This is a genomic window from Streptococcus entericus DSM 14446 (assembly GCF_000380025.1).
Taxonomy (GTDB): domain Bacteria; phylum Bacillota; class Bacilli; order Lactobacillales; family Streptococcaceae; genus Streptococcus; species Streptococcus entericus.
Window position 1 is genome coordinate 1 of the sequence record NZ_KB904178.1, and the last position, 57,671, is coordinate 57,671.

The window sequence follows — 57,671 nt, forward strand, 5'->3', positions numbered from 1 at the left end:
ACATCTTTGCCGTCATCAATCGGCAGGTAAACGTCAACCGGAGCAGTTGGCTTGGTGACATTACCATCCTTGTCGACCAGCTCGATGTCAAAGAGGTCGTAGTCGGTGCCCTTGAGGATAGCTGGCGTTTCAGGGTTATTGGTTTCTTTGTGAAAGACCACTCTCAAACCTGCCACNTTGTCATCCGCTGATTGAACCTCCGCGATGATACCTGAGTCAGTTTGAGGGTTGACGTCAGTAATTTGACGCGGTGGTTGTGTGGTGTCAGGTTTGGTTGTGTTGACACCTGCATCGGCACCGATGTTACCGCCTGCGTTAGTATCAGTGTTGCCTCCTTGGTCAGAACTTCCGTCATCTGGCTTGTCATCAGAATTTGAGTCATCTTGCCCATCACCATTATTCTGGTCATCACCTGGAATTTGGTTGGTATCAGTTGAATCGCCTTGGTCAGTACCTGAAGTGTCACCCTCGTTGGTCTCGGTGTTACCGCCTTCGTCAGTATCTACATCGCCTGGCTGACTATTAGAATCTGAATGACCTTGGTCAGCGTCCGCAGTATCACCTGCGTTGGTATCAGTGTTATCGCCTTGGCTGCCACCATTATTCTGGTCATCGCCTGGTGTGCCTGGATTTTGACCTGGATTACCTGATTGATTGTCAGAATCTGAATCGCCCTGATTTACGTCAGTGTTGCCACCTTCATTGGTATCGGTGTTACCACCTTCGTCAGTATCTACATCGCCTGGCTGACTATTAGAATCTGAACTGCCTTGATCGGCGCCAGTATCGCCACCTTGGTCGGAACTTTCATCATCGGACTGGTCATCTGAATCTGAGTTACCTTGGTCAGTACCGGTGTTACCACTTCCATCGGCACCTACGTTGCCATTTTGGTCGGAACTTCCGTCATCTGGCTGGTCATCAGTATTTGAGCCATCTTGGCTACCTGCATTATCTTGGTCACCACCTGGGGTTGTGTTTGAATCAGTTGAATCGCCTGGTGTGCCTGGATTTTGACCTGCATCACCTGACGGATTGCCAGAATCTGAATCTCCTGGGTCCGAGCTGGTGTTACCTTCTTGGTCTGCGCCGGTATCACCACTTTGGTCAGAATTTTCATCATCTGACTGGTCTTCAGAATCTGAGCTGCCTTGGCTACCACCATTATCTTGGTCATCACCTGAAGTTGGGTTGTTATCAGCTGAATCACCTGGTGTGCCTGGATTTTGACCTGTTTCGTCTGATTGATTACCTGAATCTGAATCACCATGGTCTGAACTGGTGTTATCTTCTTGGTCTGCACCGGTGTATTCGCCTGCGTTGGTATTCGTGTTACCATCTTGGTCGCCGCCGGTGTTGCTGTCGGTATCTGTTGTATCACTTTCAGCACTTATCTGTGAACCAAATAATGCTAATTCACGTAAGGTTAGCATGGTTGGTGTTGCTGGTCCTCCAGCTGTTTGCTTGGCTTCTAGCAGCGTCAACACCACACGATCTGCTTTAACTCCTGCTTCTCCAAATCCGTGGCTGACCTCCGCCTGTTCATACGGTACAAGAAGTTCACCAGAGCTATAGACAGTCTCATCACCTCGGAAAGCTTCAACTTGGTACTTGGTCAACGTACCGTTATTGTTAATACGCTTACTGATCAATAACCCGTGAAGGTCAAGTGGCTGACCGTTTTTAACGGTGATTGTCACTGTCTGTGGTAACCGCCAAGCTTCTGGATAAGCGCCGTTAACATAGTTGGATGACATGTCCCACTTAAGCTCAGCAACAGTTGCCTTGTTGCCATCAAGTAGTTTATCTGGCTCAGCACCTGGTTGCCATGCTTCTGCTCGACCTGCTGTGATTGCAAGCAACTTGTTATCAATCTTACTTAGTTGATTGCGATTCGTGTCATCAAGTGTTGTCACAACATTGACACGATGCCCATTGATATTACTAATATCACCATTGACCACTTCTAAAATTAGCTTCCCTTTATCCGTTGGCTGAATGCGGTAGGCCAAGGTATTGCCGCTTCGCTGGTCAATGAAGGTTGCACGGTTACCGTTTGAAAGCAATAATTCTGGACGATTGGTTGGTAGAACAGAATAGTCAAAACTAATCAAAGCAGTCGTATCGTCCTCAAACACAACAGATGTCACGTTGTTATCTGGCAATTTTGGTTCAGGGCTGGTCAGGAATGTCCAGTTGAACTTGCGATAATACTGTGTATAATCGTTCTGACCGCCTTCACTATGTTCGTAGAGCAAGCCAAACTCATCGCTGCCCAAGTATTGCAGAGAGTTATAGGCAAAGCTACCATCTTGAATCAAACGATGGTTAATCCAGTTCAACTGACCATTTTCTGTGACTTCCGCCAGACGCACATGACCGTTGGTACGACCTGGGCCGTTGGCATTGGCAAGCACCACATATTCCTTACCATCACGCTCTACACGAACAGCAGATAGCTGAACATAAACGTCCGGAACATCAATCAAGGTTTCAAGGTCATTTTGCCACGTTGCTCCGCCATCCAAACTAGTCGCCATGTGCACCTTACTTTTAAGATTGCGCATGAACATTTTGAGGTGACCATTATTCAGTTGCAATACCGTTGCTTCTGTCATTTGTTCGATACGATTATTCATATCTCGCAAATTCAGAACCGTACCATCAGCAAGTCTACGATTATCATTGACTGACTCTCCAGAATGCCAAGTTTCGCCGTGGTCATCTGAGTAGAAGACCATTGATGACTGTGAATTGTTAATGGCAGAATTGCCAATAAAGTTGGTGGCATAAGCTGGGATAACCAGACGTCCCTTGTGCTCTCCTGTGTGCAAGACGACACCTGTCCCTGGACCGATGCCCATAAAGTTCATGTACTCTTTGTTTTTCTTGAGACGGGCTGTTAAGTCTTTTGGTCGTGACCAAGTTACCCCATCATCATCACTGTAAGACATCCAGATATGCATACTTGGAGCAACCTTAAACGGTGAGCTTGAGTTGGTCTGATAATAAACATTACCGATTAGAGTATTTCCTTGATAAATATCCCCTAAGTTAGCATAGTGTTGGCTATCGTCATTAACATTAACACGGTAGTCTGTTGCCTCACCATCTGGTGTGTACACCACACCGTTTTCACGAATGGTATAAGCAGCTGTTTCTCCCTCCTTATAGAGGTTCAGATAAGATTGTTCTCCAACTCTTGTGTATGAGGCTGGACGACGATTGGATAACCCAAAAGCACCTTGCATTTCTGGGAACATATCATAGAGGGCAAAGATACGTTTTGTCGTTGGGTCTTGTACCAAGCCTGGGTCAATGGTCATTGGGTTAAAATTAGGATTGGCTGGATTTGGATTATTTTTCAAATCAACAATCTTAATGGTATCTCCCCAAGTGGCACCATTGTCTGTGCTTCGTTTGATGCTCGTTGCAATATCTCCCCAGTCACCTGATGTCGTATGGCGCTGGTCAGTAGCAGCAATCAGTGTGCCATCAAGCGTCTTCAGCAAGGCTGGAATACGGAAGGCGTGCACGCCATCTCTGTTCTTCTGGCCATTTCGACCGCTCTCAAAGACGGCAACCTTAGCTGTCGCTACCTCGCCTGGATTGGCTGGTAAGTCGTAAGGTACACGGATAAAGGCTTCTGAACGTTCAACAACCTCTTCAGCTGTCAGAGCCTTATTATAGAGGGTGAAGTTCCTGATATCCATGCCAGCAACTCCCCAAACTGGACCGTTCACGCGCTGGGCAGCACCTAGTTGAGCGTGAGTTAAGTTTGTGATTGCCTTGAACACATCTGGCTCAATGTCTTTAGACTGTGATAGCACGCCATTGACATAAAGTTTTACTGTGTTTTGACCATTTTCTGGATTTTTTCCATAGGTCATCGCTACTGCATGCCACTCCCCATTTTTCACACGTTCAGTTCCTGCATTTAGGTCAATGGTAGCGCTTGGGCGAATTTCTGCACCGATTTGACCGTTTTTAGCGTACAAAACAGTGTACTGGTTTTGATTGCTGCCGCTGGTGGCGTTAAAAATACTATAGAATGCTGGAGCATTTTGTGGCACACGATATTCCACATAAATGGTTCCTTCTTCTGCTGTTTTCAGATAGTCCTTAACATCATCCTCTAAGACAATCTTATTTCCTGTAGCACTTGCTGTTTGCAGGTTGTTCAGCTGTTTCACGATTGGACTAGCAGGTTTTGGTGCATCTGGACTTACCCCATTGTCTGGCTGTTCATCGGTAGCATCAGGAGAAGCAGTTTCTCCCGGTTGAGTTGGGACTTTGTTTAGGGTCAGTTCTGCAGCACTAGCAAAGCCACCTGTTCCTTCTAAAATTTTCAACTGAACATGGTTAGTCGTCAGCGGTGTGAAATTAGCTACTTTTTCAGTGGCATCATTTGCCCACTGACCTTCAGCAATCTTGGTCAACTGCCCTTCTACCTTAGCGTAGACTTCATAGCGACGGATATGCCCATTTGTCCCAGACTGGCGTGGGAGGTAGGTCAAACTTTGCAGTGCAGTTGGCTGTTTCAGAGCAATATCAACAGTGTAATGTTGCTGTTTATTTGTCCAATGGCTATGCCAAAAGGTGCTTGGATTTCCATCAAAGGCTTTATCAATCTGTCCACCATGCTCGGTATCCTGACTATTAGTAGTCAGCTCTGCTATTTCCGAAGGGCTAACAACCAATGGACTCACATAAGGCTCGTGGGTCAAGTCGAGGCGATGAAGCGTTCCCTTGAAGCCAGCGACATAATTTAATGGGAGAACAAAGGTTGTGTGAGCTAGATTTGGATGAGCCGCCTGTGGTAGACGGGCAATCTTAACATCATCAACATAAACATCTGTTTTGAGTTCCTTGGTGACAAAGGTCACTTTGTAGCGGCGCCCTGCTTCCAAGGTCTTGTCAAATTGGATATGGAGATGCTCGTTAATGTAGGCCAGCTTACCGTCTTGGTCTGAGAGGAAGATGGCATTTCGACCATCAGTTAAAATGCCTTGAGGACCTTCACCAGTTGGGGTCACCTCCAAGGTCAACACAACATCAGGTCCAACTTGACCTAATCCCGTTTCCAGATAAGAACGGTTGTTTGCAAAGACCAGCCCATCTGCACCTGCTGTAACACCTTCGCCTTGAAGGTCAGCTAAACTCTCTTTTGTTATTGTCGCATGGTCAATCGCAGAGCGGAACTCTGGATTGGTTCCAGGGGCATAAACACGGTCTTGAGGCAGGGTTTGTCGGTTGGCAAATGCCGTCGCTAAACGCGGGGAACCCCATGTTTTCTCAGCAGTAACACCCATGGTCACAAAGAAACGTTTAAAGACATCATAAGAAGTAATACCTGTCTCATGCAGGTCAATGTTGTCGTTCCAAACCGCATGACCGCCACCGATAATTTGAGGGTGAGAGGCAGGATAGGCAGGACCGCCACCTGTGCGGAAGTCATTCGGTGTCCAGCGGTCATACTGAGTCGTATAACCAGCATAGTCACCGTAACCACCGACAGAACCACTACCGCTCGGTACACTATAGGTTGGATTGTCGGTGATGTTGATCACCTTAGCTCCCATAGACAGAGCAAGATTTGGATGGTGCCAGCCAACGTTCCAGACTTGAAGCTCCGTTCCACGACCATCAATGGCTTGGTCACCTGACATAAAGGATAGTGACCCCCAGAAACGTGGTGTTTTGCCTTTTTCCTTGACATATTGAAGCATGTCTGCCAAGTAGCGACGGTAGTGAGCCCCCTCACCATAATATTCATCCGTTCCGATATGAACAGTTGTAACATCCTTGAGCGGTGCATCCTCATCGAAGTAGAGTTTTTGGTAGACAGATTTGACAAAAGCAAGTGTTTCGTCATATTTTTCTCCCAAATCTAACATCGCAACGCGCTCAACATTATGTTTGCCACGATGGAGAGATGTCCCCTTATACATGAGGTCTGGACGGACTTTGACAAAGGACAAGGCGTGACCTGGCGTGTCAATCTCTGGCACAAGGTTAATGCCTAAATCACCAGCCAGACGAACCAAGGTTCTGAGTTCGTCTTTCGTATAATGGTCTTTTGACGTTAGGCGAACTCCATTTTCACCAACCACATCAATCTCAGCGCGGAAACCTGTGCTAGCGTTATTGAGTACGTAGTCCAGCTCTTGCTCTGGAGTCAGATGTTTATCCTTGATATGCTCCTTGAGGAAAATATAGTTGTCGTTGAGGTGCAATTGCAGGTCATTCATCTTGTAGTAGGCCATGTTTTTCATCATCTCAACGACGGTGTTAAACGGCACAAACTTACGACCTGTATCTAGGAGGAAGCCACGGTGACTGAAACTTGGGAAGTCGCGGATTTCACCATTTTGCAGATTGCTCTCGCCTAATTGCAAAAGCGTACGGGTAGCATAGAAAGCTCCTGTGTGATGGTCTGCCTCGATGGTGATGACACCGTTATTAATTGTGATGCCATAGCCCTCTTGACCATAGCCTTTGTCGCTAACTTTTTTGAACTCGATCCGCTGAGCAGCTGTGCTATTGCCTGTTGACAAGGTTAAGCCACGGCTTAGCAAGTCCTCGCGGTAGAGCTCAGCAGCTCTACCAAAGTTGCTATCATCAGCAACAATCACAGTATCAGCTGTAATCGTGCTGGTCCCCTCTACCCCGTGCCACTGCTGGACAACGGGAACAACTGCTGGTTTTGTGCCAACGCCTTCATCAGCGTATCGACCAGTCACTGCTACCTCAAATTCCTTAGTCGCAACAGCAGTTCCTAAGGTTTGTTTGAGCATGACCTTAACGGTTTGATTAGTCAAGGGCTGGTAAACACGACCAGTTAGATCAATCACCCCTTGCTTGTCGCTACCAATTAACTCTACTCCTGTCAGCTCTGGCAAGACCAGCTGGGTCTTATCAGCATTAAGACTCAGGCTCTCGATCTGATTGAGATTGGTCGGTTGGGCCTGCGTTGATGGGTTCGAATAGGCACGAAGTTCACGAACACCAACATTGTTCCATCTGAGCTGACCTGCCACAGATTCCAAGACTTCCAGTTTTAGGTACTTGGCTGTTACTGGGGCATTTAGGTTAATAATTTCCTCAGCACGAGGCGTACCAGATGGACGCTCATAAGCTACTTGCCACTGACGAGTTTCCTCTGTGGCATTGGTAGGGTCGCTCGTCGCATAAGACAGACGCCAAGAACGAATATTAGGATCAGATGTGATGTTAAGGCGACTATTTGCCCGCTTATCCCAATCAATTTCAACACGCTCAATGTGGGTATCATTTGGTAGAGTGACTGTCAAGCTTGGATTTTGTGGATTACGATCTGTCGCCCAACGGGTACCATCTTGACCATCAATCGCCTTATCCGCAGTAAATGGCTGACCAGCTTCCACGTTAGAAGCTATTGCAGTGCCACCAGTTACGTGGTTGACATTAGGCTCTTTGACAATTTTATTTGAAAAACCACGGAATTCTACAAGACCGATATTACGCCAATTCAAAGCACCAGCCACATAGTCCGTAACTTCTAGCTTAATATTTTTGGCATCAATGCCTTGAGCTAGGTTGATTTCTTCCGTCACTACAGGTGACCCTGTCCGCTCATGGGCTACTTGCCAGTTGTCAGGAGTCGCTTCCGTCGCATAAGACAAGCGCCAGCCCTTAACGTTGGCATCAGAAGCATTATTGACTTGACGATTTTCCCAGTCCAGCTGTACTCGCTCGATGTGAGTTGTTTGAGGCAACGACAAGGTCAAGGTTGGGGTCGACACATTCTGATTAGTTGCCCAGCGGGTATTAGCCTGACCATCAACCGCTTTATCTGCACCAAACTGAGCAACTTCCACGTCATTTGCTTGAGCAGTCGCCCCTTGAAAATGGTTGACATTAGGGGTAGATAGAGCGGTGGTAGCCGCACTAGAGCTAGCCATGATTGCTGTTTCTCCTGGTGCCAATGGCTGAGCTGTTTCTGGAGATGTTTCCGTTCCTGACGATGTCGCCACTGCTGACGCTCCAGGTGTTTCTGACGGCATCGCTGTCCCTCCAGTTTCTCCACTTGCAGGTGGTTGCGGTGCAGGACCTTCAGCTAAAACAGTCTCATGCCCAGCTGCTGCTCCCAAGGCCAAGGCCGAATACAGGACAACAATCCACTTGCCCTTAGATTTTCTGAGTTTTTTCTTCTGAATCATCAAAAGCCTCCTGTTTGTTATATCATCATTTATATTGTATTCGCTTTCTTATCACAAGTCAAGTGTTTATCAGTAAAAATTAGTAAAAATAAGTAAATTAAATACAAAAAAACTGAAGAAAATCCATCTTGCATTCTCTTCAGTCTTAACACTACTATTTTAATAACTTTTAAAACAGGTTTAATCAGATATTTTAAATGTTCTTGCCGTCTCTGCATGTTTACTGTTCACCGTGATTATAGATCCCCAATCCGATGCCACTCCTTAGCCATTCTCAAGAAAGGCTTTGTTTCCTGAGAATGGTGTCGCACCCATGCTTCACCGATTTTCCTATGGCTTGATTCGGTGTAACATCCGTGGGAATGGAATGGCTTCGCGGATGTGCTTGGTTCCTGCGACAAAGGTGACCATTCGCTCGATACCAATTCCAAAACCGCCGTGCGGCACTGAGCCGTACTTGCGAAGGTCAAGGTAGAACTCGTACTCTGACTTGTCCATGCCGAGAGCATCCATCTTAGCAACCAGCGCCTCGTAGTCGTCCTCACGCATAGAACCCCCGATGATTTCCCCATAGCCTTCTGGCGCCAAAAGGTCGGCACAGAGCACGCGCTCAGGATTTCCTGGAACTGGCTTCATGTAGAAGGCCTTGAAGCTGGCTGGGTAGTTGACGATAAAGGTCGGCACCCCAAAGTAGTTTGAAATCCATGTTTCATGTGGTGAACCAAAGTCATCTCCATGCTCCATGTGCTCATAATCTGCATCTTCGTCATTTTCGTGAGCTTGTAAAAGCGTCACCGCATCGTCATAAGACACCCGTTTGAAGGGCTGGTCGATGTAGGATTTCAGCAAGTCCACATCCCGCTCAAGGGTCTCAAGAGCCTGCGGTGCACGGTCGATAACCCCTTTGATAAGGGCTTTGACATAGGCTTCTTGCAAGTCCAGAGATTCATCGTGCGTCAGGAAAGAATACTCCGCATCCATCATCCAGAACTCGGTCAAGTGACGACGGGTTTTGGATTTTTCTGCACGGAATACAGGACCAAAGTCAAACACACGTCCCAGTGCCATGGCACCAGCTTCTAAGTAGAGCTGACCAGACTGGCTCAAGTAAGCTGGCTGACCAAAATAGTCCGTTTCAAAAAGCTCTGTTGAGTCTTCCGCTGCATTCCCTGACAAAATCGGACTGTCAAACTTGATAAAGCCATTTTGATCAAAGAAGTCATAAGTCGCATAGATGATGGCATTGCGGATTTGCTGAATGGCCACCTGCTTGCGTGAACGCAGCCAGAGGTGGCGATTGTCCATAAGGAAATCCGTGCCGTGCTCTTTTGGCGTAATCGGGTAGTCTTGGCTATCACCGATCAGCTCGATATCCGTGATGTCCAGCTCGTAGCCGAATTTAGACCGCTCATCCTCTTTGACAATACCCGTCACGTAAACAGAACTTTCTTGGCTCAAGCGTTTGATAAGGTCAAACTTGGCTGTTCCTCCCTCTTCACCGAATGTCTCAATGAAGTTTGGCTTGAAAGCAACTCCTTGGAAAAAGGCGGTCCCGTCACGCAGTTGCAAAAAGGCAATCTTGCCCTTACCTGACTTATTGGCCACCCAGCTACCGATGGTCACTTCCTGACCAACATGGTCTTTAACTTGGTTAATGGTTACTAATGTTCTAGTCATAATTTTCTCTTTTCTAAAAAAATGATTTTTCTTTTTTGATACTTCCTGATGTCGTATGGACGACAGAGCCAACACGCCAATCCCTATGGGGACTTGGCTAAGCTCTGCAATAGTTCTCACCTAGAAATAGATTCGATTTCTAGGTGAGAACGTCGCAGCACCACTCATTTAGTCATAGGTGTGGCTCGTTACATTTCTTCCATATATTCTTTCAATCGTCTAACCGCCTCTTTTAGGGTCTCCATATCCGTGGCATAGCTGAGGCGAAGATGACTAGGAGCTCCAAATCCTGCTCCTGTCACCAGAGCGACACCTGTTTGCTCCAAGATATCGGTGGTAAAGGCAGTCACATCATCAAAGCCTTTTAGTCGCATGGCCTCTGACACCTCTGGAAAGAGGTAGAAGGCTCCTTCTGGCTTGACCACTTCAAAACCTGGCACCTCATTCAAGAGCGGATAAATGGTGTTTAGCCGCTCCTCAAACGTCGCTCGCATGGCTTCAATCGGTTCTTGGTCACCCGTCAGCGCTTCGATGGCAGCATACTGGGAGACAGTGGTCAGATTAGAGGTCGTCTGGCTGATGATTTTACTCATGGCAGCAATCACATCTGTCTGCCCTGTCGCCCAGCCCACGCGCCAACCCGTCATGGCATAGGTCTTTGACACCCCATTGACCACGATGGTCTGCTGACGAATGGCTTCTGACAGGCTGGAAATAGGGGTAAATATCGCGCCATTGTAGACCAAGCGACCATAGATGTCATCAGCCAAAATCAGAATATCATGTTCGACGGCCCAATTTCCAATAGCGGTCAATTCATCAGCTGTGTAAATCATGCCTGTCGGATTAGACGGCGAGTTCAATAGCAAGACCTTGGTCTGTGGCGTTCTCGCTTGCTCTAGCTGGTCAACTGTGACTTTGAAGTGCTGCTCTTGTCTTGCTGCCACAAAAACAGGTTTGCCTCCTGCCATCTCTACCTGATCAGCATAAGATACCCAGTAAGGGGTCGGAATCAACACCTCATCACCAGCATTAATCACCGCCATGAAAAAGGCATAGAGAATAAATTTAGCACCCGTCGCCACCACGACATTATTCTGGTCAACAGAGTAGCCGTAGTAGGTCTCATAGTAACGACTGATGGCCTCCTTTAGAGCTGGCAAACCGCTCGCTACGGTGTAAAAACTGGCAGAACCCTTCTCAATCGCAGCCATCGCCTCTTGCTGAATATGCCGAGGGGTCACAAAGTCAGGCTCTCCCAAGGTCAATTCTAAAATATCTCGCCCTTGAGCTTTTAAGCTCTTGGCACGTGCTGCTGCCTGCAAGGTCACGCTCTCTTGCATGAACAGGACACGGTCAGATAACTTGGTCATACATTTCCTTTCTCTAGCCCCAGACAGTAACTAGCTCACCTGTCTCAGCATCAAAAATATAGTATTTTTCCTGACTTTTAATCTCCCAAACAAGTCGGTTGTTATGGCGACCAGCAGCTACTCGTTGAGGAACTAGCCCCTCCTCTTCAACTCTCTTTAGGAGCTCCTCCTGACTCAATAGGTTGTCAAGACTGATCAGATCAGGCTGTTCTTGATGAGCTGACAAGAGAAGTAAAATGTCCTGTTCATTGTCATCCTTCCCTCTTATGCTGTAATAAGTGTCTGCGCCATTAAACACTGCAACGTCACTCACATCAGTCAATTTAGCATAATCCCTTGCCAAGTGTTGTAACTGATGTTGTGCGGTCAGGCGTGGTGAAATCGCCAGATAAAAAAATACTAAACCAGTCAGCAGCATCAGGACTAGGCTTAACCCTAGCCAAGTGATGACTGTTTTAAACCAATTCCAACGTTCACTCATTAGCCCTCTCCTTGTTTATTTAGCCTTATCTGGCTTATCCTTATTATTATAGCAAAATTCTTGAATTTGGGGTAGGATTTTCTCAATTTTTTCAAGGGTCGTCTCTGCCTGCTGCTCTAGGATGTTCAATAGAGATTTACCGTAGGGCTTGGTGACCAAGCGACTATCTAAGATTAAAACCGCAGAGCGTTGGTATTCTCGGCGAGTTCCTCTTCCGAGTGCTTGTTTTAAGCGTAGACCCGCTAGAGGTAAGGCATAGTCATAAAAAGGCTGTTTCCCCTGTTCCTTAAGCTGGGTATTGATTTTCTTGACGAATGGGTCTTTAGGGTTATCGAACGGTAACTTCGGAATGAGAATAATCAGATTATCCTGATCAGCAAAATCTGAGCCCTCCCAAAATGTCCCTAGACCTAGTAACACTGGATGTTCTCCTTTGTCAAATCGACGTTTGACGGCACTGGCATTGCCATTCAAATCTTGAGCAAGGTGGGGCAAGTCGATGGCGGTTAATCGGTCTGAAACGATGCGCAACATCTGTTTGGAGGTTAATAGGACGAGGATAGGGTAGTTCAGTTCTGATAACTGCCGTAAACGCGCAATCAGGGCATCGAGATAGTGCTCATCACTATCCTGTTTCAGTGTCGGCATACTGGTGTCGACCCAAATGTGCTGATTGGCTGCTCTGCCATTGTCCAACAAATGAACAGAGGAGTTAGGCAAACCTAAGAAATCGGGCAAGGACACGCGCTTGCTAATCGCAATAGTCGCTGAAATGAAATAAGCCTTGGCAGCTTGTAGGAGCTGAGGACTAATGTTCAAAAAATCAAGGTGCGCACCGACCAAAAAGGTCTGACGTTTCCCAGTTTGATAACTCGTTTCAAGCCAAAAATCAGCATAACCTGCCACAACTTCTCTTAAGTCGCGCAAATGTATCTGGTCATATTCGGCCAAATCCTGACGCAAACTTTCTATCACTTGTTGCCCTACGTCACTGCCTTTGTGCTGATAATAGGTCGTCACCATCCGATTTAGCTGTCGTTGCAGACTTTCCAAAAGACGCCGGTGAAGCAAGTCCTGTTCTTGTCCCAGTAGTTGGTGAATGGTTACTAAGACCTTTGTGACATCTACACGCCGCCTTGAGCTGCTTTCCATAGCGAGGAAAAATCGCTGCGCCTCATCCACCACCAGCAATCTGTCTTTTAGGAGGTCTGGCTGAGCTTGCAAATTAGACAGCAAGAAGGCGTGGTTGGTGACAATAACTTGACTGTTTTGAATACTCTGCTGGCAACGTCGCCAAAAATCAGCCTCAGCAAAAACAGAATAATCATTAAGGCGCCCTGAATGACCAAGCTGGTCAATATAGGCGTCCAAACCAAATTTTTGACCAATCTCATCTAAATCTCCAGTTGTCGTTTCAAGTAACCAAACCAGAAGTTTCATCTTGAACAGATTAACCAAACGGTTACTGTCTTCTTGTTGTAAACTATCTGAAAAAGTTTGTAAATCAAGGTAATGTTTCGAACTTTTTATGCTGGTCAATCGTGTCTGAAAAACATGCGACAATCGTTGCCCTTCCTTGGTTATCAACTGCTCTTGTAACAATTTTGTAGGCACTGCTACAACGATTTGTCTCCCTTTAGCAGCTGCTAGCAAGGGCAAGAGATAACCGTAGGTTTTTCCCAGCCCCGCCTCCCCCTGTATAAAGACAGGAGCTGTCTTTGCTAATTCTGAAGACACCACTGCCGCAAAGTCAGATTGCTTTGACCGCTCCTCTAGCCCCAAACGCTTAAGATTAGCCTTAAATTCCTCTTCCAACGGCAAAGGCTGAGGCAACACGATCGGTTGTCTGATTAGCAAGTTGTCTACAGCCCACAGATGAGGCTGTGTTCTAGGCGAAGCCTGTGCCAGGGCTAACTCAATCACCTGACCCGTTTCATACAAGAGATGACGAGCAAGCCCTGACAAACTCGTCAGGGTTTGCCTTGGCAATCGATGTAACACCTCTATAATGTTCAAAAATAGCTGAGCAGTCGCCAGAGCATCAGAAATCGCCGTATGGGCGGCATCTAAAGACAAACCTAACTCTTGACTGAGGCTTTCAAGGCTATATTTTGCAAGCATCGGAAAACAAACCTGTGCCAAATCAACCGTATCAACACGGGGCGTTCGTAATTCAAATCCCTCTAAAAATAAGTGCTCAGCCAATAAATTAGCATCAAAATGAACATTGTGGGCGACAAAAACCCGATCTTCAAGTAAGTGATAGATGGTCTTAGCTACCTGAGAAAAGTCCGGAGCAACTACCAGCTGCTCATCTGTAATTCCTGTCAATGCTACAATAGACTTATCAAGCGACTGATGAGGATTGACATCCGTCTCGTAGGTTGTCACGATTTTCCCTTCTTCAATAATGACAATACCTACCTGAATAATCCTGGCAGTAGAACCCGTTCCCGTCGCCTCCAAATCAACGACCGCATAACTTGGTACAATTTTATCGTTCATGACTTAATTATAGCATAAAATAGCTAGAGTATTTACCTTCTTTCAATTCAAATAGGCACAATCACTCCTGAAGACAGCAACAAAAGCTTGTGATAATCGATTATTTTAAAAACAAGAAGACGCCTAGGATAGATCTCCTAGACGTTCCACTAACATTGACTTATTTTTCTAGTAATAAGCCATGTATCACATAAATAAAGAATAAATGATTTAGAAGAGTCCGTATCTGTTCCATCATGGTACTACTATACCAAATTCACGCTCCTATTGTTAGCAAAAACCATAAGACAGTACTTTACCGTTTCTTCCTTGAAACGGCTAACTTTCCTAGACAAAAAGACCAACTCATTTAAAGCCGGTCCAAAAGAAAGTTATTAGATTTACTAACCCTTATCCTAATATGAAAAAACAGATAATCCTCAACTAATTCGTCATCCCATGTAAAACAGCAGGTACGTCTAAGATACTTGCAATACAGACATCGCTTGTCTGTTGCATATTTTCAGGTGCATATTGCCCAAAGCCTTGAAAGACACGGATGGCTCGCATCCCTATCATTTTGGCAGGAATAATATCATTATCTATACGATCCCCGATATAAATCGCCTGTTTAGCTGAAATGCCTGCCTTAGTGAGAGCATATTGAAATATTTCCTTATTTGGCTTTTTCATCCCTACATCGGACGAGGCAATTACTAACTCAAAATATGGGAGTATTTTCCAAGCTTCTAAACGCCCTTCCAGGCCTAAGCCTTGATTGGCAATAATACCTAATTTATAAGTCTTTCTTAATGTTGCCAACATGTCTGCAACACCTGGATAGACCGTTTCAAATGCATGAGACCACATTGGACGTTCCAAATCAAATGGAGCAAAGAAATTCCAAGCACTTGTTATTGGATCAGATCCTTCCTTGGCAAACTCCAACATCTTATCATAAAACTTCTGCTCGTCTACCTCTATACCAGTTTCTTGTAACTGATGTACGCACCGTTTAATAAAATCATGATAAGCTAACTCTTCATCAATCAAGGTCGAACCAATATCAAAAAACAACCACTTCTTTCCCATCTCTACTCCTCTTACAAGAAAACAGCCTAGGTAAAACCGAGACTGTTTCTAAACTATGTTAGATTATTTTTTCAAGTTATAGAATGACTTGATCCCTTTGTACTGAGCAACATCAGCCAATTGGTCTTCGATGCGAAGCAATTGGTTGTATTTCGCGATACGGTCTGTACGTGAGAGTGAACCTGTTTTGATTTGACCAGCATTTGTCGCAACAGCGATGTCAGCGATGGTTGAATCTTCAGTTTCACCTGAGCGGTGAGAAACAACAGCAGTGTAGCCAGCTTCTTTAGCCATTTCAATCGCTTCAAAAGTCTCAGTAAGTGTACCGATTTGGTTAACTTTGATGAGGATTGAGTTAGCAGCACCTTCTTGGATACCACGAGCAAGGTAGTCAGTGTTTGTCACGAAGAAGTCGTCACCAACTAATTGTACACGTTTGCCGAGACGCTCAGTGAGGGCTTTCCAACCATCCCAGTCGTTCTCATCCATACCATCTTCGATGGTGATGATTGGGTACTTGTTAACCAACTCTTCCAAGTAGTCAACCTGCTCAGCAGACGTACGAACGGCACCGCCAGGACCTTCAAATTTAGTGTAGTCGTAAACACCGCGCTCTTTGTCATAGAATTCTGATGACGCACAGTCAAAACCAATCATAATGCCGTTTTCGCCAGCTTCGTAACCAGCAGCTTCGATCGCAGCAAGAATGGTTTCTACACCGTCTTCAGTGCCTTCAAACTTAGGTGCAAAACCACCTTCGTCACCAACAGCTGTTACCAGACCGCGAGACTTAAGGATTTTCTTAAGAGCATGGAAGACTTCAGCACCCCAACGCAAACCTTCTTTGAATGAAGGTGCGCCAACTGGCATGATCATGAACTCTTGGAAAGCGATAGGAGCGTCTGAGTGAGAACCACCGTTGATGATGTTCATCATTGGTGTTGGCAACACTTTAGCGTTGAAACCACCAAGATAGTTGTAAAGTGGTACTTCAAGGTAGTCCGCAGCTGCACGCGCAACAGCGATAGACACACCAAGGATAGCGTTAGCACCAAGTTTACCTTTGTTAGGTGTACCATCAAGAGCAATCATCGCACGGTCGATACCTTGTTGGTCGCGAACGTCAAAACCGATAATCGCTTCAGCGATGACATTGTTCACGTTGTCAACCGCTTTTTGAGTACCAAGACCAAGGTAACGAGACTTATCGCCATCACGAAGTTCAACTGCTTCGTGCTCACCAGTAGAGGCACCTGAAGGTACCATACCGCGTCCGAATGCACCTGATTCTGTATAAACTTCAACTTCAAGAGTTGGGTTACCGCGTGAGTCGAGGACTTCGCGAGCGTAAACATCAGTAATAATTGACATTATTGACTCTCCTTATGAGTTTTAATTTGTTACCTTTTTATCTTATCATAAAATGGCCAGATAATCAAATCAAAATCTTAAAAGTCCGTAAAAAGTTAAAAACGTGTATAATAGTTAGTGATTTCATCATAAGGAGACACCAATGACATTAGACAAAAAAATTCAACAGATGGCAGCAGGCGAACATCGGCTTGACCCTGACCAACAGAGGCACTACCTCGGCACATTTGCTGAACGGGTGGTGCTTTTAGGGACAATAGCTGACGCTCAGCACCCCGTCTTCATCAAAAATCTTGACACCGTTCTGCAAGATTATCACAGAAAATACGCCCACCTTCACCTAAAGCTCTCTGCTCGTCTGGATAACGCTCTTGAAATATCTTACCTAAAAGCTGCTCAAGCAATTGGTATCCAAGCAACAGTTGTTGATGAGGATAAGGCACAGTCGCCTTATGGGTTTGTCCTTCATACAGATAAGGCTGAACAGTTATCAGAAATCGAGGTGCAGGAACTCTATCCCGACTACTTTGTCGATGAGCCTACTCAGCCTACCAAAAAGTCGCTCTGGAAAAAGCTGTTTGGTTAGATGAGATTAGTCACTAAATTCATCACACTAATACCAATTATAGCCATCGTCAAAGCTAAAAATAGTACATTTACTTGCTTATCAGTCAAGCGGCGATGCCCCCATGTCCCAATCAAGCCGCCAGCAATCGCTGCGATAATTAGCATACTAACAAAGCCAAGGCTAACTCCATAGCTCTGCCATTTCCAAACGATTAAGGCAATCTTGGGCAATTGTGCAAAGAAAATCATAGCCAGAGAGTACATGGCGGCTTCTTTGACCGTATACGAAAAGAGTATCACGAGAACAGCGATGTTAAGTGGCCCACCTCCAATGCCTAAGAAAATCGACAACATCCCAATGGCAAGACCTAAGAAAATAATCAACCAAGCATTCTTGACACGATAGGTGGGGAGACTTTCCTTTTTGATGTGATAGCCGGTGGTAAAGAGCAAGACAAGAATAAGAAGTCCTGCTTGCCAGGCTTTGACGGTTTCATTCGGGACACTATTGGTCATCTGATGAAACAGTTGCTCTCCAAAAAAGCCACCACAGACTGAGCCCAAACTTAGACCGACTAAAACCGTTGAATCAACAGTTGGCTTTATACGGAGTTGACGCACCAGCGAACTCAAACACATGGTAAAAACTGCGATTGACGAATAAGCGCCAATGATGACAGCAGAATCATAACCCAGTCTGTCAAAAATTGGCTTAATAATGGCGCCACCCCCAACGCCAGTCACAGCACCGATACAAGTGGCGAAAAATACAACTAAAAGGTAAATCACATAAATCATACTGACCTCCTATCTTGGCAATTAGATTAACTTATGAAAATCACTCTATTAACACGCATAAATCGAGCAAACCTCTCTTTTTAGTCTACACTAAGTTCACACAAGTGGCAAGCCTCTTGACAAAGGCTAAGCCATCTGCTATCATTGACTTCCCTATCAACTAAGTAACGGAGCAAAAATGACAACAGAAATTTGGGATGCTTATCTAGCTGATGGTACCCTTGCTGATTTGAAACTGACCCGAGGAGAGCCCATTCCAGACGGGTATTATCACCTAGTTGTTGAAGCCATGGTTTGCCATGAAGATGGGAGTTTACTTTTTGTCAAACGCGCTGCTAGCCGAGCGAGTTTCCCTAATTATTGGGAATTTTCTTGCGGTGGTTCTGCCCTAGCGGGCGAAATGGCAGAGCAGGCTATTAAGCGAGAAGTCTTAGAAGAAACTGGACTAAGCCTCGATAAACTGTCACTTTACAACACCTATTTTGACGATCGCTACCACTGCTACTTCCATATTTTTCAAGCCATGACGACAAACGATAAAAAGGCAGTTCAATTACAAATCGAAGAAACAGCTGATTACCGCTGGGTGTCACCATCAGAACTGCCCCTTTTCATTGAAAACCACCTCTTAATTCCCAGTCAAAAAGCGGCTATTACTGAACTTTTCTTACACTGAAAATCTGAAAATATGTTCTTCCTCTGTCGACTGCCTGAATCCTTTATACCTTTGATTCATTACCATAGAAGGTTGGCCTTATCGGTCAGCTTTTTTTATTTTTGCGATCAATGAGGAACTTATAGCACAATTAGATTAGAATGCTCAAATAATTGTTCTTTAGTTAACAACCATCACAAGGTTGATTTTTTATTGTGACATGATGTTCATTGCATATAAAAGAGACTGGAAAATTCCAGCCCTTTATTAAAATCTAATCATTTCTCTCGTTTTTTCATACGACGTTACAAACCGTTCTGTCACTCCTGGCTCAACAATTTCCAAAGCATAGGAAATTTCATCGAAGGCTGCACGGTAATCATACTCAACCTCAAAATAATGAAGAGCTGCTTCAAAACTAGCTTGGACATTCTTGTCAAAATTTCTATAGCGGTTTGAATACTGTAGCAGCTGTTCGGTCAAGGTAGCATACTGGACAACGGTATAAGCTGTCTCTTCAAGCTTAGCCATAGCACTATCAGAGGCTTCAGTCAAACGATTGACTGCCTGAATATCGATGCGATGGCGGTCAAGCTCAGCCATGAGCGCTTCCACTTGTGAGCTAGTAGTAAAGAAAATGCTCAGAAATTCTTGTGGCACACCTGGCATATGGCGCTTTTCTATAAAACGTTTAATGATATGAAGACGGTTGATAGATTGCTCCATCAGCTGACGAGCTTCTACTTCTTTTTTATCAATCTCTTTAAGATGAGTCGTCAGAGATAGCTGTTCTTGCTCGATACCTTCTAACCCTTTCACTGCCGTGCTATAACGCGTTTCCAAAGTTGAGAATGGTTCTTCTGGCAACTGACTGTCATCCAAATGCGCCAATGAGCCTTCTTCCAATTTTTCAATCTGACGGCTTAACCCTTTCAGGGTACTGCTATCTGCATCATCCAGAATGTAGTACTGTTGCAAGCGAAGAATTTCTTCTTGTAACTTGCTATGGTTAGTTTTCACATGCTCCAAGTAAGATGGCAAGCGACGGATAAGTCTTTTCACTTCTCGTTGAGCAGCAATCTCTTTCTCGAAGAGTTCATAAAGGCTATCAAGACGTGCTTGGATGTCTTCTATACCTGCCTCTGCTTTGTCTAACTCTAAACCAGCCAAATCATTTTTCCCAGCTGTAATGGCTTCACGAATGGTCTGGAAGCGCTGTTCAATCGGTTGATCTCCAAAATGATAGTTCTCTTCTAAGAGTTTCGCATAACCTGTTTCCAGGTCATCTAGCTGATCTGCTAGTCTATCTTGTAGCTCTTTAGCTAGTCCAGGGACCTTTTCGCTAATTTGACCCAACGCAATGGTGTGCTCTTCAGCACGCTCCAAGATCTCTGCTGCTTCAAGTGGATCCCCTGATGTGTTCAAGGCTACAAATTGAGAAAACTCAGTTTGGATATTTGATAATTGCTTGTTGATTTCAGTAAGAGCAGGACCAAACTCGCTCTCTTTTGAGGAAATGCCTTCCTGCAACTCCTCATACAGGTCAAGTGCATACTTCACACGTGCACTATTTTTTTCTTCCTGCTCTTTGAGAGTTACTAGCCCTTGACGAATATTTGATAATTCCGCCTCCGTCTCTTTAAGCTGTGCATCAATAGCTTCCGCTGATTTTTTTACTTTTAAGAAATGGAAGGTGTCATTAAAAACTTCAGCCTCTTCTATGTCCTCTTCCAACTGCTTAAATGTCTCTGTTGTTAAAATAGCCCATCGTTCCTTCCAAGAATCAAATTCTTCTTGGCTTTGACCAACCAACTGGAGCTGGTTAATCGCTTCGATATCATCAGAGACTGGCTGGGACATCAGCCCTTCTTTTCGTTTATCTAATTCGGCAATAATACCGTCATTTTTCCGTCTAACAAATACACTGACAAGGTAGCCCACGATAGCAATCAAAATGATGGCTACAATCAGTAGTATAATTCCGCTCTGTTTGATAGGCATATATTCTCCTTAGAATATTAATTTTAGTCTATATCATTACGATTATAGCATATTTAAATGGCTTTGACAAAGGGTTTTAGATATCAATCGTTGAGTAAACAGCATTTTCTTCGATAAATTCACGTCGAGGAGCGACGTCATCACCCATCAGCATATCAAAAATGCGGTCTGCTTCAGCGGCATCATCGACAGACACCTGTGCCATCAAACGTTTTTCTGGATTCATCGTCGTTTCCCAGAGCTGGTGATCATCCATTTCCCCCAGACCCTTATAACGCTGAACTGTTGGTTTAGAGCGCCCTTGACTGTATTTGGCAACTGCCTCTCTGAGCCGTTCTTCTTGGTCGGCTCCCGGTTGGATGTACTCCTTAATCTCACTACCAACCTTAACCCCATAAATCGGTGGCTGGGCGATGTAAACATAGCCCGCCTCTAAAACAGGGCGCATAAAACGATAAATCAAGGTCAAGAGCAGGGTTCTGATGTGAGCCCCGTCAACATCGGCATCGGTCATGATAACTAGTTTCTGGTAGCGTGCCTTGGACACATCAAAGTCCGACCCAAACCCTGTTCCCATAGCGGTGAAAATGGTCCGAATTTCCTCGTTGGCAAGGATTTTGTCCATGGTTGCCTTTTCGACGTTGAGGATCTTACCCCGTATCGGCAAAATGGCTTGGAAAGCACGATCACGTCCTGACTTAGCTGAACCACCAGCCGAATCACCCTCCACGATGAAGAGCTCCGTTTGGGTCGGATCGTTAGACGAGCAATCTGCAAGCTTCCCAGGCAGGTTGGAAATTTCAAGCCCTGATTTTTTTCGTGTGACCTCCCGCGCCCGCTTGGCCGCAATCCGCGCCTTGCTAGCGAGGATACCTTTTTCGACGATTTTACGAGCAATCTGTGGGTGTTCTAACAAGAAACGGTTAAAGGCATCGCTAAAGAGACGATTGGTGATCTTAACAACCTCGCTGTTACCAAGTTTGGTCTTGGTTTGCCCCTCAAACTGCGGATGCGGGTGCTTGACTGAAATAACTGCTGTCAGCCCCTCACGGACATCTTCGCCCGTCAGGTTATCATCTTTTTCTTTAAGAATATTATTTTTCTTAGCATAATCATTGATAACACGGGTAAGAGCTGTGCGGAAGCCTTGCTCATGGGTTCCCCCCTCGTGGGTATGGATATTATTAGCAAAGCTGAGCACCGTCTCATGATAACCGGTGGTGTACTGCATCGCAACTTCGACAGAGATACCATCCAGCTCCCCATCGGTATAAATCGGCTCTTCAAAGATATTATCTTTATTTTCATTGATAAAGCTGACATAGCTGGCAATCCCACCCTCGTAATGGAAGCTCTTGGTCTCCTCGTCTTCACCACGTTTGTCGGTAATAGCGATTTTCAAGCCCTTGTTGAGGAAGGCCAGCTCCTGAACACGCTTAGCCAAACGGGCAAAATCATACTCGGTTGTTTCTGTGAAAATCTCAGGATCTGGCGTAAAATGCACCGTCGTCCCCGTGCGGCCAGTCTCACCGATGACCGCCAAATCGGCCACCACATCACCACGGCGGTATTCTTGATAGTAAATCTGGCCGTTCTTATAAACCTTGACATCAAGCTGCGTGGAGAGGGCATTTACAACAGATGACCCAACACCGTGAAGACCACCTGATACCTTATAGCCACCACCGCCAAATTTACCCCCCGCATGGAGTACCGTAAAGACCGTCTCCACCGCAGGACGACCTGTCTTTTCCTGAATGTCGACAGGAATCCCACGACCATCATCAACAACCGTGATGGAATTATCCGGCTCAATAAACACCTCAATCTGACTAGCAAAACCAGCCAAGGCCTCATCGATGGAGTTGTCAACAATCTCCCAGACTAAGTGGTGCAAGCCCTCTTTGGAGGTTGAGCCAATATACATCCCTGGACGCATCCGAACAGCTTCTAAGCCTTCCAAAACCTGAATCTGACTAGCGTCATACTCCTGTGCTAATTGTTCTAAATCTTTCTCTGACATTATTTACACTTTCTTTACCGTTTTTACTCCTAAATAAGAGTAACATTCTGCTATATTATAGCATATTTTAAAGAAAATAACCAGTTTCACAACGTTTTCTTAACAACAAACACCATGGAGAAAAAGGCTTGGGGCAAAGTTAAGCCTTAAAAATTTGTTCATGACATGTCACTCCTAAACCAGAACAAGCCAAATTGCCAGATCCTTAACCCTATCCTCGTCCAATCAGTACCCGCAAAAATAGAGACGTATTATTCGCAGAATATGGTGGCATTTTTATAGGCTTGTTTTGATGAAATCATGCTATAATAGAGAAAACATGCAAAAAACTTAATAAGGATTAGCCATGCAGGAATTAATCAACTTTACCCCAATTGAACGTCAAGATTGGAAAACGCTCCATCAAAAAAGCCATGTTCCCTTAACTGAAGATGAACTCAACGACATCAAAAGCTTCAACGACAGCATCACCATTCAGGAAGTTAGCGAAGTGTATCTCCCGCTTATCAATCTTATTCAGATTTATAAACACACTCAAGATAACCTCAACTTCTCCAAAAGCATGTTCTTACAGGAACTCTTGAGTAGCCGTCCCTTTATCATCGGGATTTCAGGTAGTGTCGCTGTCGGCAAATCAACCACCAGCAGGCTAATCCAGCTGCTTCTCGAACGCACCTATAAAAAAAGTAAGGTTGAGCTCATCACAACGGACGGCTTTCTCTACCCCAACGAGTATCTTATCGCCAATAATATCCTAAACAAAAAAGGCTTCCCTGAGAGTTACGACATGGAACGCTTGCTGAATTTTCTTGATACGGTAAAAAATAATGGCAGAGCGACCATGCCTGTCTATTCTCATGACATCTACGACATCGTGCCTGACCAAGTCCAAACGATTGATGCTCCTGATTTTCTGATTGTTGAAGGCATTAACGTCTTTCAAAACCAGCAAAACAATCGGCTCTACATGAGCGATTACTTTGACTTTTCTATCTACATCGATGCTGATAGCCAAATTATCGAAAACTGGTACCTGGAACGTTTTGAAAAGCACCTAGAGCGTGCCAGAGAAGACACGACCAGCTACTACCACAAGTTTTCTCTCTGGGATAAGGCTGATGCTCAGCAATTTGCCAAAAACATCTGGAAAACCGTCAATCTGGTCAATCTGGAGCACTACATCGAGCCAACCAGAAATCGAGCCGAGCTCATTCTTCATAAAAGCGATAACCATCAAATTGATAAAATTTACTTGAAAAAGTAAACTAGGAGAGTACTGATGTCATTTTTCAACTTATTCAAAAAGCAAAAAGAAACTGAGCTTTTTGCTCATTTCTTGAGAAAATTTCCACCCGGTAAGCAAATTAGCAACATTTCTGCAGAGCAATTAGCAAATTATAACCACCGCTTGCCCCAAGAGTTACAGGATTTTTTGCTACAGCATGGCGAAAGGGAATTAGCTGATGGCTTACTGACCATCATTAACCCCAAAGATTATCAGGGCACCTTAAATGCTTGGCTGGGGCAGGATACTCTAGACCGTATCCCTCTCTTCAAAACGGCCTTTGGTGATTTGATTTATTATCGCCACCTCGATGATACCACCAGCGATATCGCTCTTCTCGACATTCATTATCGACAAACTCCTGTTCTAGCCTATCAGTGGCAAGATTTCTTTAGCCAACTCGCTCTCGAAGACCAGTTTACAACTGACCTCCTCAAGCAACCTCTTTATCAAGAAGCTGTCAAAAGTCTAGGACCATTGGCTCCAAATGAGTGCTATTTCTTTACGCCAGCTTTAGTGTTTGGTGGTTCTGAGCAGGCAGACTACCTAGATAAAGGCGATCTGCTTGTCCACCATCACATCCTGCAAAATGCAGTCTAGTTTGACCTCTTATAAAATTTTTTCTGAAAAAGTAATTTCCACTTGTCAAATGAAAGTTTTTGCTATATAATGGGATAGTTAAGATAAATGGAGGTGAAAACATTGGCAAACATCAAATCAGCTATCAAACGTGCTGAGCTTAACGTTAAACAAAACGCTAAGAACTCATCACAAAAATCTGCGATGCGTACAGCGATTAAAGCATTTGAAGCAAACCCAACTGAAGAGTTGTTCCGCGCTGCTTCTTCTAGCATCGACAAGGCTGAGTCAAAAGGCTTGATCCACAAAAACAAAGCAAGTCGTGATAAAGCACGCCTTGCGTCAAAATTGGCATAATACCAAAACAACAAACCAGTTCCTTCAAAAAAGAACTGGTTTTTTGTTATTGCTGATTTGGACACAACTTATTTAGCGCGGAATCTTGATGGTTAGCTGATAGGTGTGCTGGTCACCATAAAACTCATAACCTTGATAATTGGGTAAATGCCCTAACATGGCATGAACTGGTGAGGTGTCTGATTGTAAGACCGAAAAGGCTGTCTCATAGGCAACTTGATTTCCCATTTGAAAGCTAATCTCCTTGACTGAAGCATCTTTAACGTTTTCTGCGATAAAGTTAGTCAATGCAGTTTCATCATACGTCTCAAAATAGGAACCGTTCAGCACATAATAGTTAAGAGCATTCTCAGCTAGAGCCGGATAGACCAGTGCCTCTCCAACAGGACTGTCAAATCCTGTCCATGCGGTATGGGTTCGCTCAAAAATCTCTCGCGGTGTACAAAGATAGCTGTAATTAATGTGATTAGCATCTTGACCAGCGACAGCTGATTCAAAGGTTGGATCTCCCCAAGTGGTGTCTACAGGGTAATAATCACCATCAATCTCAACAAGGTTCCACGCATGCGGATAATCGTAAGCAACAATATCCCCAGCAACGTAGAGGCAATTTAGCCCTGCTTTTTGACAGAGAAGCTGGAAAGCTCGGCTGTATCCTGCACAAACAGACTCTTGTTCCAGAAAAACAGAACGAGCACTCTGGTCTTGCCAAATCAACGATTCATTGTTTAAGGCTTCTGTATGGTACTGAGTATGTTGGATAACGTATTCGTAAAGGTACTTGACCTTATCGTAATCGCTACCGTCAGGCATCTGCGCAATAACCTCATCTGCTGCTCTTTGCACACGCTGATAAGTTTCTTTGGCATCTTTGGGGTAGATTAGTTGAGAAAAATCAATTTCTGATTGTTCTGATAGCCAATAAAACTCTGGAAAATCGTAGGTCACTGCCAGATAGATGCGTTTCAAATGGTCACTAGACGTCGTTGTAAAGGGTGATTTGGTATCGAATTGCCGCAAAGCTGTGACCAGTCGAATGTAATCTGCCTGTTCTTTTTTGCTTAATTGCTGGTAATAAAAGTTAGCTGCTACCGCAGCTTGCCCCTGCTTAATCACGTCATCATCAGCTGCTTCGGCCTGTTTTGCTTGCTCAGCAATTCCTAAACGAACCAGCTTTTGCTGGTAATGGCGAATTGCCTTGCTCGCTACAGGATAGAGAGACAGAGTTGACAAAGCAAGAGCTGCCAGACCATATCGTATTCTTTTATTCATATAAACTCCTGTGTTTGGTCATTATAGCATGGTTTCAAAAAGAAAGCAAGACGAGCTAGGACATTTGCCCTAGCTCATCTGTTGTAGAGGTAATTTAACTTCAAAAACCGTCCCTTTGGGCTGATTATCTCTAACTTTAATCGTGCCACCTAGGCTATGGACAATCTGTTTGGCCAAAGATAGGCCTAGACCAAAGCCGCCTGTCTGTCTTGTTCTTGCCTTGTCCACTCGGTAAAAACGGTCAAATACCTTAATTTTATCTGACTCTGAGATGCCAACACCATTATCAGCGACTTCAACAAGCAAAGACTTCTCCACCTGACTAACTGTCAAGATGATGTGTCCATCGTCTGTTGTATATTTAACTGCATTATCAAATAGAATAGTCAACAATTGCTTCAGCAGGGTTTTATCTGAGCGAATTGCATGCTCCAGACGGTTGATGCCCTTGAACATTTTGCTATTTTCATCAGCGACTAATTGATAGTTGGTAAAAATCGTATCAAAAAATTCTGGCTGAATTGTCGTTAATTCAGGCGTCAAACCATCATCTCGCCGAGCTAGATTGAGCAAATTAGTCGTTAGCAAGCGCATATTGCGTACCTCATCCAGACTAGCTGCAATACTCTCACTACTTTCCAAGATAGTGGCTTGTGGCTTTCTAAACAGATTCTCTAGGCGATTTTGAAGAACGGTCAAAGGGGTTCTTAGTTCATGGCTGGCATTTTCAACAAATTTTTTCTGTCGCTCAAAACTCTCTAAAATCGGTTTTCTCGTCCGCTGAGCCAGATAAATACTTGCAAAAAGTGACACCACCCAGAAAAATATCATGACACTAATCACAACCCGAACCGTTCGCCTGTTACTGATTTCAAGCTGCTCCGTATTCACCAGAATGCTGGCATAAGCAATCTCGGGGTAATTAAGATTGCCTACTGGAACAGTAATAATTCGATAATACTCTTCTTTCCCCCAATAGGTTAGAATCTTTTCTTGTTCAATAACGTTCAAACGTGAGTCATCTAAAGGAAAGTCATAGGGTTGCGCCATATAGCCCATTTGGTTAATAATTTTTCCTTTTGCATCATAAAGAACAACGTCAATATTTGCTGCAAGGTACCGATTAGGTTTTAGTTTTGGACGCTCATCTTGTGGATTATCTGCCTCTTTTTCATTAAGTATTGCCCAAGTTAACTCTTCCATTGTCGGAAGTGACATCTGAAAATCAACATATTGGTTAATATTGTCCCGCGCTTCGAACAAACTCTTATCCACAGAGCCATAGATACCACTATTTAGGACTTGAATGATAATCATGGTCATCACAAGGAAAATGATGGTGAACACAGAGAAAAACAGTTTGAATGACGATTCATCGTGCTTGGGTTGTTGACCGTACCACTTATTTCGCATCTTTTAACATATACCCCACACTCCTCAAGGTCTGCAAATTATGACCAAAGTCACTATCTTTAAGCTTTTTACGAATTTTAGACACATATACTTCTACAACTGAAATCGTTGTATCGCTATCAAAGCCCCAGATACGGTCAAAAATTTGTGTTTTAGGTAAAATAACATTTTGGTTTTGCATAAAATAAACCAGCAATTCAAATTCTTTGCCGAGCAATTCAACCTCAACACCGTCAACAGTAGTCGTATTGGTTGCCATATCAACAACAACGTTACCGTACTGAAGATTGTTATCTGTCAACTTGCCTGAACGCTTCAAGAGGGCTTGGATACGCATTTTTAACTCTTCTAAATAAAATGGTTTGGTTAAATAGTCATCTGCTCCAAGTTCAAATCCCTTACCTTTGTCATCAAGATCTTCTTTGGCAGTCATGATTAAGACAGGGGTTGTATTTCCCTTAGCACGCAGTTCTTTCAGCACATCAAAACCATTTTTCTCAGGAATCATCACATCGAGCAGAATCAAATCGTAAACCCCACTCTCCGCCTCGTACAGCCCCTCGTCACCATCGAACACCTGCATCACGTCAACAAAATCATCTAAAAAATCAAAAATAGAATTGGACAAATTCAAATCATCTTCAATTAACAATACTTTAATCATCTTCTTGCCTCCTTTATGCTATTATAGCACGGCTAAGCTCTACCGTAAATGCCTAGTTAAGGTAAGATAACAGAATTAACTTAAACTGAGCTAAACTAGGTTACCTCGGGTATAAAGGCAATCTCACCTAATACATTATTGCTCTCACTAAATCTATACACAAAAGCTGGGCCTATTGCCCAGCTTTTAATGTTTATCCTGACTATGGAAGAAATGAGATGTGCACATGGTCATAATGGTTTTCAGTGACACTGCCACGGTCTTCCATTAAGTTCCAAGTATAGGCAGGACCGTACTTGCTCTCATAAGGCGCATAAAAGCGCTGTTTCCAAATGATGTATGAAATCTTTTTCTCTGCCATATGTGAGGCCGCATAGGCTGCAATTTGGTCACCAAGCGCAGCATTATCTGTCACCATAAAATCAAGAGCTAGTCCCTTACCGTGGTCACCGGAATCAGGACGGTAGCCATGCACCCACATGGAACCAAATGCCGATAGGACTTCCTGTTTGTAGGCAACAACATGCGGCTGCAAACCTGCCTCAGAGCCTGTAAATGTCGTGGCTTGAGCAGTTGCGGTAACCGCAGGAGCGACAGTTGTTGCAGGGGTTTCTACGACTTTTTCAACGACCTCTGGAGCAGCTTCAACAGGAGTTGTTGCAACAACAGGTTCTGACACAGCTGGAGCTGGTGCTACTGAAGCTACTGGCTCAGTTGAAGGCGCCGCCCCAACAGGTGCTGGTGCTGTAACGGCAGAATCTGGTGTCTCAACTGCTGTGGTCTCAGGCTGAGCTTCAACCACTTCGACAGCAACTGGAATTTCTGGAGTAACTTCCTCAGTAAGCGTTGCTTCAGCAACTGGTGTTGCTGGAACTGTTTCTTCAATCACCTCAGCCTCAGTTTCTGCTACTTCGGGAATAACTTCGGTAGGTGCTTCTGCTACTGGAGCTGTTACCTCTACTGCTGGCTGTTCAGCAGGAGTTTCACTGGTTGTTACTTCTGCCAAATCCACTACTTGATTATTGATAACTGCTTGGTTGGTTTCTAGATTGATACTGGCTTGTGCAGGCTCTGCTTCTTGTCTTGCTGGCGCTTGAATCTCAAGTGCGGTCACTGCTTGGTTTTCATTGACAGTTGTTGTCAATACAGTCCCAGGGAAAATCAAATCAAGATTACTAATTTGGTTAATGTTCCCCAATAATTCAACATCAACACCCAGTACCTTGGCAATCGTGCTCAGCGTGTCGCCATATTTGATGGTATAACTTGCTTGATGGCCCTGCTGACTTAAATCTGCAGCCACGTCATCTGCTGTACGAGGTGTCCAAACGACATCTTGTGCCTGAACAATCCCTGAAGTCAATAATGTCAGAGCCACACTTGACCCCAAAATCATTTTTTTACGCATGGTTATTTCTCCTTGTTCTTTTGAGACTACCTCCATCATAGCACAAACGACTGCTTTTTCAATAGCCTTAGGGATGATTTAACCAAACTGTATTATTTAAGCACTTTTTTATCAATCATGTTACAAGATGTGTTGCTCGTGTCACAACTGACTTTCTAGCACCATACAGAAGACTAAAATAAACCAATAGCTCTACCGTCTGACAAGACGTCCATGTTAAGGGCTGCTGGTTGTTTCGGCAAGCCTGGCATGGTCAGCACATCACCTGTTAAGGCGACAATAAAACCTGCACCAGTTTTTGGGACAAATTCTCTGATGGTTACCTCAAACTCTTCAGGTGCCCCAAGAAGGGCTGGATTGTCTGAAAAGCTGTATTGCGTTTTTGCCATACAAATTGGTAGGTCTCCCCAACCATTTTTCTCAATATCGGCTAATTGTTGCTTTGCAGTGTGGGTCAAGGTCACAGACTTGGCACGGTAGATTGTTTTAGCAACTTTTTCGACCTTGGTCAATAACTGATCAGAAGCAGCATAGAGACGTTGGTAACTTGCCTTATCCTCTTTTAGGACTTCAACTAAGGTTTCAGCTAGAGCTACGCCACCAGCAGCGCCATTTTTCCAACTACTAGACAGCTCGACTGGCACATCAATAGTAGCACATAACTCTTTGAGTTTAGCAATTTCGGCAGGTGTATCCGTCACAAATTCGTTGATGGCAACCACCGCAGGAATACCAAATGTTCTAATGTTTTCCACATGCCGCGCTAAATTAGCAAAACCTGCTTCTATTGCCTTGACATTCTCATCAGTTAACTGATCTTTGGCAACACCGCCGTGCATCTTGAGTGCTCGTAAGGTTGCGACAATGACCACTGCACTTGGTTGCACAGGTAATTGTGGTGTCTTGATGTTCAGGAATTTCTCTGCACCCAAATCAGCACCAAAACCAGCTTCTGTTACCACCACATCTGCTAGTCGTAAAGCGGTGCTTGTTGCTAAAACAGAGTTACAGCCATGAGCAATATTAGCAAATGGTCCGCCATGAACAAAAGCTGGTGTGCCATAAATGGTTTGTACCAGATTAGGTTTAATCGCATCTTTGAGCAAGAGAGCTAAAGCACCCTCAACCTGCAGGTCTCGGACATAGACAGGTGATTTATCGTAGCGATAAGCGACCACAATATTGCTCAACCGCTCTTTAAGATTGTCTAAATCGGTCGCCAAGCACAGGATAGCCATGATTTCACTGGCTACCGTGATGTCAAAGCCGTCCTCACGAGGTACACCATTGACAGGACTCCCTAGCCCAACAATCACCTGACGAAGCGCACGGTCATTGAGGTCAACAACACGTTTCCAGATGATACGACGTGGGTCAATACCTAATTCGTTCCCCTGCTGGAGATGATTATCAATCAAGGCAGCCAAGGCGTTGTTGGCTGTTGTAATAGCGTGCATGTCCCCAGTGAAATGCAGATTGATGTCCTCCATAGGCAGAACCTGTGCATAACCTCCGCCAGCTGCACCACCCTTGACCCCCATAACTGGACCAAGAGATGGCTCGCGCAAGGCAATCATCGTTTTCTGTCCTATTTTATTCAGTGCATCAGCCAAACCGATAGTCATGGTTGACTTACCTTCACCAGCTGGAGTTGGATTGATTGCTGTCACCAGCACTAATTTCCCCAAAGGCTGACTAGACAGCTGGTCTATTTTTTCAAAAGAAAGTTTGGCTTTATATTTCCCATAAAGCTCCAAGTCATCCAGCAAAATCCCAAAAGGCCTCACAATATCTACAATAGGCTGAAGAACTGCTGCCTGAGCAATCTCAATATCTGTTGTCATGGTCTAGTCTCCTTACTACATTTGCTTAAGTATAACAAAAAAAGATAAAAAACGCATTATTTTTTATCTTTTTTTAAAGATATGTCAATTAAACCGAACATTTTTAGTGATTGTTCGATTCATAAGATAAAGTGTTAATTGCTTCTACCGCACCTCTGCACCGAGTGTATTGGTCAGAGAGCTAGTAATTTTATCCATAAATGTCGCGACTTCCTCGTCCGTCAGGCTGGCTTCTGGGTTTTGGAAGGTCAGGTTGTAGGCCATGGACTTGGTGCCTGCTGGCAACTTGTCCCCTTCGTAGATGTCAAAGAGTTTGATGGCTGTCAGGCGTTTGACCTTAGCTGCTGCGATGGCTTCCAGCACCGCTTGGTGGCTAGTGGCTTTTGGCAAGAGCAGAGCGATGTCACGGCTAACAGCTGGGAACTTGCTGATGTCTGTAAAGATAGCCGCTTCTGGCAGGGCAGCCTCAATCGCTGTCAGGTTGAGCTCAGCCACATAGGTCTCAGGAATATCATAGGCCTTAGCTGTCTGCGGGTGCACCTGACCGATAAAGCCGATACTGGTGCCATCTGCCAGCTGAATCGCTGCTGTTCGACCTGGGTGCAGGCTAGCCAGGTCTGCCATTGGCACATAAGTCACCTCAAGTCCTAGCTTTGCAAAGAGCATCTCTAAGATCCCCTTGGCATAGTAGAAATCGACTGGCACAGCTGGGGTCTGGAAGTCTTTATCTGCCACCAGTCCTGTCAGAGCAAGAGCAAAACTGTTGATTTCAGTCGGCAGGTCTTCCTGTGGGTTGCCAGTCTGGGCAAAGGTCTTGCCGATTTCATAGAGGGCAAGGTTCTTGTTCTTGCGGTTAACGTTGTAGGCGACGATGTCCAGCATACCAGAGACCATGTTTTGACGCAGGACAGAACGGTCAACCGTCATCGGCCACATGAGTTCTGTCTGGGCAGTTGGCGCTGGGGTAAAGGCTGTCGCCTTTTCTGGCGTGGTCAGGGCATAAGAGATCACCTCAGTCAAGCCTGCTCCCTCTGCCAAGGTCCGCACCTGACGACGGAGGCGCTGAGTCATCGTCAACTCGCCTGCTGTCCCACCTGTCTCAGGCAGGGTAGTTGGGAGCTTATCATAACCGTAGATACGGGCAATCTCCTCGACCAAATCCGCCTGAATGCTGATGTCCCAACGGCGTTTTGGCACACTGACCGTAAAGCTGTCGGCTGAGCCTTCTAAGCCAAAGCCCAATTGAGCAAAGATGTTTTCGATGTCAGCATAGGTCAAGGCTGTCCCCAAACGGCTATTGACATGGGCTAGGGAGCTGGTCACGGCAACTGGTGCAGTGTCCAAGTCACCAGCGGTCACACGACCCGCTGTCGGCTGACCACCTGCCAGCTCTTGCAAAAGAGCTGCTGCCATATCCAAAGCTTCTGAAACCGTCGCCACATTGACACCTTTTTCAAAACGCGAAGAGCTTTCCGAACGTAGATTGAGACGACCAGAGGTCTTACGGATAGACTTGCCGTTGAAGACAGCGGCTTCCAAGACCACATTTTTAGAGGTCTCATCAATCTCGGTTGACTGACCTCCCATAACGCCACCTAAAGCGACAGCCTTATCAGCAACAGAAATCACGATGTCTTCAGCCGTCAACTCACGCTCCACGCCGTCCAGGGTCACCAGCTGCTCGCCAGGACTAGCCTGGCGGGCCACAATATCACGATCCTCAAACTTATCCAAGTCAAAGGCGTGCATGGGCTGGCCAAAGTAGAGCAGGATGTAGTTGGTCACGTCCACAACGTTGTTAATTGGGCGGATACCGGCATTCATGAGAAGGTTTTGCAACCATTGCGGACTTGGGGCAATGGTCACATTCTCTACCACCCGAGCCTGATAGCTGAGCACCTTGTCGGTCTCGATAGCCACCGAAAGCTTGTCGGCAGTCTGAACTTGGCTTTCGCTCAGCGATTTTTCCGAAAAATGCACCGACTTACCGTAAATCGCCGCCACCTCATGGGCAACGCCACGCATGGAAAGGGCATCGGCACGGTTAGGGGTGATGGAGAGCTCGATGATGGCATCGTCCATGCTCAGATAAGGAAAGACGGAGCTACCAACCTCAGCCTCCTCTGGCAAAATCTGAATACCATCGGCGAACTCCTTGGGCACCACGCTGTCGGAAACGCCCAACTCCCCCAGAGAGCAAATCATGCCGAGAGACTCCAGCCCACGGATTTTGCTCTTTTTAATCTTATAATTATTGGCAATCCGAGCCCCTGGCAGAGCCACCATGACTTTGATGCCTGCACGGACATTAGGCGCTCCGCAGACAATTTGGCGGGGCTCACCGTCACCAGTGTCCACCTGACAGAGGTGGAGATGGGTGTCAGGCACATCCTCGCAAGAGAGGACATGACCGACCACGATATTGGACAGGCCATCAGCAGGCGTGGTGACGCCCTCTACTTCGATACCTGTCGTTGACATTTTTTCGGCTAATTCAGCGACTGGGACATCAATGTCGACCAGCTCTTTTAGCCACTTGTAAGATACTAACATGGAATCTTCTTTCTTTGATTTTTTGTTTTTTGACAGTTCCTTTAGGTGGTGAGGGCGTCGTGAACTAAGTCTGTGATAGGCTACATCAACCACTTTGTCAACGCCGTTGCCAAAGGTTTCTTAGCCTATCATCAGACTGGATTTCACCGACTCATTTCCAAGCCAAAGTCTCGGAAATGCCCGCACGACACCACAGCGGCAACTGTCTGAATGGCGAGCTAACGCTCGCTTTTTTTGCTGAGCAATAAGCGTATTTTCTGCAACAGGCTCGCTTCGCTCGTTTGTTATTCTTGATTTGGAACGGGATACACCACTTCAAATTCTTCACAGACAATGTTTGACTGACCGTTGAAGACAAGTCCTGCTTCTTCGTAATAAGGTTTGAAAAAGTCTTCATGGACTTGTCGCCAGTAGGCTAGACTGCGGTCGCCCTCGCCTTCTTTGTAGGCATGATCAGCGGTAACCTCATCAAAGGGCGTAACATAGACCTTGGTCACTTTGATCACACAGACAGCATGGCCTTGACCGTCTAAGACAACATCATAGCTGCCTGCTTCTGGCAGAGGGTCATTATCTAGAGCATAAAGGTCATAGCCTGAAGCGGTAGCGGTTTTGGTACCGTCTAGGGCTAACTGAGCGAGTTCATCTGGCAAAACGCCGAAGGCCCAAGCCTCATAGTCATCTCCTGCTTGAGGGTTAACTGTCTTATATTCTTTCCATAACTGTTCTGGGGTCATTTGGTAATCCTCCGTTTCATCAGCCAGTCGGTATCAATCTTGTCTCCGACAGGAAATCGGTGCTCTGAAAATTTTTCAAAACCATATCGCTCATAAAAAGCCTGCGCCTTGTGGTTGTGCTCCCACACCCCCAGCCAGACCCAGTCCTGTCCAGACTGGTCGGCCTGCTCCAAGGCAAAATTGAACAAGACCTGTCCCAACCCCTGACCTTGATAGGCCTTGAGCAGGTAAATCCGTTGAATCTCAAAGCCCTTGTCGAGTTCTTGCTCGGTCTGGGCACTGCCCCAGTTGAGTTTGAGGTAGCCAGCCCAGTTCCCATCGACAGTCAGGACATAGGTTGCAAACTGAGGATGCCGAAGCTCTGAACGTAGTTGCTCCTCACTATAAGCTGTGGCAAAATAAGCCTCCAGTTCTGCTGGGCTATTGTCCTGACCAAAGGTCTCCGCAAAGGTCGCCTGACAGAGGGTCTGAAGCGCCTGCCACTGGTCAGGGCTCACGCGACTAATGGTCATGGCTCCCTCCTACTTGAACTGCTCTGAGAAGCGGGCGTCCCCTTGGTAGAAGCCACGGATATCGTTGATGCCGTAGCGCAGCATGGCAATCCGCTCCTGACCAAGACCAAAGGCAAAGCCAGAGTAGACCTCAGGGTTAATGCCACTCATCTCCAACACACGCGGGTGAACCATACCTGCCCCCAAAATCTCAATCCACCCCGTCTTTTTGCAGACGTTACAGCCGTCACCGCCACATTTGAAGCAGGACACATCGACCTCAACCGATGGCTCGGTAAATGGGAAATAAGACGGGCGCAGGCGGATTTTTCTGTCCTCACCAAACATCTTCTTGATAATCATCTCAAGCGTGCCCTTGAGGTCACCCATGGAAATGTTCTCGCCGACCACGAGCCCCTCAATCTGATGAAACTGGTGGCTATGGGTCGCATCATCAGTATCACGACGGAAAACCCGCCCCGGTGAAATCATCTTGAGTGGTCCTTGGCTAAAGTCATGCTGGTCCATGGTTCTGGCCTGTACAGGGCTGGTGTGGGTGCGAAGCAAGATGTCTTCGGTGATGTAGAACGTATCCTGCATGTCACGAGCAGGGTGGTCTTTTGGCAGGTTCATCCGCTCAAAGTTGTAATAGTCCTTCTCCACCTCATACCCATCGACAATCTGGAAGCCCATACCGAGGAAAATGTCCTCAATCTCCTCGCTGGTCTGCGTCAAGACATGACGATTTCCCTGCTTGGTGGGACGACCTGGCAGAGTGACATCAAGACTTTCAGCAGCTAACTTGGCTTCGATGGTTGCTTCCTCCAAAAGTTGTGCCGCTTCGTCAAAGGCAGCTGTCAGCACATCACGCACCTCATTGACCATCTTGCCGACAATCGGCTTCTGGTCGTTGGACAAGTCTTTCAGACCTTTCAATAATTCGGTCAGGGAACCTTTTTTCCCCAGCACCTGCACTTTCAGGTCTTGGAGGTCCTTGGCATTCTCGTGCCGAATGTCCTTGAGTTTAGCAACGGTCGTCGCCTGTAAATCTTTGAGTTGTGTTTGTAAATCCATGAGATTCCTTTCTTGTTAGTGTAGTCTATTCGTCAGAAAAAAGAAAACGCATGCCAATACTCCCAATAAGCGGAGCGTTGACACGCGGTACCATCCGTTTTCTATCCATCCCTGAGGGAACAGACCTTGATTTTAGCCCTTGACATGAGTGAATTCAACAGCGTTTCACTGATTGAGCTTGCAGTCTCGGCTCAACTCCCTGAACAGCTTCCCATCTGTCTACTGGTCTCACAGGCTGGTATTAAATTAACTTTATTGTATCAAAATCGCAAGGAAATAGCAAGGTCTATCACTTACTTTTTCACCATATAAACCTGAAAATGAGCTGTGCTGACAATCCCAACATTTGAACTATCTGAGTATTAAGAAGTAGCCGTCTCCCATAATCTAGCATACAGGCCATCTGCTTCTAACAGACTGTGATGAGTGCCTTGTTCAACGACATTCCCATCAGCCATCACTAAAATCACATCAGCTGACTGAATGGTTTTTAAACGATGAGCGATGACAAAACTGGTACGACCTACCATCAATTTTGACAACGCATCTTGAACAAGCTGCTCTGTCAGGGTATCTAAGGACGACGTCGCCTCATCAAAAATGATAATTTGTGGTGACTTGAGAAATACCCGAGCGATCGCTAATAACTGCTCCTGTCCTTGTGATAAGACAACCTGATTACCATCCAAAATCGTATCATACCCTTGTGGCAATTGGCGAATAAAAAAGTCTGCATTGGCTGCCTGAGCTGCTGCTACTATCTCATCGTGACTTGCAGACGGGCGACCATAAGCAATATTCTCTGCAATAGTGGCTTTTTTTAGCCAAGTTTCCTGCAAGACGACCGCAATGCGGTCATAAAAGTCAGCCTTTTTTAAGGCTTTAATCGGCTGACCATCCAGTAAAATTTGTCCCCCTTGAGGCTCATAAAACCGCATCAACAGATTGATTAAGGTCGTCTTGCCAGCACCTGTTGGACCAACAATCCCCACCATGCTACCAGCAGGAATCTCTAGGTCAAGATGCTTCATCAATAAGCGGTCAGGTTCATAACCAAAACTCACATCCTCAAAAGTTATTTCCCCTTGAACAACTGGTCTAGGACTTGAGGCGACATCTGCTTCCTCAGGCAAGTTAATCATATCCAACAAACGGTGATAACTGACCTGCGTAGCCTGTAATTCTGCAAAAACAGACGAAATCTCGTTGAAGGGCTTGGTGTACTGATTGACATAGGTTAAAAAGCTTGTTAATTGCCCCAGCGTCATCCGACCTAAAAGCAGCTGATAGCTGCCTAAAACAACCAAAAGTGCATAAATCACTGCATTGACAAAACGGGTCAAGGGATTGACTGTTGAACTGTAAAAAATTGCTGATTGGCTACTTTTCCCATATTCAGAGCTTAACTCTTGAAATTGTGTAGACACCTGTTCCTGCGCACCATAAGCCTGTATCAAAGGGAGAACTTGCAGGTGCTCATCTAAAAACTGAGTCATCTGATCACGTTTTTTTCCCTGCTCTTGATAGAAACGATGAGCTGATGCTGTCACACGATGAGTCAACAAAAAAGAGGCAGGAGTCAGGGCAAGAACAAGAAAGACAAGCCAACCATTCATGTACGCCATCATGGCTAGGGTTAGGACAAGTGTCAGCACGCCAGATAAAAATTGACTAAATAACAAAATCAAGCCCTGACTAAGCTGCTGGCTGTCTACTGTCAGACGATTAAGAAAATCACCTTGCCCATACTTATCCAAAACCGCTATCGGCAGGCGAAAGGCCTTTGTCATAGCAGTCTGCCTTAGCTCGCTAACATAAGTTTCAACCAACCTGTTATATAGCGGTGGTGTTACCCACTGGAGGAATGTATTTAGCAGTATTAGCGCGCCCAATTGCAGCAACAACTGCCAGAATGCCCCTTCAATCAACAGTTGGTCAAGAATTCTCCCTAAAAGATAAGGAAAAAGGGTCGTCAGTCCCACCTGCCCCATCAAGAGTAAACCAATTCCCCAAAATAGACGACTGTGTCTCAACTCATCTAAAAAAGAGAGTAGCCCTTTAATCATTCGCCCCACCTCCTTTTAGCTGTGACTGATAAAGATTTTGGTAAATAGCAGAGCTCCTAAGGAGCTCTTGATGGGTCCCTTGACCGACCAATTGCCCTTTATCAAGAACTAGAATCTGGTCTGCTGTCATCACATTTTTTAGACGTTGGGAAACCATCACGAGCAAGGTATCAGGGAACTGCGCCTTAATCGCAGATAAGACCTTCATTTCCGTCAGATAATCTAAGGCCGATGTCGCATCATCCAAGATGAGAACAGGTGATGGCTTCACCAGGGCACGAGCCAGTGCCAAGCGCTGGCGCTGACCACCAGAAAAGTTAGCGCCAAGTGGCGCTACAGGCGCATCAAGTTGTTCAGGTAGGGCTTGAACAAAGGTTTTAGCTTGTGCCAAGTCCAGCGCCTGCCATAAGGTCTCGTCTGAGACAGGAGCTGATAGCCCTAGCATCAAATTAGAACGAATTGTCCCAGACAGTAGGCGACTTTTTTGTGGCACTAGGCGAACAGCTTGACGCCATTCAGCAAGTGTCAGCTCTGCACTCGATCGGCTTAACCTTAAAGAAATTCGCCCTCGACTAGGCGGTAATAAGCCTGCCAGAAGATTGACCACACTTGATTTTCCTGCACCCGTTGTTCCAACAATTCCAACAAATTGCCCTAATGGAAGAGTGAGTGATAAATTGGATAAGACAGGATAATCAGCAGAACCATAAGTCAAACCAACTGTTTCCAATTCATAACCCAACACTGATTGATGGTCAATCGGATAGGTCTGGTGTAGGTTTTCCTCTTCTTCCAAAAAGAGCCCTCTAATCCGCTGACCACTCACCCAAGCCTGACTAAGGCTAGCCGTTAAACTCATCATCTTGAGCAATTCTTGCAAAATCTGCAATAAATAATTTACCAGAGCAACTAAAGCTCCCGCACTAAGCTGACCACCAAAAATATCCTGACGTCCCTGATAAATTAAAACAAGGAGAGACAAATTGACAATGATGTAGGTTCCTGGATTGATAAGATTAGCCAGATTGGCCGCTTTTATCGTTTCATGGGTATAGGTCTCCTGATGTTTAGAGTAATCGGCTTGCTCTCTATCGATTTGATGAAACGCTCGAATCAATCGCATGCCCGATAATTGCTCTGAAATGACTGAAAACAACTTCTCTTGCTGCTGTTTCAAGAACAGAAAAGTAGCGCTAACACGTCTGGATAGACCATATGCTAAACCAAAAAGACCAGCTACCATCGATAAATAAATGATGGTTAGTGAAGGACTGATGAAAAATGCCATGACCACAGCACCAAAAACAATAATTGGTGCGCGTAATACTAACCGTAGAAAAAGGTTGAGTCCTGTCTGTAAGGCTAGAACATCAACCGTCAATCGCGTCAATAAAGCGCTATTTCCTAGCGCTTGTTGCTGATGAACCGAAAGCCCTGTTACATGATGAAACAGGGCCTGATTGAGCGCTGTCGCAAAACCGACCGACGCTTTTGCTGCTAGATACTGAGCGAGCAAGGCAACAAGCACATTAAACGTGGCTAGACCAATCAGACCAGCCCCCCAGAACCATAGCAGACGGGGCTGGTGCTGAGGCAAGACCTGATCAATGATGATTGAGAGAGCCATCGGAACGAGGAGCTCAAGTAAGGCCTCTAACAGTTTTAAGAGCGGCGACCAAATCAGTTGCCAGCGATAGGGTTTTAAAAAGGGTAAAAAATAAGTCACATCAATTTTCCTCAATAGTGGCAACCAACTTTATCAAAGTGAGGTTGAGCTGAACCTGTTTGACATAGTAATAATTGCCCCCATTACGCAAGAGCATAGGTTCTCCATGCCAAATCGACACGGGATGGTAGTAGGGATAAGTCTGCCCATCGGTATTCCCCAAACTTGGAGCCACCACCTCTCGGGAATAGGTTTTGGCTAGGTCAACGGTCGTCACCCCACCCCTCTGAGCCACATAGTCAATGTAAGCTGTACCGAAATTATAAGCTTGAACAGCTGTCCAGACATCAACGCCAGCGTTGTCAGCCACCACGAAATTCTCAGACAGAACAGTGATGCCTTGAATCAAGCTCTCTTTATTATCCGTGATGTGACCTGGTAAACCAGCCAGACTCTCACTGGACTGGATAAGGTCATCAGACTTACCCTTGGTCTCGGTGAATATCATAGATAAAATCAAGTCTTGACCAGCAGGACTACCTGTTTCAGCCAAGACTTCCTGCACTAAGGGACGATAGGTCAACACATGCTTGATTGCCAGATAGGTTCGGGCACTCCATAAACCCAGACCGAGCACTAGCACAAACACGATCAAGCGTCGTAAACGTTTCAACATTATTTGCTGACAATGTCCTTGATATTTTTGATCAAAATGGAGTAGGTTCCGTCATGGTTCTGGATAAATTCCACGCTGTCAGCATCCTCATAAACATGGTTAGGCACCAGAAGCTCGATGCCGTTGGAGAGGGAGAGTTTTTGGTTTTCCAGCTTTTTCAACTGGCGTGAGGCATCGATGTCTGTCAGCTTGATCGGCTCTGGGATAGCTTCCTTGAGCTCGTCCACAAAGGTCAGCCGAGCAGTTAAATTATCATCAAAGAGTTGATTAGCCAACTCCTCAGGCGACAACTGATGACCAGCCTCCAAGCTCTTGTGGAGGGCTGATTTCATCTTGCCCTGAAAGGCAAAATCGTCCTGATTGAAATTATCCGCAATCTTCTGCGCCGTCTGCTCCATGAGCTTGATGGATTTTTTGACCGACTGCTCAGGGGCTACCGCAAGGAGATTTTCAGAGAAATAATTGGCAAAGGCGCCATTGTGCTTAATCCGCTTCTCAATCAGGTAATAATCACGAGTGTCCAGATTGATGATGAGAGCCTCATCCGGCGCTTGAGCTGCCGATGGGAGGTTATTGGTCGTCATCTGAATGGGCTTATCGCTATCTACCGAGCTGTGCACCAGATTTTCTCTAAGAGTCAGGCGCAAGAAGGCAAAATACGGCTGTCCGTCCTTGTCAACATCCAAAAAGACCAAGTCATTGGTCTTCTGATTGTCGCTGATGACAAACTCTTCCTTCCAGAGCTGCGCCATCTTGACAGAGGTCTCATAGCGGTCATCGCTCAAGAGGCTCAGGAACGCATTGTCGGCGGCAAACTGCCCGCGCTTTGCCTCATCAGAAAAGACCTTACTCAACTTTTTGCGGAAATATTCATCCAAGCGCGGCGTCAACTCCAAGGGCTGCTCTGCCAAACGAAGCTCTGTATCATCTGGGCTAAATTGGTGAATGATGACCCGCTTCACATAAAGGTCCATATGCGCCTCCTTCTTGATTTTTTAGCTCATAGATTTTCTCTTTTGGAAAATAGCCGAGCAGTAAACTGTTCTCCCATTTTACCATAAAGGCTGGTATCAAACAAGGCAAAAAAGGTAACGCTCACAGCAGGAATAATATGAAAAAACACTTGTAACAACCCCATTGCCACAAGTGTTTAATCGAGGACATCTCAAAAAATCATCGACATTTAAGGACTAACGATTTTCAAAAGACCAAGCTAAAGTCAAAGAAGCATTAGCTTCTATCTGCCACCAAGCCGAGGTCCTGCAATAAACGTTGACGAACCAGAGTTAGACTATCTAGGTCTTGGTGAACTTTTACTAATACAACACCTCCTTGAAGGCTAGCTAGGAGATTAATTGCCTGTTCACGACAAGCAACCTTTGAGCGTTCGGGATAAGCTGCTTGTAAAACCGACACAAGAGCCTCCTCCCAGTCAGTCATAAACGCTTTCAGCAATTCCTGAAAATGAGGTTCTTGAGCCGATAACTCGACAATCAAATTTCCCAAAGGGCAACCATAGAACACCGTCTGATTCTGATGAAACTCAAAAAACCAATCCACCATAGCCACTAGAGCCTGTCTAGGATTTTCTTGGGAAAGAATACCATCTAAGAGCTGACTTCTCCATTCCCCTAAAAGCTGAGTAACTACTTCCAGACCGATAGCCTGTTTCGATGCAAAATAATGATAGAGTTGCCCCTTACCAACCCCACTGGCTGTCATAATATCACTAATTGATGTCGCTAGATAACCTTGACGATAAATCAATTCAGTGGTCTGCTTTAAAATCCTCTCTCTGGTTGTCATCTTCATCCCTTTTTATCCGTTTTTTTAATTATACCATCTTTTCAAGCCAAATACTTTACAAGATGATCTTTTCTTGGTATTCTATTTTCTGTACCGAACGGTAGGTACTAAAAATCATATTGAAGAGGTATTCTTATGTTTAATCCAAAAAACGTTGCCATCGTCATTACTGACCCACAAGTAGAGTTCTTAAAGCCTGCTGGTAAAGGCTTTGGGGCTACAAAAGACATTCTTGAGAAGGTCAATACCATCGAGAATTTAATTAACTTATTTGCCGTTGCTAAAAACAAGGGCTACAAACGCTTCATCTCTGCGCACTACTTCTACCCACATGACACCAAGTGGCAATTCAAAGCTGCTGGCGAAACCATGATGATTGAAAACCAAATGTTCTGGCGTGACAGCCAATACAGCCCTGTTGTGGAAGGTTCTGGAGCGGATATTATCCCTGAAATGAAGGAACTCATGGATGAAGACACCATCCTCACTAGCCCGCACAAGGTTTTCGGTCCTGAAAGCAATGACCTCGCTCTACAATTGCGCAAAAACGGTATCGACACCATCATCCTCGCTGGTATGAATGCTAACCTCTGTGTGGATTCCCACATGCGTGAATTAATCGAATCAGGCTTTAACGTGATTGTGGCAAAAGATGCCATTGGCGCTCCTGGTCAAGAAGCTTACGATGCTGCTCTAACCAACTTTGGTTACATTGCTAACCAAGTCCTAACCACTGAAGAAGTCATTGATGCCCTATAATCACCAAACCGAGCTGGTAGCCAGTTCGGTTTTTTTAGGCTTTCAAAAACAATTTTACGCTAAAAAACACCCCTTTGAAGAGGGATGTTAGGCTATCAATCTAGCTATACAATGGGAAAGCATCCGTAATCGCCTTAACCTCGGCACGCACCTGATCAAGCACGTCTGGCTTGTCAGCATTTTCCAAGGTCTTGATAATGAGCTCGGCAATCTTGGTCGCTTCTGCTTCACCGAGACCACGACTGGTGATGGCTGGTGAGCCAATACGGATACCAGAGGTCTGGAAGGGTGATAGGGTTTCAAAAGGAATCGAGTTCTTATTGAGGGTGATATTAACCTCGTCCAACAGGTGCTGGGCAACCTTGCCACTCTCAACCACGCCAGTCACGTCCACTAAGAAGAGATGGTTATCTGTCCCACCTGAGATGACCTTAAACTTATCATGCTTGAGAAAGACCTCTGCCATGGCACGGGTGTTTTTGATGACCTGCTCGCCGTAGGTCTTGAAGGCAGGATCCAGAACTTCCTTAAAGGCAACTGCCTTGGCAGCAATAACATGCATGAGAGGCCCACCCTGCAAACCTGGGAAGATAGCAGAGTTGATTTTCTTAGCGATGCCCTCATCATTGGTCAAGATTAAGCCGCCACGAGGGCCTCGTAGGGTCTTGTGGGTGGTGGTCGTCGTGATGTGAGCATGCGGTACTGGGCTTGGGTGATGGCCAGACGCCACCAGACCAGCAATGTGTGCCATGTCCACGACCAAGTAAGCACCAACCGCGTCAGCGATTTCCCTAAAACGAGCAAAGTCAATCACCCGCGAATAGGCGGACGCTCCTGCCACGATAAGCTTAGGCTGTACGGCCTTGGCTTGCTCCAGAATGGCATCGTAGTCGAGGAGGTGGGTCTCAGGGTCAACCGTGTAGTGGACAAAATTATACTGTTTGCCCGAAAAGCTCACTGTCGCCCCATGAGTGAGGTGGCCACCAGCGGACAAGTCCATGCCCATCACCGTGTCCCCCGTCTCAATCAGCGCCATGTAGGCCGCTGCGTTGGCCTGACTACCTGAGTGGGGCTGCACATTAGCAAACTTGGCGCCGAAAATTTCCTTCGCTCGCTCGATCGCCAGATTTTCCACCACGTCCACGCAGTCTGTGCCGCCATAGTAGCGCTTGCCAGGGTAGCCTTCGGCGTATTTGTTGGTCAATAGGGTGCCCTGGGCTGCCATAACAGCCTTAGACACCACGTTTTCAGAGGCAATCAGCTCGATGTTGTTTTGCTGGCGCTTCTCCTCTGCTTCGATAGCTGACCAAAGGTCGGTATCAAAGGCTTTATAGTCTTCCTTGTCAAAAATCATAAGTGTACTCCTTTAAGTTGGTTATCCAATGGTTTCAAATGCCCCAGTTCTCCGTAGCGAATCAGGCGCAGGTATTCTCCCCAGACCCGTCGGCGGCCGATGTCAGAGGTCATCCAGTCTGACCGACGAATTATCTGTCCTTTATAAGCGGTATCAAAGGGATAAGAGACGAGGTCAATAGCATCTGGAAGATGCTGGGCTAGGGTTCGTAGCTGCCGCCCTGCCACATGGCTCTTGCAAATCACCAAAATGCTCTTAACACGTGAAAAATCAATCAAATCCTTAGCAAACAGGACATTTTCCAAGGAATTGGTCGATTGGTTCTCATGCAGAATGGCCTGCCGTGGAACGCCCCCAGCCACCAAGTGCTCGATGATGACCTCAGCCTCTGTCCGCTCACCGCCTGGCCAATCAGGATGAGCCTGTCCTGTCTTGCTTCGACCGCCCGTCACTAAAAACTGGCTAACATAGCCCTGGCGATAAGCCTCGACAGCCTTCTCCCAATGCAAGGGGTGGGTGCTCGAAAAGATAAAGCCCAAGTCACAGACCTGAGGCAACTGATTTTGCCCAAAGACCGCCTCCGTCAGCAAGGCCATGTCATCTGTGGTCAACTCAGGCACATCTGGTTCACGTTCAATCATCCGTTCTCCTTTTGAAAAATCTTGATAAACCGCAGCTGCGTCTTATCCCCATCATAGCCAATCCTGCGGTAAAATTCATGCGCCTCCAGACGATGTGAAGCTGAATTCAGGCGGATGAAGGCATATCCCCTAGCCTTAGCTTCATCCTCTAAACCTGCCATTAAGCACCGACCGATTCCCTTCCCTTGATGTTCAGGATGAACTGCCAGAGCCAAGACATTAAAACCTGTCTGCGAGTACAAACTTTCATAGATTTGAGCATGAACATAGCCTAAGAGCTCTTCTGTTTCAGGGTCGCCATAGCCAAGCAGAAAATGGTGATCGTCTGTCGATAATTTAGTTAATTGCTGGGCAGTCTCCTCTTCTGAAAAAGAATACCCTAACGCCAAATCATTGATAATCGACAGTTGTGAGACATCGTTATCGTGTAAACATCTGAGCATACTAATCCTCCTCAAAGTTCAACTCTGGCACAACTTCAAGCAGTTGTGCCTTGGTGATGGCGCCTTGTCGTAAAATGGTCGCTCTGTCACCAGACAAATCCAGAATGGTCGAGTCCTGCCCTGTCAGGGCAGCATCATCTGCGTAGCCTGTCACTTGACCCTCAAACTCTGCCATGATGTGCTCGAAAGAGACGCCACTGGCTTGCCCTGACCGATTGGCAGAAGGACCGATCAATGGTCCATGCTGGGCAATCATGTCTAGGGTCACAGGATGATTGGGAACCCGAAAACCGACTGTTCCCAGACCAGAGTTGACCCAGTGTGGCACTCGGTCGTTGGCTTCTAAGATGATGGTCAACGGTCCTGGCATAAACTCATTATACAGCTTTTCTAAAAAAACAGGCTGGTTTTGACTGAATTTTCGAATATCGTTCGGATTTGAGACATTCAGATTGAGTGCCTTGTCTCGAGGGCGTTGCTTGAGGGCATAGACCTGATCCACAGCCTCTTCATCCAGTGCCTTGGCAAAGAGCCCGTAAACCGTCTCAGTCGGCAGGACGACTGCCCCGCCACTTTCTAAAACCTGACCCAAATCAGCCATTATCCATCACCACCATTCTGTCTTTGCCGTAGCTGTCTGTCAAGACCCGCACGCGCTTATCGGGTAAATACTGCTGAGCTAAGGCTTTTAGCGCTTGACCCTGCTTATAGCCAATTTCCAGATAAATCTTGCCATCTGGTGTCAGGTGCTGCTGGGCATCTCTCAAGATTTGTCGATAAATGGCCAATCCTTCTTCTTCGGCAAAAAGAGCGGTATGCGGCTCATAGCGCAAGACGTTCTCTCCGACCTCATGCAGGTCTGCATAAGCAATGTAGGGAGGATTGGAGACGATGAGATCATAGGTCTCAGGTAACCCATCGTAGACATCTGACTGGACAAAGGTAACCGCAAGGTCGTGCTGCTGGGCATTTTCACGAGCGACTGCCAGAGCATCGGCTGACAAATCACTCGCCGTCACCTGCCAATCTTCTCTAGCTTGCTTGAGGGAAAGGGCAATAGCACCGCTGCCTGTCCCCAAATCCAGAACCCGCAAGTCTGCTCTGCTATTTTCCAAAAGAATCAAATCGACCAACTCCTCCGTCTCAGGACGAGGAATGAGGACACGGCTGTCCACCAAGAGCGTCAACTCTCGAAAGTAGGCGCGTCCGGTCAGGTGCTGGGCGGGAAGATGCTGGCTGAGTTTGTCCGCCAGCTCGGTCAAGAGAGCCTCGTCTGCTGGCGTGATTGGCTGTGACAGCTGCAAAACCAAGTCGGTCAAACTCCAGCCCTTAAGCTCACGAAAGACGTAGGCGAGAGTAGCTCGCTCTGCTCCTGCAGCTTCTACTTGGTCTTCCAAAGAAGACAAGACCTGTCCCAGCCGCATTAGTTGGCCAACTTTTCCAGTTTTTGGGTCTGGTCGTAGAGAACGAGCGCGTCCACCACTTCGTCCATCTTCCCAGATAAAATCGTATCCAGCTTTTGCAGGGTCAGACCGATACGGTGGTCGGTGACACGGTTCTGCGGGAAATTGTAGGTGCGAATGCGTTCTGAACGGTCACCTGTACCGATGGTAGACTTGCGCTCCGCATCCTGCTCGTCTTGGGCAATCTGGGCAAAATGATCCGCCACACGGGCACGGATAATCTTCATGGCCTTCTCACGGTTCTTCTGCTGGGTCCGCTCTTCCTGCATCTCGACCTTGATGTTGGTCGGTAAGTGAACGATACGGACAGCCGTTGCCACCTTATTGACGTTCTGACCACCCGCACCAGAGGCATGGTAGATGTCGATACGGAGGTCTTTGGGGTCAATATCGTACTCGACGTCTTCGATTTCAGGCATGATAAGAACCGTCGCTGTTGAGGTATGGACACGCCCTTGGCTTTCGGTCACAGGGACACGTTGCACACGGTGGGCACCAGACTCATACTTGAGCTTGGAATAGACCGATTGTCCTGATACCATGGCCACGACTTCTTTGATACCACCAACGCCGTTATAAGACGTTTCCATGATTTCAAAGCGCCAGCCTTGGCTTTCGGAGAACTTCTGGTACATGGCTAGAAGATCACCAGCAAAGAGGGCAGCCTCGTCACCACCTGCTGCACCACGGATTTCCAAGATGATGTTTTTATCGTCATTCGGGTCTTTAGGCAAGAGCAAGATTTTCAGGCGCTCTTCGAGGGCTTCCTTGGCAGCCTTGCTCTCTTTGAGCTCTTCTTTAGCCATTTCCTCTAAATCCTTGTCGCCACCTGCTTCTTTAATCATCTCTTCTGCATCGGCGATGGCTTGGATAGTCGCCTTATACTCACGGTAGGCAGCGACCGTTTCACGCGTGTTTGCCTCTTCGCGAGACAATTCCATAAAGCGTTTGGTGTCAGAAACCACCTCTGGGTCACTGAGCAACTCGCCTAACTCTTCATAGCGGTCTTCCACCGCCTGTAATTGATCGTAGATATTCATCGTTATTCTCCTGGATTAAAATAATGCTTACGGCAAACAGGAATATAGGTTTCATTACCACCGATTTGGATTTGTTCACCTTCATAGACGGGCTTGCCATGCACCGTACGTAAAACCATGGTCGCTTTTTTGGAGCAATACTGGCAAATCGTCTTAATTTCATCAATCTTATCTGCTAAGAGCAAGAGGTATTTTGACCCTTCAAAGAGCTCATTACGAAAATCATTTTTAAGCCCAAAAGCCATGACAGGCACATGAAGATCATCGACCACACGAGCAAAGTCGTAGACATGCTGCTTGGTCAAGAACTGACTCTCATCAATCAAGACACAATAAGGTTTTTCAGGTAGATTTTCAATATAAGCATAGACATCCATATCATCTGTAATCGGTACCGCTTCACGTCGCATGCCAATCCGACTAGATACAACACCAAATGCATCACGAACATCCAAGGCTGATGTCATAATAACCACAGGCTTGCTCTGCTCCTCGTAATTGTGGGCAACCTTGAGAATCTCAATCGTTTTACCAGAATTCATGGTGCCGTATTTATAGTATAACTGTGCCATCACAGCTCCCATCTAAATCTTTATTCTCCTCATTTTAGCATAATTCACTCTTTTTTTCATCAAAAATCAGCCCAAGGACAAGAAAAAGCAGTTCCGATAGGAACTACTTTTCATCAATGACAAGTCTTACTTTTTTGCCTTGGGTTGGAACAGAATAGACAATCGTCCTTATCGCTGTAATCGTGCGACCTTTTCGACCGATGATACGACCAATATCCTGCTGATCCAAATCAAGGTGATACTCCAAGAATTCTGGTGTATCTTCAATCTTAATGCTAAAGGCGTCTGGTTGCGACAGTAAAGGCTTCACAATCGCAATAATAAGATTTTCTATTGTGTCCATAGGCTCAACCCATTATTTTGAAAATTTTTGCTCGTGGAATTTTTGAAGAACACCAGCTTTAGACAACAAGCTACGCACAGTGTCAGACGGTTGTGCACCATTTGCCAACCACTCAAGCACACGGTCTTCTTTGATGGTTACTTGGTTCTCAGCCACAAGTGGGTTGTAAGTACCAACAGTTTCGATGAAACGACCATCACGTGGTGAACGTGAATCTGCAACGTTGATACGGTAGAAAGGTTTCTTCTTAGAACCCATACGTGTTAAACGGATTTTTACTGCCATTTTTAACTAATCTCTTTTCTATTTCTTTTTTGAGGTCAATAGCAGAGCTATAACCTTACTTTAACTATTCTACCATAAAAAAATCAGGTGTCAAGAAAAAAACTTGACACCGTAAAAATATTTTTTTACTCATACCGTAGAGCTTCAATCGGATCCAACTTGCTGGCTTTATTGGCTGGCAAGAGACCAAATAGGACACCGATAAAGGCTGAAAAGAGCATGCTACCGATGGCAATCGGAAGAGAAACCGACACCGCTACACCGTCCAGCATGGCGCTAGCAGTCGCATTGATGACACCGACGATGCCGTAAGCCATCAATAAACCAATCAAACCGCCCAGCAACGTTAGCACCATGGCTTCAATCAAGAATTGCATCATGATATTGCCACGAGTAGCTCCTAAAGCCTTACGTAAGCCGATTTCCCGCGTCCGCTCTGTCACAGATACCAGCATGATGTTCATCACACCGATACCCCCAACAAGCAGAGAAATCCCTGCAATAGACCCGATAACTGCCGTCATAATGCCGTAAACTTGATTGATTTGTTCCGTAATCTGACTCAAATCAAAAATATTGTAACGTCCTTCTGTTACACCTGTCAATTGCGTCAATTGATCTGCGGCTGCTTGACCAATTTCAGAAGATCTCGCCACATCCGACACATGGACGTAGATGCTTGACGCTTCGTCTAAACCGTACTCAGCAGCCAGCTGACTATTAGCCATCACCGCATTACCACCTGAATTAAAGGCAAACAAATCTGTTCCCGCATTAGGATCCTCATAGACCCCGACCACCAGATAAGATTTTTCACCTACAGAAACCACACGGTTGAGGGCTTCTTCGTTCGAGCCAAAGAGTTTGACAGCTAACTTGGTATCTAGCATCATGACACGGGCAAACTGGCGGTAGTCAGCCTTTTCAAACCGTCGACCTGCTAAAATATCATATTTTTTGACATCAAAATAAGTTTCATTGATCCCAGTGATGTTGACATTTTCAGCTTTTTTATTCCTGAACTCGACGGTGGACATGGTATTGTTTGTCAAATAATAGTTTTCCACCCCCTCAACACGCTCAACCAACTGTTGCATCAGCGAATCAGTAATCGGTGGTGGGGTTACAGGGACACTCTCAGTCGCCGTAAAAACTGAGAGACCAAAACTGATTTCGCCGTCTGCTTCCTCAGGTTTAGGTTCATAATAGATGTTGATGTCCTGCTTATCCTGCGAAAAACTGTTGGTGACAGACGTTTGCATCCCATTTCCCAGTGCCATGATAACAACGACCGAAGCTACACCGATGATAATCCCCAACATGGTAAGAAAGGAGCGTAGTTTGTGCCCTAAAATCGATGAGAGGGCAAATTTCCAATTTTCCATGAGACCTCCTTAACGATTTTGTCTATCTTCAGTGATTTCACCATCGCGTAGGACGATGACACGTTTAGCATAAGCTGCAATTTCTGGCTCATGAGTAACCATAACGATGGTTTTACCTTCATTATTTAAGGCTGTCAACAGTGCCATAATCTGCTCACCTGTTTTGGTATCCAGCGCACCTGTCGGCTCATCAGCTAAGATGATTGAAGGATTATTGACCAGAGCTCGTGCGATGGCAACCCGTTGTTTCTGACCACCTGATAATTCAGACGGCAAATGCTTCACACGATCCCCTAATTCTACTTTTTCAAGATAGCTTAGGGCCAATTCCTGTCTTTTGCTGCTAGGAACACCTGCATAGATAAGGGGTAACTCGACATTTTGCAAAGCATCAAGCTTCGCTAAGAGGAAAAACTGCTGAAAAACAAAGCCAATTTCCTGATTACGCACCTGCGATTGTTCCTTTTCAGTGAGATCATCGACCTGGGTGCCATTGAGTTCATACTCACCTGAGGTCGGACGATCTAACAACCCAATGATATTCATCAGAGTTGATTTCCCCGATCCAGAAGGTCCCATAATGGCTAAAAATTCCCCCTCTTCCACGGTTAAATCAATCCCCTTTAACACCTGCAAGGCCTCATCACCATTGCGGTAGCTTTTCGTAATTTGATGAAGAGAAATCAGTTGTTTATTGCTTATCACTAGAGGCCTCCGTTCCAAAGTCAGACAGGTCAATAACCTCTTCAGGTTTCAGTGTCTGACCATCCTTAAACTCTGGACTTGGGTTAGCGATGACCGTCTGTTCTGTTTCCAGACCTTCAGTGACTTCCTGATTGAGGGCATCAGAACGTCCTAGACTAACCGTCGCCTTTGACAATTTGCCGGTTGCCTTATCATAAATCCAAACGTAAGACTGTTCTCCCTCAGCGACGATGGCACCGGTCGGAACCAGCTTATTCACTGCCTTATTGGTCACTTCAATATTAACTTTGAAACCTTGTTTTAAGCCAGCTGTGTCCCCTATAAAGTCAACTTTGAAGGGGTAATTTGCTGAATTTCCTGTCCCAGTTGATGGGGTTGAAGCGTCGCTTTCAGAAGGATAATTAGAGATGTAGCTGATTTTTCCTGACCAAGATTTATCAGGGAAAACTTTTGAGGTCAATTTGACGTCTTGATCAACAGCAGTTGTTGCTAAATCATATTCCGTCAGCATGCCTTCAACCTGCAATTGTCCTTCACTAACAATGTGAACAACCACCTGTCCCCCTGTTTTTGACGGGTCAATGGAACGATTGACCTCGACAACAGTGCCCTCTACTTTACTCGTTTCAAGGAGCTTATCCAACGCTTCCTTAGCTTTGTCAACATCCTGCTGGGCACTAGCATAAGCATCGTTTAGGTCTGCCAACTGATTATCTGCACTTCGTTGGACTTCTGCCACATTGCTGCTAACACTGCCGTCTTCGTTGACGGTTTCAGTTGCAGGCAAACCATAGGTCCTTAAATCGTAAATCTGACGACCGATTTTGTTGAGCGCACGGACGGCTTGATCGTAGGCTGCTTGAGCAGTTTTGGTGGAATATTGCACCAAGGGTTGACCAACTGTTACTTTATCGCCAACATTGATATGAAATTCTGAAATCTCACCCTTACTGCTATCGAAGTAAAGTTTCTGCTCACTCAACGCCTTAACTGTCCCTGTGAGCAATTTAGAAGAGGCAATTGAACCTTCAGTGACTTGGGCAATCTGATAGGGCTCTACCATCTCTTGACCCTGCCCTGCTGATCCACGACCTAGCAGAAAGTATCCTCCTAAAACAGTCACTCCTATCAGACCTGCAACGATGCCCCATGTTTTTTTAGACATCTGAAAAGGGTTCTTTTTCTTTGTTGTCATAGCAACTCTCCTTTTGTGTTTTTTATTTAGGACAATTATAGAACGATGCCCTCTTTTTGTCAAGTGAAAACCTTACCATTAAGTATATAAAAAACTGGGTTACCCCAGTTAAACGTTTACTTCACTTCTTGTTGATAAAAGGCTTCTAAAGCTTCTTGCCAGGTTGGAATGACAAATCCTGTCGCCTTAGTTTTCGCTAAGCTCATGGTTGAGTTGAGTGGACGCTTGGCCTTGGCTGGGAACTGGCTGGAATCCACAGGCAAGACCTCAACGTCAGTATCTTTTAAGATTTCCTGTGCAAAATCATACCAGGTCGTATCCTCTGTCGCATCATTAGAGAGGTGATAATAACCGTAAGGAATAGCCTTGTCCACAGCATAGACCATGAACTCAGCCAGCGTCCGTGTCCAAGTCGGACGACCGTGCTGGTCATTAACGACCGTTAACTGTGAACGACTTTTCGCCAAATTCTGCATGGTGAACACAAAGTTCTTCCCGTAATTACCAAACACCCAAGCCGTTCTAATGATATAGAATTTGCTAGCCAGTTGCTCAACAGCCTCCTCGCCCAAGCGCTTGGTCCGCCCGTACTCAGTTTGCGGGTCAGGCGTGTCTTGCTCCAGCCACTCCTCTCCGACTGGCTTTTGCCCATCAAAAACATAGTCTGTCGAGATGTAAATCAAGGTCGCATCGTATTTATTCGCTGCTCTGGCGATGTTTTCTGTCCCTGTCACATTGACAGCATAGTTGAGTTCCTTGCCCTCGTCTTCTGCAGCATCGACCGCCGTATAGGCCGCACAGTGGTAAACCACACTTGGCTTGACGTCCGCAAAAACAGCATCCACTTGTTCCCACTTGGTGATGTCCATCTCCGCCACATCCACCGCCACATAGGTTTCTTGTCGTTCATCCAACAAATGGCAGAGCTCTGTCCCGAGTTGCCCTTTGGCACCTGTTACTAAAATCATCAGATGATCTCCTTTAATTATCTTAATTCTATTTTACACTAAATTTAGGCAAAAATCAGCCCTTTTCTTTAACAATATAAACAGGGCGTTTTTTGGTTTCAAGGAATATCTTGGCGATGTATTTCCCAATAATCCCTAAACAGAGCAACTGAATCCCTCCGATAAAGAGGATAATAGTGACCAAGCTCGCCCAACCTGCCACAGGATCACCAAAGAGTAACTTCTTAAGCACAACAATAATAATCCCAACAATTGACAGCCCAAACGAGGAAACCCCAGCCCAAATCGCTAAGCTCAAAGGAGCATCTGAAAAGTTGATGAAACCATCAATAGAATACTTGAGCAAGCTCATAAAGTTCCAAGATGTCTCCCCAGCTACCCGTTCACGGTTCTCATAGGAAATATAAGTCACGTCATAGCCGACCCAAGAAAAGAGACCTTTAGAAAATCGATTGACCTCGCCAAGTTCCAAGATGCTGTCAACCACCTGGCGGGTCATGAGACGGAAATCACGCGCCCCATCAACCATCTCTGTCTCAGAGACCTTATTAATCAGGTAATAAAAGGTTTTAGCAAAAAAAGAACGAATCGGAGGCTCACCTTTGCGATCAGCTCGTCTAGTCCCCACTACATCGTAGCCTTGGTCAATCTTGTTCACCATTTCCACCAGAAGTTCAGGCGGATCCTGCAGATCAGCATCCATAACGGTCACCAAGTCCTCACAACACGCCTCGAGACCAGCCAAGAGCGCTGCTTCCTTACCAAAATTTCTCGAAAAGGACAGGTAGTTTACATTGGCAAACTGCCCAGCCAGCTCTCGCAAAAGAGCCAAGGTCTGGTCTTTTGAGCCATCATTGATAAAATAATAAGAAAACCGCACACGGTCAGCTAACTCTTGCTCTACCCGCTGACAGGTTGCTAGAAATGGGCGTAAGGTTTCTTGCTCGTTATAACAGGGCACGATGACAGCTAATGTTTTCATTGTCTGGTCTAACTTTCCTATGGTATAATAAAGGTTAACAATGCTTACAGTTAACCAATCAATCGTCCTATTATACCATAGAAAGTTAAAACATGTGTAAAAAATTCTCTCCGTCTCTTTTCCCTCTACTCATTATCTTAGGATTTTCAGTCCTTTTTCTCTGGGCACAGATTGCCACTCAAGCGACTATTGTTGGATCAGATGCTATTTTCCACTACAATCGCTTTTATGACACCGCCATGCAATTAAAAACAGGGGAGTTTGATTACTTTATCAGCACCTTTGGTTACCAGCAATCAGGACGGATTGTCAATGCCTTGTACGGTCCTTTTTTTGCTTACCTGCAAGGTGGTCTTCTTCTCATCAGCGGCACATGGTTTAAGTATCAACTCCTGTCGCGTCTCTTGCTCAGTCTTATAGCAGGCAGTGGGATGTACCGTTTACTACGCCAAGCAAAAGTTGAACAATGGCTCGCTTTGGTACTAGCCTTATTTTTCTTAACAACATTTGCTGTTCAATACTGGAGCATCCGTCAAGGTTTTTCTAGCTGGGGTGTAGCTTTCTTTCCTTGGTGTCTCTTGCCCGCTATCACTACCCTGCAAACCAAACAGGTCAAGCCCCTAACCCTTGCTGTGGCAGTTGCTCTCATGCTGCAAATCCATACCTTGAGCACCTTGCTCCTCGTCCTGACTTTCATCCCATTTTTTGCCCATGCTTTTTTGACCAGTCCAAGAAAATGGGTTTTCCTGAAGCAGGTGATGACAGCCATCGGTCTTTGTCTCCTGCTAACGGCTAATGTTTGGCTACCGCTCATCATTTTGGGACAAGCTAATGAGTTGATTCAGCCCTTTATCAATAAGCGTCTACCTGAAAGCACTATTGACCGCAGCAGCATTGTCCTCTTGTTTCAACCTGTCGGACTAGCTTACTTACTGATGGCTCAGTTACCTCTGACTGTTCTAGCCATAAAGAAAAAGGCTTCACCTCTTTATCATCTGAGCCTTCTTGCCTTTCTCATCATGTTCGGTCTATCAAGTAGCTTATTCCCCTGGGACAGCCTGAGTGGAAAAAATATTAAACTAGTTGAGTTAATCCAGTTTCCTTTTCGCTTTTTCCTGATTGCCACACCTCTCTTTCTCCTTGTCTTTGGGCAAGGTCTAACCATTCTCAACCGATGGAAAAAACTGATTATCGGCTTTATCGCTTGTTTGACCCTAGCTGGCGCCTACCAAAATATTCAAGAAGAGTATGACATCATTGCTGGCCAATATGAAACTGACACGCCTATTCAACTACGAAAACACACCAAGCTATTAGGCAGTGCTGACGAGGTCCGACAAAGTCTACACAGTGCTGACCTCGAAAGATTTTTAACCTTGGCCGTCAAATCAACCCCCGACTATCTCCCACTCTACCATCAGACCAAGGAGAACAGGTACAAACTCTACGAAAAACTCGTTATCGACCAAGATTATCTGGTTGAAAAAACAAAGCAGAATGGGCAACTGCTACTATCTTGGACATCAGATGCTGAAAAACCGATTCACCTTCCTGTCATTATCTACTCTGGTACTCAAACAAAGCTCAATGGCCAAGCGCTTCCTCTAACACCTGAGCAGCTCAGTCCTATCGGTACACCGACAGTCATGTCTCAAGTCGGCGAGAATAATCTTACCCTGACCTACCAGCCAAATAGCTCTCTTTATCCTGCTATTTGGGGCAGTTTGATTGGTTGGTTCGGTCTTGTCTGCTCAGCTATTCTCATGAAAATGAAAAACAAACTGCAAACGAAAACGTTTTTCTGAAAATATCCTCGCAATCACTAGGCATATTTGTTGCTATTTCACGCTAAAAAGGGTATACTCGTTAGGTAGAAAATTGAAAAGGAGTTTCTTTACATGTTTAAAGAATTAAAAGCATTTTTGTTCAAAGGCGATGTCCTTAACCTTGCAGTAGCAGTTATCATCGGTGCGGCCTTCAAAGCCATCATTGACTCACTGATTGAAAATGTTATCACCCCACTTATTCTTAACCCAGCCCTCAAAGCTGCTGGTGTTGAGAAAATCGCTCAACTTTCTTGGAACGGTGTTGCCTACGGTTCATTCTTGAGCGCTGTGATTAACTTCTTGGTTGTTGGTACGATCCTCTTCTTCATCGTTAAGGCAGCTGAAAAAGCATTGCCTAAAAAAGAAGAGGCACCTGCTGGTCCAACTCAAGAAGAACTCTTGATTGAAATTCGTGACTTGTTGAAAAAACAAGCCTAAAATTAATACTAAAGATTCGGAAAGGTTAAGTGGTCAAACGACCGCTCAGCTGCCGAGTCTTTTTTTTACAAAACGCTTTTTATAGTTCTAAATCAAACAGAGAGTGGTCACTGTTTTTTCTCCAACTGACTAATATGTTTAGCTAGCACAGACCATAATCTCATCTAAAGACAGACCTCTTTCCCCATAGCCCTCCATCCAAAGACCGATTTCCGTCAAAAACGGAGCTTTTCCAGACTATTCTAGCTAAAATATGTTAGAATAAAAAAGCATGACATTTTACAGAAAAAGGAAACTATTATGACTATCGGAATTGACCGCATCGGTTTTGCGACCAGCCAATACCGTCTTTCTCTGGAAGACCTTGCTCAGGCACGTGGTGTCGAACCTGCTAAATTCACCAAAGGACTGATGCTGGACAGCATGAGCATCACACCTATCACCGAGGACATCGTGACCATGGCAGCCTCTGCAGCCAGTCAAATCCTGACTGATGAAGATAGAGAAACCATCGACCTGATTATCTTTGCGACCGAGACTGGCATTGACCAGAGTAAGGCAGCCAGTGTCTTCCTGCACGGGCTCTTGGGCATCCAACCCTTTGCTCGCTCCATCGAGATGAAAGAGGCCTGTTATGCTGCCACAGCGGGCCTTGACT

The 57,671-nt window shown here is 45.6% G+C and carries 47 protein-coding genes (1 of these 47 running past the window's edge); 9 read left to right on the forward strand and 38 right to left on the reverse strand.

Annotated features, from left to right (window positions below; all coding sequences use genetic code 11):
• The 7 genes from A3GW_RS11245 to eno form a co-directional block, all read right to left on the reverse strand.
• Positions 1 to 8,201: discoidin domain-containing protein (locus A3GW_RS11245; protein WP_149036280.1), on the reverse strand; the 8,201-nt coding region annotated here is incomplete at its 3' end.
• Between the two features lie 330 nt (positions 8,202 to 8,531).
• Positions 8,532 to 9,878 (reverse strand): asparagine--tRNA ligase, encoded by a 1,347-nt coding sequence (gene asnS / locus A3GW_RS0106965; protein WP_018368565.1) that lies wholly within the window; start codon positions 9,876 to 9,878, stop codon positions 8,532 to 8,534.
• A gap of 188 nt (positions 9,879 to 10,066) precedes the next feature.
• Complete coding sequence (locus A3GW_RS0106970; RefSeq protein WP_018368566.1) at positions 10,067 to 11,251, reverse strand: pyridoxal phosphate-dependent aminotransferase; 1,185 nt, start codon at positions 11,249 to 11,251, stop codon at positions 10,067 to 10,069.
• A 13-nt stretch (positions 11,252 to 11,264) separates the two neighbouring features.
• Positions 11,265 to 11,732, reverse strand: a complete 468-nt coding sequence (locus A3GW_RS0106975) for a cell wall elongation regulator TseB-like domain-containing protein (RefSeq protein WP_018368567.1) — start codon at positions 11,730 to 11,732, stop codon at positions 11,265 to 11,267.
• A 15-nt stretch (positions 11,733 to 11,747) separates the two neighbouring features.
• Positions 11,748 to 14,237, reverse strand: a complete 2,490-nt coding sequence (locus A3GW_RS0106980) for a bifunctional DnaQ family exonuclease/ATP-dependent helicase (RefSeq protein WP_018368568.1) — start codon at positions 14,235 to 14,237, stop codon at positions 11,748 to 11,750.
• A 423-nt stretch (positions 14,238 to 14,660) separates the two neighbouring features.
• Positions 14,661 to 15,308 carry an HAD family hydrolase gene (locus A3GW_RS0106985; RefSeq protein WP_018368569.1) on the reverse strand — a complete coding sequence of 216 codons (648 nt, stop codon included), beginning with the start codon at positions 15,306 to 15,308 and terminating at the stop codon, positions 14,661 to 14,663.
• A gap of 63 nt (positions 15,309 to 15,371) precedes the next feature.
• Complete coding sequence (eno, locus tag A3GW_RS0106990) at positions 15,372 to 16,679, reverse strand: surface-displayed alpha-enolase (protein WP_018368570.1); 1,308 nt, start codon at positions 16,677 to 16,679, stop codon at positions 15,372 to 15,374.
• Positions 16,680 to 16,821: 142 nt separating this feature from the next.
• On the opposite strand from eno, the gene A3GW_RS0106995 reads away from it, so the two are divergent.
• Entirely contained in the window at positions 16,822 to 17,265 is a 444-nt protein-coding gene (locus tag A3GW_RS0106995) for a DUF1694 domain-containing protein (RefSeq protein ID WP_018368571.1), read from the forward strand.
• On the opposite strand, the gene A3GW_RS0107000 is transcribed toward A3GW_RS0106995, so the two are convergent.
• A complete protein-coding gene (locus A3GW_RS0107000; protein WP_018368572.1) occupies positions 17,262 to 18,044 on the reverse strand; it encodes a sulfite exporter TauE/SafE family protein in 783 nt (260 codons plus the stop codon). The two genes, A3GW_RS0106995 and A3GW_RS0107000, sit on opposite strands and share 4 nt — an antisense overlap.
• 178 nt (positions 18,045 to 18,222) lie before the next feature.
• On the opposite strand from A3GW_RS0107000, the gene A3GW_RS0107005 reads away from it, so the two are divergent.
• Positions 18,223 to 18,720 (forward strand): NUDIX hydrolase, encoded by a 498-nt coding sequence (locus A3GW_RS0107005; RefSeq protein ID WP_018368573.1) that lies wholly within the window; start codon positions 18,223 to 18,225, stop codon positions 18,718 to 18,720.
• 246 nt (positions 18,721 to 18,966) lie between these two features.
• Here A3GW_RS0107005 and A3GW_RS0107010 read toward each other — a convergent pair whose 3' ends face one another.
• Together A3GW_RS0107010 and gyrB are read right to left on the reverse strand one after the other, a co-directional pair.
• Positions 18,967 to 20,700: a septation ring formation regulator EzrA gene (locus tag A3GW_RS0107010; RefSeq protein WP_018368574.1), complete on the reverse strand. Its 1,734-nt coding sequence runs from the start codon at positions 20,698 to 20,700 to the stop codon at positions 18,967 to 18,969.
• Positions 20,701 to 20,776: 76 nt separating this feature from the next.
• On the reverse strand, positions 20,777 to 22,723 hold the full coding sequence (gene gyrB, locus A3GW_RS0107015; RefSeq protein WP_018368575.1) for a DNA topoisomerase (ATP-hydrolyzing) subunit B: 1,947 nt from the start codon (positions 22,721 to 22,723) through the stop codon (positions 20,777 to 20,779).
• Positions 22,724 to 23,069: 346 nt separating this feature from the next.
• Here gyrB and coaA point away from each other — a divergent pair, with 346 nt between their 5' ends.
• From coaA to rpsT, 3 genes are all read left to right on the forward strand, one after another.
• Positions 23,070 to 23,987 (forward strand): type I pantothenate kinase, encoded by a 918-nt coding sequence (coaA, locus tag A3GW_RS0107020; protein ID WP_018368576.1) that lies wholly within the window; start codon positions 23,070 to 23,072, stop codon positions 23,985 to 23,987.
• 15 nt (positions 23,988 to 24,002) lie between these two features.
• The gene (locus A3GW_RS0107025; protein WP_018368577.1) at positions 24,003 to 24,608 is read left to right on the forward strand and encodes a T6SS immunity protein Tdi1 domain-containing protein; all 606 of its coding nucleotides are present in this window, start codon (positions 24,003 to 24,005) and stop codon (positions 24,606 to 24,608) included.
• A gap of 87 nt (positions 24,609 to 24,695) precedes the next feature.
• A complete protein-coding gene (gene rpsT / locus A3GW_RS0107030) occupies positions 24,696 to 24,944 on the forward strand; it encodes a 30S ribosomal protein S20 (protein ID WP_018368578.1) in 249 nt (82 codons plus the stop codon).
• A gap of 72 nt (positions 24,945 to 25,016) precedes the next feature.
• On the opposite strand, the gene A3GW_RS11250 is transcribed toward rpsT, so the two are convergent.
• The 14 genes from A3GW_RS11250 to A3GW_RS0107100 all read right to left on the reverse strand — a co-directional run bounded on the left by A3GW_RS11250 (position 25,017) and on the right by A3GW_RS0107100 (position 42,620).
• Complete coding sequence (locus tag A3GW_RS11250) at positions 25,017 to 26,216, reverse strand: transglutaminase domain-containing protein (RefSeq protein ID WP_018368579.1); 1,200 nt, start codon at positions 26,214 to 26,216, stop codon at positions 25,017 to 25,019.
• A gap of 69 nt (positions 26,217 to 26,285) precedes the next feature.
• A complete protein-coding gene (locus A3GW_RS0107040; protein ID WP_018368580.1) occupies positions 26,286 to 27,629 on the reverse strand; it encodes a sensor histidine kinase in 1,344 nt (447 codons plus the stop codon).
• Complete coding sequence (locus A3GW_RS0107045) at positions 27,619 to 28,293, reverse strand: response regulator transcription factor (protein ID WP_018368581.1); 675 nt, start codon at positions 28,291 to 28,293, stop codon at positions 27,619 to 27,621. The genes A3GW_RS0107040 and A3GW_RS0107045 overlap by 11 nt, the downstream gene beginning before the upstream one ends.
• 202 nt (positions 28,294 to 28,495) lie before the next feature.
• Positions 28,496 to 29,701: a LysM peptidoglycan-binding domain-containing protein gene (locus A3GW_RS0107050; protein WP_018368582.1), complete on the reverse strand. Its 1,206-nt coding sequence runs from the start codon at positions 29,699 to 29,701 to the stop codon at positions 28,496 to 28,498.
• A 173-nt stretch (positions 29,702 to 29,874) separates the two neighbouring features.
• On the reverse strand, positions 29,875 to 31,545 hold the full coding sequence (locus A3GW_RS0107055) for a formate--tetrahydrofolate ligase (RefSeq protein ID WP_018368583.1): 1,671 nt from the start codon (positions 31,543 to 31,545) through the stop codon (positions 29,875 to 29,877).
• A 144-nt stretch (positions 31,546 to 31,689) separates the two neighbouring features.
• Positions 31,690 to 34,098, reverse strand: coding sequence for a phenylalanine--tRNA ligase subunit beta (gene pheT, locus A3GW_RS0107060; RefSeq protein ID WP_018368584.1), 2,409 nt, complete (start codon positions 34,096 to 34,098; stop codon positions 31,690 to 31,692).
• Positions 34,099 to 34,382: 284 nt separating this feature from the next.
• Positions 34,383 to 34,835 (reverse strand): ASCH domain-containing protein, encoded by a 453-nt coding sequence (locus tag A3GW_RS0107065; RefSeq protein WP_018368585.1) that lies wholly within the window; start codon positions 34,833 to 34,835, stop codon positions 34,383 to 34,385.
• Positions 34,832 to 35,347, reverse strand: a complete 516-nt coding sequence (locus A3GW_RS0107070) for a GNAT family N-acetyltransferase (protein ID WP_018368586.1) — start codon at positions 35,345 to 35,347, stop codon at positions 34,832 to 34,834. Before A3GW_RS0107070 ends, A3GW_RS0107065 begins: the two co-directional genes overlap by 4 nt.
• Positions 35,348 to 35,356: 9 nt before the next feature.
• Complete coding sequence (gene pheS / locus A3GW_RS0107075; RefSeq protein ID WP_018368587.1) at positions 35,357 to 36,400, reverse strand: phenylalanine--tRNA ligase subunit alpha; 1,044 nt, start codon at positions 36,398 to 36,400, stop codon at positions 35,357 to 35,359.
• Positions 36,401 to 36,762: 362 nt separating this feature from the next.
• Positions 36,763 to 38,466: an ABC transporter ATP-binding protein gene (locus A3GW_RS0107080; RefSeq protein ID WP_018368588.1), complete on the reverse strand. Its 1,704-nt coding sequence runs from the start codon at positions 38,464 to 38,466 to the stop codon at positions 36,763 to 36,765.
• A complete protein-coding gene (locus tag A3GW_RS0107085) occupies positions 38,459 to 40,192 on the reverse strand; it encodes an ABC transporter ATP-binding protein (protein WP_018368589.1) in 1,734 nt (577 codons plus the stop codon). Before A3GW_RS0107085 ends, A3GW_RS0107080 begins: the two co-directional genes overlap by 8 nt.
• A gap of 1 nt (position 40,193) precedes the next feature.
• Positions 40,194 to 40,808: a lysozyme family protein gene (locus A3GW_RS0107090; protein WP_018368590.1), complete on the reverse strand. Its 615-nt coding sequence runs from the start codon at positions 40,806 to 40,808 to the stop codon at positions 40,194 to 40,196.
• Positions 40,808 to 41,782: a nucleoid-associated protein gene (locus A3GW_RS0107095; protein WP_018368591.1), complete on the reverse strand. Its 975-nt coding sequence runs from the start codon at positions 41,780 to 41,782 to the stop codon at positions 40,808 to 40,810. The genes A3GW_RS0107090 and A3GW_RS0107095 overlap by 1 nt, the downstream gene beginning before the upstream one ends.
• 256 nt (positions 41,783 to 42,038) lie before the next feature.
• Positions 42,039 to 42,620, reverse strand: coding sequence for a TetR/AcrR family transcriptional regulator (locus tag A3GW_RS0107100; protein WP_083907128.1), 582 nt, complete (start codon positions 42,618 to 42,620; stop codon positions 42,039 to 42,041).
• Positions 42,621 to 42,749: 129 nt separating this feature from the next.
• Here A3GW_RS0107100 and A3GW_RS0107105 point away from each other — a divergent pair, with 129 nt between their 5' ends.
• Positions 42,750 to 43,373 (forward strand): cysteine hydrolase family protein, encoded by a 624-nt coding sequence (locus A3GW_RS0107105; protein ID WP_018368593.1) that lies wholly within the window; start codon positions 42,750 to 42,752, stop codon positions 43,371 to 43,373.
• 100 nt (positions 43,374 to 43,473) lie between these two features.
• On the opposite strand, the gene glyA is transcribed toward A3GW_RS0107105, so the two are convergent.
• The 14 genes from glyA to A3GW_RS0107175 all read right to left on the reverse strand — a co-directional run bounded on the left by glyA (position 43,474) and on the right by A3GW_RS0107175 (position 54,749).
• Positions 43,474 to 44,727 carry a serine hydroxymethyltransferase gene (gene glyA, locus A3GW_RS0107110; protein ID WP_018368595.1) on the reverse strand — a complete coding sequence of 418 codons (1,254 nt, stop codon included), beginning with the start codon at positions 44,725 to 44,727 and terminating at the stop codon, positions 43,474 to 43,476.
• Positions 44,724 to 45,368 (reverse strand): YdcF family protein, encoded by a 645-nt coding sequence (locus A3GW_RS0107115; RefSeq protein WP_018368596.1) that lies wholly within the window; start codon positions 45,366 to 45,368, stop codon positions 44,724 to 44,726. Before A3GW_RS0107115 ends, glyA begins: the two co-directional genes overlap by 4 nt.
• Entirely contained in the window at positions 45,365 to 45,811 is a 447-nt protein-coding gene (locus A3GW_RS0107120) for a GNAT family N-acetyltransferase (RefSeq protein ID WP_018368597.1), read from the reverse strand. Before A3GW_RS0107120 ends, A3GW_RS0107115 begins: the two co-directional genes overlap by 4 nt.
• 1 nt (position 45,812) lies before the next feature.
• Positions 45,813 to 46,412 carry an L-threonylcarbamoyladenylate synthase gene (locus A3GW_RS0107125; protein ID WP_018368598.1) on the reverse strand — a complete coding sequence of 200 codons (600 nt, stop codon included), beginning with the start codon at positions 46,410 to 46,412 and terminating at the stop codon, positions 45,813 to 45,815.
• The gene (gene prmC / locus A3GW_RS0107130) at positions 46,405 to 47,235 is read right to left on the reverse strand and encodes a peptide chain release factor N(5)-glutamine methyltransferase (RefSeq protein WP_018368599.1); all 831 of its coding nucleotides are present in this window, start codon (positions 47,233 to 47,235) and stop codon (positions 46,405 to 46,407) included. Before prmC ends, A3GW_RS0107125 begins: the two co-directional genes overlap by 8 nt.
• Positions 47,235 to 48,314: a peptide chain release factor 1 gene (gene prfA / locus A3GW_RS0107135; protein ID WP_018368600.1), complete on the reverse strand. Its 1,080-nt coding sequence runs from the start codon at positions 48,312 to 48,314 to the stop codon at positions 47,235 to 47,237. Before prfA ends, prmC begins: the two co-directional genes overlap by 1 nt.
• A gap of 2 nt (positions 48,315 to 48,316) precedes the next feature.
• Complete coding sequence (locus A3GW_RS0107140) at positions 48,317 to 48,886, reverse strand: thymidine kinase (RefSeq protein WP_026216641.1); 570 nt, start codon at positions 48,884 to 48,886, stop codon at positions 48,317 to 48,319.
• Between the two features lie 103 nt (positions 48,887 to 48,989).
• The gene (locus tag A3GW_RS0107145; RefSeq protein ID WP_018368602.1) at positions 48,990 to 49,229 is read right to left on the reverse strand and encodes a KH domain-containing protein; all 240 of its coding nucleotides are present in this window, start codon (positions 49,227 to 49,229) and stop codon (positions 48,990 to 48,992) included.
• 12 nt (positions 49,230 to 49,241) lie between these two features.
• Positions 49,242 to 49,514, reverse strand: coding sequence for a 30S ribosomal protein S16 (rpsP, locus tag A3GW_RS0107150; RefSeq protein ID WP_018368603.1), 273 nt, complete (start codon positions 49,512 to 49,514; stop codon positions 49,242 to 49,244).
• A gap of 125 nt (positions 49,515 to 49,639) precedes the next feature.
• Positions 49,640 to 50,899: an ABC transporter permease gene (locus A3GW_RS0107155; RefSeq protein ID WP_018368604.1), complete on the reverse strand. Its 1,260-nt coding sequence runs from the start codon at positions 50,897 to 50,899 to the stop codon at positions 49,640 to 49,642.
• A 9-nt stretch (positions 50,900 to 50,908) separates the two neighbouring features.
• On the reverse strand, positions 50,909 to 51,604 hold the full coding sequence (locus tag A3GW_RS0107160) for an ABC transporter ATP-binding protein (protein ID WP_018368605.1): 696 nt from the start codon (positions 51,602 to 51,604) through the stop codon (positions 50,909 to 50,911).
• Entirely contained in the window at positions 51,591 to 52,799 is a 1,209-nt protein-coding gene (locus A3GW_RS0107165; RefSeq protein WP_018368606.1) for an efflux RND transporter periplasmic adaptor subunit, read from the reverse strand. Before A3GW_RS0107165 ends, A3GW_RS0107160 begins: the two co-directional genes overlap by 14 nt.
• Positions 52,800 to 52,915: 116 nt before the next feature.
• Positions 52,916 to 53,767 carry a dTDP-4-dehydrorhamnose reductase gene (gene rfbD / locus A3GW_RS0107170; protein WP_018368607.1) on the reverse strand — a complete coding sequence of 284 codons (852 nt, stop codon included), beginning with the start codon at positions 53,765 to 53,767 and terminating at the stop codon, positions 52,916 to 52,918.
• A gap of 55 nt (positions 53,768 to 53,822) precedes the next feature.
• Entirely contained in the window at positions 53,823 to 54,749 is a 927-nt protein-coding gene (locus A3GW_RS0107175) for a glycosyltransferase family 2 protein (protein ID WP_018368608.1), read from the reverse strand.
• Between the two features lie 92 nt (positions 54,750 to 54,841).
• Here A3GW_RS0107175 and A3GW_RS10950 point away from each other — a divergent pair, with 92 nt between their 5' ends.
• The 3 genes from A3GW_RS10950 to A3GW_RS0107190 all read left to right on the forward strand — a co-directional run.
• Positions 54,842 to 56,554 carry a hypothetical protein gene (locus A3GW_RS10950; RefSeq protein ID WP_018368609.1) on the forward strand — a complete coding sequence of 571 codons (1,713 nt, stop codon included), beginning with the start codon at positions 54,842 to 54,844 and terminating at the stop codon, positions 56,552 to 56,554.
• A 93-nt stretch (positions 56,555 to 56,647) separates the two neighbouring features.
• On the forward strand, positions 56,648 to 57,013 hold the full coding sequence (gene mscL / locus A3GW_RS0107185; RefSeq protein WP_018368610.1) for a large conductance mechanosensitive channel protein MscL: 366 nt from the start codon (positions 56,648 to 56,650) through the stop codon (positions 57,011 to 57,013).
• 300 nt (positions 57,014 to 57,313) lie between these two features.
• Positions 57,314 to 57,671 carry the 5' end (the start) of a hydroxymethylglutaryl-CoA synthase gene (locus A3GW_RS0107190; protein ID WP_018368611.1) on the forward strand. 812 nt of this gene lie beyond the right edge of the window, so 358 of the gene's 1,170 nt are visible here — the first part of the coding sequence; its start codon is at positions 57,314 to 57,316; the stop codon falls past the right edge of the window.

Coding starts and splice junctions, on each gene's coding strand:
- asnS (WP_018368565.1), bottom strand. CDS start 9,878: ATGACTAGAACATTAGTAACCATTAACCAAGTTAAAGACCATGTTGGT.
- A3GW_RS0106970 (WP_018368566.1), bottom strand. CDS start 11,251: ATGACCAAGTTATCTGACCGTGTCCTGTTCATGCAAGAGAGCGTGACC.
- A3GW_RS0106975 (WP_018368567.1), bottom strand. CDS start 11,732: ATGAGTGAACGTTGGAATTGGTTTAAAACAGTCATCACTTGGCTAGGG.
- A3GW_RS0106980 (WP_018368568.1), bottom strand. CDS start 14,237: ATGAACGATAAAATTGTACCAAGTTATGCGGTCGTTGATTTGGAGGCG.
- A3GW_RS0106985 (WP_018368569.1), bottom strand. CDS start 15,308: ATGGGAAAGAAGTGGTTGTTTTTTGATATTGGTTCGACCTTGATTGAT.
- eno (WP_018368570.1), bottom strand. CDS start 16,679: ATGTCAATTATTACTGATGTTTACGCTCGCGAAGTCCTCGACTCACGC.
- A3GW_RS0106995 (WP_018368571.1), top strand. CDS start 16,822: ATGACATTAGACAAAAAAATTCAACAGATGGCAGCAGGCGAACATCGG.
- A3GW_RS0107000 (WP_018368572.1), bottom strand. CDS start 18,044: ATGATTTATGTGATTTACCTTTTAGTTGTATTTTTCGCCACTTGTATC.
- A3GW_RS0107005 (WP_018368573.1), top strand. CDS start 18,223: ATGACAACAGAAATTTGGGATGCTTATCTAGCTGATGGTACCCTTGCT.
- A3GW_RS0107010 (WP_018368574.1), bottom strand. CDS start 20,700: ATGCCTATCAAACAGAGCGGAATTATACTACTGATTGTAGCCATCATT.
- gyrB (WP_018368575.1), bottom strand. CDS start 22,723: ATGTCAGAGAAAGATTTAGAACAATTAGCACAGGAGTATGACGCTAGT.
- coaA (WP_018368576.1), top strand. CDS start 23,070: ATGCAGGAATTAATCAACTTTACCCCAATTGAACGTCAAGATTGGAAA.
- A3GW_RS0107025 (WP_018368577.1), top strand. CDS start 24,003: ATGTCATTTTTCAACTTATTCAAAAAGCAAAAAGAAACTGAGCTTTTT.
- rpsT (WP_018368578.1), top strand. CDS start 24,696: ATGGAGGTGAAAACATTGGCAAACATCAAATCAGCTATCAAACGTGCT.
- A3GW_RS11250 (WP_018368579.1), bottom strand. CDS start 26,216: ATGAATAAAAGAATACGATATGGTCTGGCAGCTCTTGCTTTGTCAACT.
- A3GW_RS0107040 (WP_018368580.1), bottom strand. CDS start 27,629: ATGCGAAATAAGTGGTACGGTCAACAACCCAAGCACGATGAATCGTCA.
- A3GW_RS0107045 (WP_018368581.1), bottom strand. CDS start 28,293: ATGATTAAAGTATTGTTAATTGAAGATGATTTGAATTTGTCCAATTCT.
- A3GW_RS0107050 (WP_018368582.1), bottom strand. CDS start 29,701: ATGCGTAAAAAAATGATTTTGGGGTCAAGTGTGGCTCTGACATTATTG.
- A3GW_RS0107055 (WP_018368583.1), bottom strand. CDS start 31,545: ATGACAACAGATATTGAGATTGCTCAGGCAGCAGTTCTTCAGCCTATT.
- pheT (WP_018368584.1), bottom strand. CDS start 34,098: ATGTTAGTATCTTACAAGTGGCTAAAAGAGCTGGTCGACATTGATGTC.
- A3GW_RS0107065 (WP_018368585.1), bottom strand. CDS start 34,835: ATGACCCCAGAACAGTTATGGAAAGAATATAAGACAGTTAACCCTCAA.
- A3GW_RS0107070 (WP_018368586.1), bottom strand. CDS start 35,347: ATGACCATTAGTCGCGTGAGCCCTGACCAGTGGCAGGCGCTTCAGACC.
- pheS (WP_018368587.1), bottom strand. CDS start 36,400: ATGGATTTACAAACACAACTCAAAGATTTACAGGCGACGACCGTTGCT.
- A3GW_RS0107080 (WP_018368588.1), bottom strand. CDS start 38,466: ATGATTAAAGGGCTACTCTCTTTTTTAGATGAGTTGAGACACAGTCGT.
- A3GW_RS0107090 (WP_018368590.1), bottom strand. CDS start 40,808: ATGTTGAAACGTTTACGACGCTTGATCGTGTTTGTGCTAGTGCTCGGT.
- A3GW_RS0107095 (WP_018368591.1), bottom strand. CDS start 41,782: ATGGACCTTTATGTGAAGCGGGTCATCATTCACCAATTTAGCCCAGAT.
- A3GW_RS0107100 (WP_083907128.1), bottom strand. CDS start 42,620: ATGAAGATGACAACCAGAGAGAGGATTTTAAAGCAGACCACTGAATTG.
- A3GW_RS0107105 (WP_018368593.1), top strand. CDS start 42,750: ATGTTTAATCCAAAAAACGTTGCCATCGTCATTACTGACCCACAAGTA.
- glyA (WP_018368595.1), bottom strand. CDS start 44,727: ATGATTTTTGACAAGGAAGACTATAAAGCCTTTGATACCGACCTTTGG.
- A3GW_RS0107115 (WP_018368596.1), bottom strand. CDS start 45,368: ATGATTGAACGTGAACCAGATGTGCCTGAGTTGACCACAGATGACATG.
- A3GW_RS0107120 (WP_018368597.1), bottom strand. CDS start 45,811: ATGCTCAGATGTTTACACGATAACGATGTCTCACAACTGTCGATTATC.
- A3GW_RS0107125 (WP_018368598.1), bottom strand. CDS start 46,412: ATGGCTGATTTGGGTCAGGTTTTAGAAAGTGGCGGGGCAGTCGTCCTG.
- prmC (WP_018368599.1), bottom strand. CDS start 47,235: ATGCGGCTGGGACAGGTCTTGTCTTCTTTGGAAGACCAAGTAGAAGCT.
- prfA (WP_018368600.1), bottom strand. CDS start 48,314: ATGAATATCTACGATCAATTACAGGCGGTGGAAGACCGCTATGAAGAG.
- A3GW_RS0107140 (WP_026216641.1), bottom strand. CDS start 48,886: ATGGCACAGTTATACTATAAATACGGCACCATGAATTCTGGTAAAACG.
- A3GW_RS0107145 (WP_018368602.1), bottom strand. CDS start 49,229: ATGGACACAATAGAAAATCTTATTATTGCGATTGTGAAGCCTTTACTG.
- rpsP (WP_018368603.1), bottom strand. CDS start 49,514: ATGGCAGTAAAAATCCGTTTAACACGTATGGGTTCTAAGAAGAAACCT.
- A3GW_RS0107155 (WP_018368604.1), bottom strand. CDS start 50,899: ATGGAAAATTGGAAATTTGCCCTCTCATCGATTTTAGGGCACAAACTA.
- A3GW_RS0107165 (WP_018368606.1), bottom strand. CDS start 52,799: ATGACAACAAAGAAAAAGAACCCTTTTCAGATGTCTAAAAAAACATGG.
- rfbD (WP_018368607.1), bottom strand. CDS start 53,767: ATGATTTTAGTAACAGGTGCCAAAGGGCAACTCGGGACAGAGCTCTGC.
- A3GW_RS0107175 (WP_018368608.1), bottom strand. CDS start 54,749: ATGAAAACATTAGCTGTCATCGTGCCCTGTTATAACGAGCAAGAAACC.
- A3GW_RS10950 (WP_018368609.1), top strand. CDS start 54,842: ATGTGTAAAAAATTCTCTCCGTCTCTTTTCCCTCTACTCATTATCTTA.
- mscL (WP_018368610.1), top strand. CDS start 56,648: ATGTTTAAAGAATTAAAAGCATTTTTGTTCAAAGGCGATGTCCTTAAC.